Here is a 57,184-nt window from a genome sequence, read left to right as displayed (position 1 = left end):
CTTCGCGAGCGCGTCGACCGGCGGGAGATCGTCCTCCTCGATGGCGCGCTGGAAGGTGTGGACCGCGGGCACCACCGCGTCCACCATCGTCTTGTCGCCGGGGCGGGCGTCCCCGCGCTCCATGAGTTTCTCCCGGTACGCCCGAGCGAAGGCGAGCGCGCTCTCCGCGTCCAGACCGCCCTCTAACTCCCGCGAGGCCGCCATCACCGAGCCGCCGTAGAGCGGGCCGGCCGCGCCGCCGACCTCGGAGATGAGCGTCGTCCCGACGGTCTTGACGGCCTCGTCGAGCGCCATCCCGGCCAGCTCGTCGCGTTTGTCCGTGACCGCGCCGACGCCGCGCGCGAGATTGTTGCCGTGGTCGGCGTCGCCGATCCGCGAATCGAGTTCGGTGAGGTACGCCCGCTCCTCGTGGATCCGCTCGTCGATCCGCGCCAGCGCGTCGAGCAGGGCCTCGGTGTCCCCGTGCCCGCTCATTCTCGCACCGTGAGCGCGGGCGTCTCGGCGGGCGCCGCGAGCAGTTCCTTCAGTTCGTCGTCGACGCGGCAGACCGTCACCGAACACCCCTCCATGTCGAGGCTGGTCATGTAGTCGCCGACCCACGCGTCGTGGACGTCGACGCCCTCCTCGCCGAGGCGTTCGGCGACGCGGCGCTGGACGATGTAGAGTTCGGAGAGCGGCGTCCCGCCCATCCCGTTCACGATCGTGACGACCTCCTCGCCCGATTCGATCCCGAGGTCGTCGAGAACCTCGTCGAGGAGCGTGTCGGCGACCTCGTCCGCGCTCATCGCGTCGGTGCGCTCGACGCCCGGCTCGCCGTGAATGCCGATGCCGAGTTCGATCTCGTCCTCGCCGAGTTCGAACGTCGGCTCGCCCTTCTCGGGGGTGACGCAGGAGGTGAGCGCGACGCCCATCGTCCCGACGTTCTCGACGGCTTTCTCGGCGACGCGCGTCACCTCGTCGAGATCGGCGCCCGTCGCGGCCTTCGCGCCCGCGCACTTGTGGACGAGGACCGTCCCGCAGACGCCGCGCCGCCCGCTCGTGTAGAGGGAGTCCTCGACGGCGACATCGTCGTCCACGACGACCTGCGCGACGTCGACGCCCTCCATCCCGGCCATCTCGGCGCCGGTGTCGAAGTTCATCACATCGCCCTCGTAGTTCTTCACGACGCAGAGGACGCCCGCGCCGGCGTCGGCGCTCTCGATCATCGCGGCGAGCTGATCGGCGGTCGGGGAGGTGAACACGGCGCCCGCCGCCGCGCCCGCGAGCATCCCCTCGCCGACGTAGCCGGCGTGCGACGGTTCGTGACCGCTTCCGCCGCCGCTGACGACGGCGACCTGCCCGTCCGCGGGACCGTCGGCGCGCACGACGACCTCCGTCCCGTCGAGACGCCGGAGTTCGGGGCGGGCCGCGACCATCCCGTCGAGCATCTCGTCGACGTACGCGGTCGGATCGTTGATGAGTTTCTCCATGATCGATCGTGTGTAGGTCGCGGTCGGGCAAAAGCATTCGCGGCGAAACGGGACACGCTTTTCGGCGCGCCGACCTAGGTGCCGAGTATGGAAGTCCGCGGCGAGCGCGAGTGTACGGCCTGCGGGACGCGGTGGTCGTACTACGAGACCGGGAGCGTCCAGTGCCCCGAGTGCGGCAGCGTCCGGAGCGTCGCGACCGAGGACGAACGCCGCGAGCACACTGACGGGGCGCCGACGATCGACCTCGACGACGCCGTCCTCGCGGCGGGACGCGACGACTACCGGGCGGCCGCGCGCGAGGCCCGCGACGCGGTCCGCGACTACACCCACGAACGCGGCTTCGTCCGCGGCGGCGAACTCCTCGATCTCGACGACGCCGTCCTCGCGGCGTGGGAACTGCGCTACGTCGCCGCGGCGTTCGCCCGCTCGTTCGACCACACCGAGGACGAGGCGTACTACTTCGTCTCGCTCCTGCGCGGCGCGCCCGCCGGCGATCGACCGCCGGCGAGCGACGTCCCGGACTCGATGCGTGCCGCGCGCGGGAACGGCTACGCGGACGCCGTCGCCGACTACCGCGCCGACGTTCGTCGCTTCCTCGACGGCGGTCCCGAGCGCACGGACGCGCTCGATCTCCTCGCGTCGCTCGACGATCACGTTCGCCGGACTCACGCCCTCGACGGCGACGTCCCGCCCGCGACCGCGGAGCGCCTCGTCACGGCCGCCCGCGCCATCGGCCGGTACGCGCGCGACGGCGACGAGGACGACGCCGAGGCGGCGCGCGACGCCATCGACACGCTCGCACGCTGACCCCGTTCGACTCGGCGTGCGTCCGACCCCAGACCGTCACCCGCGGTCCGGCTAGCGCAGGCTCGCGTCGAGATCGGCCGCGACGTCATCGATGACCTCGCGGCCGCCCGCGACGTCCAGCGGCGGCGCGACCATGTTGATGACGCCGTGAATAAGATCGTCGTAGTGGCGATGCGTCACGGGCGTACCGGCCGCGTCGAGCGCGTCGGCGTACGCGACCCCCTCGTCGCGAAGCGGGTCGAACCCGCAGGTGACGACGGTCGCCGGCGGGAGGTCGGCGTGGCTCGACGCCGCGAGCGGCGAGCAGTACGGGTCCGACGGGTGGACCCACGAGTCGAGATAGTGGTCCCGGAAGTAGGTCATATCGGCCGCGCTGAGAAAGTAGCCCTCGCCGTTCTCATCGTAGGACGCGTACGCCTCGCCCTCGCGGAAGTCCGTCACCGGATAGACGAGAGTCTGCTGTGCGATGTCGGGTCCGTCGCGTTCCCGCGCGGCGAGCGCGACGACGGCCGCGAGGTTCCCCCCCGCGGAGTCGCCGGCGACCGCGAGCCGATCGGTGTCGAGGTCGGCGCCGAGATCGTCGCCGTGCGCCGCGACCCACTCCGTGGCGGCGTAGGCGTCCTCCACCGCCGCGGGGAACGGGTGTTCGGGCGCGAGTCGGTAGTCCACGCTCACGACGGCGACGTCCGCGGCGTTCGTCAGGAGCCGACAGGACGCGTCGTGGGTGCCGGGATCGCCGACGACGAAGCCGCCGCCGTGGAAGAAGACGACGACCGGGTGCGGGCCGTCGCTCGCGGGCTCGTAGATCCGGATCGGGATGCCGCGCGCCGGCCCGAGGACCACCTGCTCGGTGACGGCGCCGACCGCCGCGACCGGCTCGTCGCCGCGGAGCGCCCTCGTGGCCTCGCGGGCGCGCTCGGGCGTGAGTTCGTGTGTCTCCGGTCGATCCAGTTCGGCCAGATAGTCGAGCACCGCCTGCACGTCGTCGCTCGGTTCGTCCGCCATATCGTCGCTCTCGCGGGCCGCGAGCAAAAAAGTGAGGCGCGTCGCGGACTACGGGAGTTCGACGTTCACGTCCGCGAGGTCGCTCGCGGCCTTCACGGTGTTGTAGAGGAGCATCGCGCGCGTCATCGGGCCGACGCCGCCGGGGGAGGGCGTGATGACGTCCGCGACCTCCTTCGCGCTCTCGAAGTCCACGTCGCCGGTGAGGCGATACCCCTTCTCCGTGTCCGCGTCGACGCGGTTCGTCCCGACGTCGACGACGGTCGCGCCCTCCTTGAGCATCGAGCCGTCGATGAACTCGGGGACGCCCGCGGCGGCGACGACGACGTCCGCGCGCGAGGTGTGTGCTTCGAGGTCCTCGGTGTGGGAGTGACAGACCGTGACCGTCGCGTTCCCGCCCTCGCCGCGCTGGACGAAGAGGTTCGCGAGCGGCTTGCCGACGATGTCCGAGCGCCCGACGACCACGACGTCCTGCCCGTCCGTCTCGACGTCCGCCGACGCGAGGAGCTTCTGGACGCCGTGGGGCGTGCAGGGCTTGAAGCGCGCGTTCCCCGCGACGAGGCGCCCGACGTTCTCCGGATGGAAGCCATCGACGTCCTTCGCGGGATCGATGCGGCGCAGCACCTCCCGGTCGTCCACGTGATCCGGAACCGGCAGCTGGACGAGGATGCCGTGGACGTCGGGATCGGCGTTCAGGTCGTCGATGGTCTCATAGAGTTCCTCGGCGGGCGCGTCGGGGTCGATCTCGACGTGGATGCCCTCGATCCCGACCTCCTCGCAGTCCCGCTGCTTCATCGAGACGTAGGTCGCGGAGGCGTCGTCGTCGCTCATCAACACCGTGGCGAGTCCCGGCTCGACCCCCTCCGATTTCAGCGTCCCGATGGCGTCACTCAGACCGTCACGGACGTCCTCGGCGACCGCGTTCCCGTCTACGACGTGCGTCATACTCCTACGTCCGCCTTCGGCCTCCTTTAACATCTCGGATACGTGCGCAAAAGCGCGCCCGTACTCGACTAAATATGCACGGTCGTGCTATCCCACGACGCGGAGAACCGGGACGCCGCGCGCCCGTGCATCACCGACGCGGGATGGTACCGACGGCGACGCCGGAACGGCCACAACGAATATAGATCGCTGAATCGCTCGGCCAGTAGCTATATCCGATCTGTGAGGACTTATGCGTCGGACGCTCGACTCGTCATCCCGCAGTGACATCCTCGCCCGCCCTAAAGGACGGGGCTTCCTACAAGGGAAGCCTCGCGTCGAGGGAGGTTTCAGGACTGAAACGCCGCAAGCGTCGTCTGTCGGGGTTGCCGACTCGGCGTGCGGTGTCCTGCGGTGCTGTCACAAGCACTCCCGTCCCGTGGCGAGTCACTGGTGTGCGGTTTCAGCGCGCACCTCTCTCCCCACGGGTTGAGGCGGCCAGCGATGTTGGCCGCCGCGTTGATGTCCGCTTGGTACTCCGAAACCCAACACTCAGCGTTCGTGCATCGAAACGCCGCCTGCGACGACCGCGACCCGAGGTGGCCGCAGGCATGGCACGTTTGCGACGTGTACGCCGGGTTCACGAACCGCACCGGGATTCCCGCGTCACGGGCTTTGTCCTCGATACGTCCGGTGAGACGCGCGAACGCCCAGTTGTGGAGTCGCCGGTTCATCCACTTCCCGTAGTCGAGATGTTCGCGGATATACGACAGGTCTTCGAGAACGATAACCGGATTCTCGAAGGAACGGGCGTACTCGACGGCTTCGCGGGACGCCTTCTCCACGATGTCCGTGAGAGCATTTTGGTAGTGGTCGAATCGCTCGTCCACGCGCCATTCGGCATCTCGCGCTTGGAGACGGCGGAGGGTCGTGAACATCTCTTTGCGGAGGTGGCGGACGCGTCCGCCGTCGTAGATGCACGGTTGGGTCGGAGTATCGTCCCGACAGGCACAGCCCGTCAGGAGTTTGGATTCGCCGATGTCGAAGCCGACCGGCGTCGGGTCGTCCGGCTCCTCTGGTTCCGCGACCGTGTACTCGACGGTGACGTGAAGCACCCAGTTGGTGCGGTTCTCGGTCAGCCGGAACTCGCCGACCGTCGCGTCGCCGTCGAGCAGGTCGCCCCACAACTCCCGTTGCGCGGGGTTGATGCGGAGCGGAATCCAGAAGGCGTTGCCACGCCCGGCCTGCGGGACGCGCCAACAGAACTCGTGTGTTCGGTCCTCGGAGTGGTCGAGACGCCACCCCCGGTTTGTGAACCGAACGGGGTGGTCGTCTTCGAATTCCGAAGCGTTGTACGTGTCCCGAAGTTGCGGGACGTAGTTCTTGAGCGCGTCTTTGGCGTAGGACGTGAGCGTGTAGCCGGTGACGACATCGTTGACCGCCGACTGCGTGTCCGCGCCGGAGTCGAAGGACTCCGAGAGGGCACGGCGGTACGTCGCCACGGTACGCTGAAGCCGACGCTCTTTGTGCGCCGTCGGGGGCGCAAGCGTCGCCTGCAACGTTTTCGTGGCGGTGGCGGTCACACCAGTACCAACGAACCCATGCAAGTTAAGACTATCGAAAAACTAAGTTCCGGTGGAGATGCCGAACTTGAACATCGAAGTGAGCGACGAAGAGCACGAACGACTGAGCGAAGTGAAAGAGGCACACGGCCTGACGTGGCGCGGACTCGTCATACAGGGCGCGAAGGCGTTGGACACCGAGGGGCCGCTGTAAGGCGAGAGGTGGCCTTCACGAACGCGATTCCTCCCCGTCGTAAACGGCGGGGTTTCCTCGTTACAGCAAGATGAGACGCCGACACATTGCCGTCCTCGTCGCGTTCCTCGTCGTCGCCGGCACGGTAGTTCCGGCGAGCGCGGGCGCGGCGGCGGTCGGCACGAGCGACTCCGCGGCCCCCGCGGTGAGTGGGTCGGCAGTCGCCCTCGAGACGACCGGGACGAACAGTACACAACTACACCGTACCGCCGCCGGCAGCGCGACATACGCGCTCAACGACACGAAGGAGGAGAACGCGCTCCACTTCTCGACGGACCCCACCTCGAACGGTCCGATCCGTCCGAACGAGAGCGTGACGGTTCAGGTCAAGAACGGGGCCACGAGCGGGACGCTCAACGTCACGCTCCACTACGGGAACAACACCCAGCGGTTCAACGCGAGCGAGAACCACATGACGTTCCCCGCGGTCGGGAACTACACGCTGACCGCGACGAAGAACGACACCGCGCAGACGAACTACACGGCCGCGGGGCCGCTTAACGTCACGGTGTCGAAGCGCGTCGATCAGCTCAAGTTCACCTCGAAGCCGGCAAGCCCGATCCAGCCGGGGACGAACGCGACCGTCACGGTGAAGAACGGTCACACCAGCAATCCGGTCAACGTCACGCTCCACTACGGCAACGAGACGACGGCGCTGAACGGCACCGGTGACGTCGTCTTCGAGGAAGGTGGCAACTACACGCTGACCGCGACGAAGAACGCGACGGAGCAGGTCCGCTACGCGAACGCCACGCACAACCTCACGGTGGCGTCGTCGACGATGGGCTTGAATCTCTATCGCTCGGACTCCTCCGGGCCGGTCGCGCCCGGCGAGAACTTCACCGTCGGCGCGAAGTACGACAACAGTACCGTCGCGTCGAACGTCACGCTCGTCGCCGGGCCGAACCGGACGCTCACGACGGGAGAGAACGGTCAGGCGACGCTGAACTACACGGCCAGACGGAACCACACGATCCGGACGGCGGTGAACGACACGCGGGCGGCCGACTACGTGAACGACACGCTGAACGTCACGCTATCGCCAGTCGTCGTCCAGCCGAAGCTCTCCGTCGTCACCTCCCAGCCGCGACCGAACAACACGACCGTGTTCAAGGTCATCGAGGGCGGTACGGGTGACCCGATCGCGAACGCGAGCCTCTACGCGAACGGCACGCGGATCGCGCGGACGAACGCGAGCGGCCTCGCGAACCACACGTTCACCGAGATCGGCGAGTACCCGGTTACGGTAACGAAGAACGCTTCCGACGCCCAGTACCGGAACGACACGCGGAACGTCACGGTGCACTACCAGGGTATCCAGCTCGTCCTCCAGCGCACGTCGACGAGCGAGCTTCAGGCCGGTGACGTCGCCGCCTTCCGCGTCACGAAGGCCATCGCCGGCGACCCCGTCGAGGGCGCGAGGGTCTTCGGGCCGAACGACACGGACACGACTGATGCGAACGGCATCGCGTACATCCGGTTCAACGAGACCGGTCGGCATACGCTGACGAGCAAGAAGTCCGGCGATGGCACGAACACGTGGCGCGTCTCCAGCACGCGCGTCGACGTGACGCGCTGCGTCGTCGGCCTCAATGCCACAGTCAACGACAGCCACGTCGCGGTCGGCGAGAACGTCACGGTGAACGTCACGCGGCGGGTTGGGGGGACGAACGTCTCCGACGTGACGCTCTTCGTCGGCAACCGGACGCTCCAAACGGGGGCGAACGGGACCGCGACGCTGAACTTCAGCGAGCCGGGCGAGTACACGCTCGTCGCGAACCGCACGGACCCCGTCGGTCGGAACTTCGTCAACGACACCGTCGCCATCGACGTCCACAACGCGACGGCCGAGTCGGCACTCGACCTCACCGTTGACGACGCCGACCACGGCGTCACGACGGTGAACGGGGACGACGGGGAACCTCACGCTCCCTGAGGTCCCTGACGGCCTCAGCGGCTGCAACGTCGCCCTCCACCTCGAGGGCGACGCGGACGCCACGCCGTCGCCGCCGACGGCAGTCGCGCGTGGATGTAGGACGTCAACGTCGAGAAGCGCTACCGGCCCGGCGCGAGCGACATCCACCTCGCGACGGTGACGATCCAGTGCGACACGGACGGACGACGTCAGCGTCGTCACGGAACCGTCCGCCGTCGACGGCGTGCAGGGCGACAGCGGGAGCCAGATGGACCCCGCGAGCGCCGCGCTCGACGGGGGGCGACAAAAAGCGTGAGACGGACGGAGAAGCCGCGCGCGTGGACCGTGCGCGCACCCGCGACTCCTCGCGTCTCGTCTTCTCGCGGCCTCTTACGGAACCGCGCTACTCGCAGGTCTCACGCGTTCCCCGTTCGTTTCTCCGTCGAACTTCGCTCGCGCTCAGAACCGCGCTATTCGTACAGCGGGTGGTCGTCACAGAGTTCCCGCACGTCCGCGGCGACTTCCGCGTAGACCTCCTCGTCGCCGAGGTTGTCGATGACGCGGGCGATGAGGTCGCCGACCTCGCGCATCTCGGCCTCCTCGAAGCCGCGAGTGGTGAGGGCGGGCGTGCCGGCGCGAATACCCGACGGATTGAACGGCGAGCGCGTCTCGCCCGGCACCGTGTTGCCGTTCAGGACGATGCCGACCTCCTCTAAGGCCTCCTCGGCGTCGCTCCCCGTGACGTCCGGGTGGGAGTCGCGGAGGTCGCGAGGACGAGGTGCGTGTCCGTCCCGCCGGAAACGAGCGAGAAGCCGTGCTCCTGCAGCGTCTCGCCGAGCACGTCGGCGTTCGTGACGACCTGCGCGGCGTACTCCTTGAACTCGGGTTCGAGGGCCTCGCCGAAGCCGACGGCCTTACCGGCGATGTTGTGCATGAGCGGCCCACCCTGCGCGCCGGGGAAGACGGCGGTATCGACGGCGTCGGCGTACTCCTCGTCGCACATGATGATGCCGCCGCGGCCCGCGCGGATGGTCTTGTGCGTCGAACCGGTGACGAAGTCCGCGATCCCGACCGGCGAGGGGTGTTCGCCCGCCGCGACCAGCCCCGTGATGTGCGCGATGTCCGCCATGTGGTACGCGCCCACCGCGTCCGCGGCCTCCTGAATCGCCTCCCAGTCCACCTGTCGGGGATAGGCGGAGAAGCCCGAGACGATGATGTCTGGCTGGGTCTTCTCGGCCTTGCGCGCGAGCGCCTCGTAGTCGAGGCGGCCCGTCTCCGGGTCGATCTCGTAGTGGGTGACGTCGTAGAGCTTGCCCGCGAAGTTGACGTCGTGGCCGTGCGAGAGGTGCCCGCCGTGCGTCAGGTCGAGCGAGAGGATCTTGTCGCCGGGTTCGAGGACGGAGAAGTAGACGCCCATGTTCGCCGAGGAACCCGAGTGGGGCTGGACGTTGACGTGCTCGGCACCCCAGAGTTCCGTCGCGCGCTCGATCGCGAGCGTCTCGACCTCGTCGGCGTACTCGCACCCGCCGTAGTAGCGCTCGCCGGGGTACCCCTCCGCGTACTTGTTCGTGAGTTCGCTCCCCTGCGCTTCGAGGACCGCCTCGCTGACGTGGTTCTCGCTCGCGATCATCGCCAGCGTGTCGTTCTGTCGCTCGCGCTCGCCCGTCAGCGCCTCCGCCACCTCGTCGTCGACCGCCCGGACCCGGTCGTAGCTCATGCTAGGAGTGGCCCGCGCGGCGGGCTTAAACTACCCGACTTCGACCAAAATCGACGGTACCAGCGACGGTCGGCGCCCGCCCGCGCACCGGTCCGGGCGACCCGCTCGCGACGTGTCACGCGACGTGACGCTCGCGTCAGATTCATCCGGCCCCTCCCGCTACTCATCGGGACGTGCTAGCGTACGAGCCGACTGGAGACGGACTCCGGGTCGTCGACGGGGCGAGTCGAGAACTCGTCGTCCGCGCGCCCGACTGGCGACCGGGCGGCGAGCCGCGAGCCATCCCGCATCCCGTGGACGCGACGGCGGCCGGCACCGCGAGCGGGCTCGCCCTCCCCGCAACGCCCGTCTCCCTCGTCGAGACCGCGACCGGCGAGCGCGTCGCCCTCGGATCGGGGAGTCCGCGCTCGACGACGGCTCGTACCTCCTCGCCACCGACGCCGCCGTCGCTACGTTCCTCCGATTCGACGGTCCGGCCACCGTCGCGCATCGCGGGCGCGATCCCGGCGTCGCGCTCTCCTTCCCGGACGAGCGCGATCTCACGCTCGGGTTCCGATCGCGCGTTCGGGACGCCGACGAGACGATCACCGTCCCGCCCACGCCAGCGGGCATCGGCGCCGCGCTCAGCACCTTCGGGGGCGCGCACGCGACGACGACCGCGGCGCGCTCCGCGCCGTCGATGCGCCACCACCCGCCCGCGCTCGCGTTCGACCCGGCGAGCGACGCCACGGACAGCACCGCAAGCGCCCCCGAGACCGGCGTCGAACTCGTCCTCCCGCCCGAGTTCGAGACGCTGTTCGTCGCCGCACCGTTGGCCTACTACCTCTCGGCGTCCGTCCGCACCGTCGAGGACGCGACGCCGACCCTCCGCGCGTCCGCCGTCGGCGTCCGCCGCGAGCTCGCGGATCCCGCGCGGGACGCGCCGGCGCTCCTCGAACGGACGTTCTGGCTCGACTGCCTCGTTCGCCTCGCCGCCGCCGGTCGCCCGACGGCGGAGACGGACCTGCTCGATCGACTCGAGATCGACGCGGACGCGACCGTCGAGCGCCCGATCGCCGAGCGCCTCCGGACGTATCTCGACGTCCCGTACGCCGACGTGCGCGGCGACCTGCCGGAGTGGCCGCTCGCGATGTACGTCGAGCCGACCGTCGAGAACGCCCGCGCGCTCCCCGCGGTCCTCCATCGCCTCGGGCACGTCTACCCGCCGGAGAGCACGGCGCTCGATGGTCGCGAGCTGCTGCGGCGCTCGCTCGACGCCTTCTATCGCGAGGAACCGGCGACATCGACAGCGGCCGTCGACGTCGTGAAGCCCCGCCTCCGTCGCGGGCGCGTCCACGGCTGGCTGGCCGACGGGACACCCATCGACGCGTTCAAGACGCGATCGCGGGCGTACGGGAGCGACCGCGCGACGGCCACGGACGGCGATCCGCTCTCCGTCGCCGTGATCCTGAACGACGCCGCGATGGCGAGCGAGCACGCCCGCGTCGCCGAGATCTACCGCGAGCGCGCCGCCGACGTCCCGATGGACGTGACGCTCCGCGAGGACCTGACGCGCGCGCAGCTCGCGGCCGTCTTCGCCCGCGAGCACGACTTCGTCCACTACATCGGCCACTGCGAGTCCGACGGGCTGCGCTGCGCGGACGGCGCGCTCGCCGCCGCGGACGTCGAGACGTCGAACGCCCGGACCTTCTTCCTGAACGCGTGTGGCTCCTACCACGAGGGTCTCGAACTCGTCGAGCGCGGGAGCGTCGCGGGCGCGGTGACGTTCCGGAAGGTGCTCGACGAGCAGGCGGCACGCGTCGGGACGGCGTTCGCTCGCCTGCTCGTCGCGGGATTCGAGATCGAGCGCGCGCTCCGTCTCGCTCGCCGGCGCATCGCCATGGGCAAGGAGTACGCCGTCGTCGGCGACGGCACGCACGTCGTCGCCGGATCGAGCGATGCGTCGCCCGCGACGCTCGCCGTCGAGCCGGTCGGCGACGATCGCGTCCAGGTGACGTACGACGCCCACTCCGTGTGGTGGCACGGCACCGCGTATCGGCTCCCGGCGTCGGCGGACGCGGAACGACACCTCCGAGGGAACGAGACGACGCTGACGCTCTCGCGGGCGGACGCGCGCTCGCTCCTCGACGCGGCCGACGCGCCGACGATCTACGACGGCGAACTCCGGTGGTCCGACGACGTCCGTGACGCCCTGTGAGCCGACGCTGGCCGCGCCCCATCGCCGTCCGTGAATCAGCGGTCCTCGGCCGCGAACGGGCCACGAACCCCATTCATTCAGCTGTATCGGGATAAAATCATATATGCCGTTGCGTCGTAGTCGGACACAGGCATGACACCGAACCCACTCGGGACGACCGTCGAGGGGATCGTGGGGGCCCTCTTCGACGCCGAGCCCGATCAGCTCTTGATGGTCAATCCGTCCGCGGCGACCATCGAGCGCTTCGTCGACGCCGCGATGGCCGCCGACCGGCCGCTCCCGGAGACGCTGCTGTTGGCCGACGACCGCCTGTTGAAGGACGTGATGGACGACTTCCTCGTGGCGAGTCGCACCGCCGACCTCGTCGAGGGCGACGCGCTCGCACTGCGCACGAGCGACGACCTCTCGCGCTCCTCGCTGCTCGTCACCGACGACCGCGTCGTCGCGCTCGTCGAGGCCGACGATCGGACCGCCGGACTCGCCACCGACGACGAGGAGTTCGTCTCGGCCGCCCGCGCCGCCCGCGAGACCGAGTGGGACGACGCCGACGAGTTCGTCCTCCGCACGCCCGCCATCTCCCGCGTCCGCGACACGCTCGCCACCGAGATCGACTCCGACATCGAGGGGGACTTCACGGGCGTGCTGAACGCGATGGAGACCGCGCGCGGCGACGGCCACGGTCTCGACGAGGTGACGGTAAGCCTCCTCGTCGCCGCGAAGAACCGCGTCCTCCTCTACGACATCTCGAAGTGGGGCGAGGACGTCGGGGTCGCCTCCAAGGCGACGTTCAGCCGGACGAAGACGAACCTCGAGGACGCCGGTCTCATCGACACCGAGAAGGTCCCCATCGAGGTCGGCCGCCCGCGCCTGCGCCTCAAGCTCGCCGACGAGCGCCTCCGGGACGCCACGCCGACCGAACTCGCCGACGTCGCGCAGACCCTCCTCGCCTGATGCCCTCCGCGCGCCCGCCGTCCGGGCCACGGTCCCGCCCGCACCGCGTCTCTCTCCGATCGCACACGTCGTCCGAACCGCCCGTTTTTTGACTCGTTCGCGCCGATCGGACGGTATGGCACGCACGTACGCCGTCGCGGGACGCGGCGCGGCCGCCGACGCCGCGATCGCGGCCCTCGACGACGCTGAACTCGATCCCGCTGACGGGGGACTCGACGCCGTCCCCGACGCCGACGTCGCCGTCGTCGTCGGTCTCGCCGGGAGCGACGGGTTCGGGACCGCGAACGCGCGCGCACGCCGCGGTGACACGCCGTGGATCGCCGTCGAGATCGGCGGCGTCGGCGCGCACCCCGTCGAGAGCGTGGACGCCGCCGTCTCCGCGTTCGCGTCCGAAACGGGATCGGGGTGTTTCGCCTGTCTGGAGCGCCGCGTGGCCGCGGGCGACCCCGCGACGACCGCGGAACCGAGCGCCGCCCGATCGAACGTGCGGTACGCGGGCGCGCTCGCCGGGAAGCGCGCGCTCGACCTGCTCGACGATCCGAGCGTCGCCGGAACGGCCGTCGAGGTCCCGCACGCGGAACGCGCGTTCGCGCCCGCGCCGTTCTGCGACTGCGATCCGTTCGAGCGCGACGGCGACCCCGGACGCGAGAGCGCGGACGCCACGCTCGACGACGCCGTCGCGAAAGCCGAGCGCGCGGTCGACGACCGCGTCGGACTCGTCACCGAGGTCGGCGAGCGCGAGACCTACCCCGCGCCGTACTATCTCGCGACGACCTGCGACACGACGGCGCTCGGCGGCGCGGACAGCCGCGGACTCGCCGCCGGCGTCGGACTCGACTGGGACGCGGCGTTCGTGAAGGCCGTCGGCGAGGGACTCGAACGCTACTGCGCGGCCGTCTATCGCGACGCCGACTTCGATCTCGTCAAGCCGACGCACCCGGACGCGCTCGCGCCGGACGCCTTCGTCCGCCCCGCCGACGCGCCCGCCGTCTCGCGCGACGACGGACTGCGCGTCGTCCCCGGCGTCCACCTCGGCACGCGCGAGGAGGCGCTCCTCCCCGCCGAGTTCGTCCACTTCCCGCCGCCCGAGGAGACCCACCGTCCCGCGCTCACGACCGGACTCGGCCTCGGCAACGATCCCGTCGAGGCCCTCCGCTCGGGACTCTACGAGACGATCGAGCGCGACGCGACGATGCTCGCGTGGTACTCGACGTTCGACCCGCTCGAACTCGACGTCGCCGACGAGGCGTACGACACGCTCGCCCGGCGCGCAGGCGCGGAAGGGCTTGCCGTCACCGCGCTCCTCTGCACGCAGGACGTCGACGTCCCCGTCGTCGCCGTCGCCGTCCACCGCGAGGGCGAGTGGCCCCGCTTCGCGCTCGGGAGCGCCGCGTCGCTCGACGCCACCGACGCCGCCCGGGGCGCGCTCTGCGAGGCGATACAGAACTGGATCGAGCTTCGCGACATGGGCCGCGATCGCGCGCGAGACGAACAGGGCGCCATCGGCGCGTACGCCGATCTCCCCCGCGAAGCCCGAGACTTCATCGACGCCGACGCAGCGGTGGCGCTCGCCGATACCGGTCCCGACGCGGTGCCCGACGGTCCCGCCGAACTCGACGCCGTACTCGACCGACTCGCCGACGCCGGTCTCGACGCCTACGCGTCCGACCTCACGACCCGCGACGTCGCGCACCTCGGCTTCCGGGCCGTCCGCGTCCTCGTTCCCGACGCCCAGCCGCTCTTCTTCGGCGACGCCTACTTCGGCGCGCGCGCACGCGACGTGCCCGAGCGGTTGGGGTTCGAGACCCGCCTCGACCGGCGACACCACCCGTTCCCCTGAGGGAACACGGTCAATCGGGGATCTCCCCGCCCGTCTGGTGTCCGCACGCCGTTCGGTCCCGCTTGCTCACGGGTCGTTCCTCACGGCGTCGCCGTTCGGGTCCCGGTCCCAGCGGGACCGCGCTCTCCCCGTTCGCTCGTTCTCGCGTGTCGCTCTCCCCGTTCGCTCGTTCTCGCGTGTCGCTCTCCCCGTTCGCTCGTTTGTTCGGCGGGCCCTCGCTTCGCTCGGTCCCGCCTACACCCCAAAGGTCGCCCGGAGCATATCGCGCGTGCCGGGACCGAGACCGACGGCGAGCACCGCGACGAGCAGGAGGACCGTGTAGCGCGGGTTCTCCTCGTACATCTTCGCGTCGAAGAGCGAGACGACGAACGTCGCGGCGACGATCTTCACGAGGAGGAACGGCCACGCCGCGCCGATGGCGTCCGTCACCGAGTGCGGGAGGACTCCCTCGGTGAACCGGACGATGAACCGGTTCACGGGGTGCTTCGGGGTGAGGTCGTACGGCAGTCCGAGTTCCTTCCCGAAATCGAGACCGAGGACGTTCGACGCGCCGTCGATCGCGTGGCCGAAGATCACGAGCACGCCCGCGATCCCCGACCCGGAGAGGACGCCGGGCGCGTGGCGCGTGAGCAGCCAGTAGTCCGCGGCGGTGACCGCGCCCGCGATCAGGTACGTCAGGATCGTGAACACCGGGTGGAAGGAGACGTTCGGGTCCGTGACGACGAGTGCGCAGAGGTACGCGAGCGTGAGGGCGAGCAGGCCCGTCCCGAAGGCGAACAGCGGGCGCTCGTAGCCCGCGGTGCGCCCGGTGCGCGCGAGCCACACCGCGAGGAGGAGCGCGACCAGCGTCAGCGCGAAGACGGTGACGTAGATGACCGGGCTGATGATGAGCGCGTTCAGCGGGTAGTGGATGAGCGACGTCGGGACCGTGTCATCCGCGTCCTCGACGACGCGGAGCGCGCCGCCGAACAGCATGAACGGGAAGAGCGCGTAGAGGAGGGAGTACTCCTCACCGACGTCGAGTCGCCGGATGAGGAAGACGACGCCCGTGAGCATGAACACCAGCGTCAGCGCGTATCCCGCCTCCGAGACGAGGGTGTACCCCGGCTCGGCGACGATCCCCGACGCCGCCGCGCACTTCGCGTTCTCGTAGAGGAGCGTCCGTGCGCCGCCGTCCCAGACGACGCACGCGGCGCTGTGCGCGTCCGCGTACACCGGACCCCAGAAGTAGTGCCAGACGAACCCGCCGTAGACGCGATCCGGGAAGGCGAGCGACCCGCCGACGAGGGCGACGACGGCGACGCCCAATATCGCCGTCCACGCCCGCTCCGCATCCGATTCGGGGAACCCCATGCGAGGTACACGCACGAGGCGTCCCTTACCGGTTCCGATCCGAGCCGCACCGTACGCACAGCGCCGCACCGCACCGTACGCACAGCACCGTACCGTACGCACAGCGCCGCACCGCACCGTACGCACAGCGCCGCACCGTACCACGCACAGCGCCGCACCGTACGCACCGCGACACATCGGCGCCCGCCAGCTCTCGTGGCCGGCTACTCCAGCGCCGTCCGCGCCGTCTCGACGAGCGCGTCGTGCGCGGTGTCGTTCGAGGCGATGAGTCCGGTGGCGTCCGGCGTCCAGCGCTCGCCGTGGACGTCCGACACCGTCCCGCCGGCCGCGCGGACCATCGCGACGCCCGCGACGGTGTCCCACGGGTGGCTCGGCACCGCGGAGACCGCGGCCTCGATCTGCCCCGAAGCGACCATCGCGAGCGTGGCCTGCGCGCTCCCGAAGCGCCGGATATCGCCGTAGTCCGCGATGAGATCGCGGCAGAGCGCACCGAGCGCGGGCGCGGAGTCGCGCGACCACCGGAGCGTCGGCGCGACCGTGAACGTCTCCGGATCGCTCGCCGCGCTCACCGACACCGGCTCGCCGTTCAGCGTCGTCTCCTCGCCGTCCGTCACGTACACGTCGTCGAGCGCCGGCAGGACGTTCGCCGCCGCGACCGCCTCGCCGTCCACGGCCGCCGCGACACTCGTCGCCCAGATCGGCACCCCGGAAACGAAGTTGCTCGTCCCGTCGATCGGATCGACCACCCAGCACGGTCCCGACTCCGGGATCTCCTTCAGTTCGTCCTCCTCCTCGCCGACGACCGCGACCGCCGCGTCCGACTCCCGAATCACGTCGATGACCGCGCGCTGGGCGTTCCGATCGAACGCGGTCACCACATCCGTCTTCCCGGCCTTCGTCTCGACGTCCATCTCCGTTCGGAACCCACCGATCGCGACCTCCGCGCCAGCCGTCGCCGCCGCCTCCGCGACGGCCGTCTGATCGTCCATACGGGGGCAACCCGCGCGGTCGGCAAAGGGATTCGGGTCGACGCGCAGAGCCGTCGCTACACGGGCGGTCGCGATAGGAAGGTTGTGCGAGGGAAGTCCGTCCTGCGGACTTCCGCACGATAGGTGCGTCGCCACACCGTGACGTGCGAGGGAAGGGATTCGAACCACGGTCGGAGGAAACCTCCTCACTGGCTCGAACCTTCCACGCACCGTCACAGGGCGACGCCCTGAACGTGCGAGGGAAGGGATTCGAACCCTCGAACCTCTACAGGAACGGATCTTGAGTCCGTCGCCGTTGGCCGAGCTTGGCTACCCTCGCGCGCACTTCGTGGGTGGGGGTTGGAGGGCCTTAACCGCGCTGTTTCGCGCTCACTCGACGCGTTCGGCGTACGCGTAGTCGCGCTCGCTCGCGACGGGCCGCTCGCCGTCGAGCGTCACACCCCACTCCTCGATCTCGGTGGGGTCGTCGAGCGCCGCACCAATTGTCTCGCGGACGTCGCGGACGTCCACGCCGTAGTAGTCGACGGGCACGCCCGCGAGGTACTGGCGCGCCGTCCCGAAGAGCGAGCGCATGCCGGCGTCGTCCTCGAAGTCGGCGTGCTTGTACGCGCCCGCGGCGACCTGCACCATCCCGTGCAGAAAGGCGCTCTCCGTGGTGCCGCGCCCGTAGTTGTACCACTCCGCCTCGAAGCAATCGTGGGCGGCGTGGTACGCGCCCGCGTTGTGGAGGCGGACGCCGTGGACGACCGCGCGGCGCAGCGTCCCGTGCTCCCAGCCGTTCGACGCGCGGCGCTCGCGCGCCCACCCGGCGGGCGAGTCGCCGATGGGTGGCGCGACCGTGTCGTCGCGCGTGTGATCGTTCACGGTTCTCACGGAAGGCTATCGCCTCACGCCACCTAACCGCGTCGGAGGGACACGCCGAAGCCGACTTGGGCGCGCGTCCCGTATCACGATGCGAATGCGCGTAGTCCAACTGGGCGAGGGCATGCCGGAGGTGTCCATCGTCGGCGGCATCCACGGCGACGAACCCTGCGGCGTCCGCGCCATCGAGCGTCTCGAATCCGACGCTCCGGACCTCGAACGGCCCGTGAAGCTCGTCGTCGCGAACGAGCGCGCGCTCGAACGCGGCGTCCGCTACGTCGACGCCGACCTCAATCGCTCGTTCGACGACGACGTTCCCGAAGACGCCCACGAGCGACGCCTCGCGGAAGCACTCGCCGACGAGATCGAGGGGACGACCGCGCTCTCGATCCACTCGACGCAGAGCCACGCCGACCCGTTCGCCGTCTCCGACGGTCGCCAAGAACACGTCCGCGAGATCGTCCCGCAACTCTCCGTCGCCGCCCTCGTCGACGTCGAGGAGTTCGGCGGTGGTCGGCTGTTCGCCGCGAACGCGGACATCATCGAGGTCGAGGCGGGCTTGCAGGGATCCGAGACCGCCGCGGAGAACGCCTACACGCTCGCACGCGAACTCCTCACCGCAACGGGCGTCCTCCCGGGAGACACCGTGCCGCACGAACTCCCGACGTTCCGAATGGGCGATCCCATTCCGAAACCCGAAGCCGACGAGTACGAGGTCTTCGTCGAGAACTTCCAAGAAGTCGAGGCGGGCGAGACGTTCGCGGCCGCGGACGGCGAACCGCTCGTCGCCGACGAGACGTTCTGGCCCGTCCTCCTCTCGTCGTACGGGTACGAAGAGCAGTTCGGCTACGAGGGCGAGCCCGCCCCGAACATCGGTCAGTCCCCCTCGGAGGGCGCGAACTCCACGAGCGTCAACTCCCGGTCGAGCGCGCAGTAGTCCTGCGGCGGATCGCCGACGATCTCGTCGATCTTGTACTCCGCGTCCATCTCGGCGCCCTTCGGCACGCAGTACTCGTGGCCGGGGCAGTCGACGTGCGGGCACGGGCCCGCGAGCTTCCCCTTGCTGCCCGCGTACGCGCCCTTCGACGGCACCGCGGCCGTGATCGACGCCGGCTCGACCTCGACGGCGCGGACGCCGTCGTCGTGGACCGCGCAGTCGAGCGTCTGGCCGCCGTCGCGGACGTCCGTCACCGTGTAGCGGACGCCCTCCTCCAGCGTGAGACACTGCTTTCGGTACGGGCAGCCCTCGCAGGCGTCCGATTCGCCCCGATAGACGAACTCGGTGCCCTCGGACGCGAGCGCCGTCCCGAGGAGCGTGATCATGGGCGTCCCGAGGTCCCGGGAGCGGTTAAGCCTCCCGTCGCGCTCGCGTTCCGTCCCGCGCGGCCCCACGGTTTTTCGAGCCGCCGCGCGAAGCGCGACGCGTGCGTCTCCTGCTCTGCGGCCCGCCCGGTGCCGGCAAGAGCACGCTCGCGACGCGCCTCCAGTGGCGCCTCGCACGGCGGTCCGTCGGCTGCGCCGTCTACCGCTCCGACGACTACGCGCGACGCACCTACGAACGCCTCCACGAGCGCGCCCGCGCGCCGCGGGACTGCATCGTCGACGCCACCTTCCACCGGCGCGCGTGGCGCGAGCGCTTCCGCGAGCTCGCCGACACCCGCCTCGTCCACGTCACCGCCGACCGCGACACCTGTCTGCGGCGCGACCGGGCGCGCGACGGTATCGGCCGCGCGGGCGTCGAGGCGGTGTACAGCGCTCTCGAAGAAGCGCCGCCGGACGCCGATTTCACGCTCGACACCGAGATCCTCCCCGTCGAGACCGCACTCGACCTCCTCGACGCGCGCGTCCGCGAGTGGTACGACCTCCGCCCCGGACGCGCCGTCAGCCCGTTAGCTCGTCGAGGCGACTGAGATACGACTCGGGGGGCTGCGTCGCGTACACGCCGTCGAAGCCGACGTCACCCCGCGAAAATCGCCGGGCGGCCTCGACGGCGGCTTCGGCGGCCGCCGCGCGCGTCTCGTGACTCGACTCCAGCGCGCGGACGTGCACTTCCGGTTCGAGCGTGCACGCGACGTGCCAGCCGTCGCTCGGCTCGCCCCCGCGGCGCATCGGCACGTCCGGCGCGCGCGTCGAGACGTAGATCGTGGGGAGGCGCGCCGCGTCGTACGCCTCGCCCTCGAAGACGTCCGGGCGAAAGACCACCACGGCCCGCCCGCCGTCGTCGTTCCACACCGCCCAGTCGTCAGGGAGGTCCTCGAACGCCATGCGCGGGACTGCGCGACGACACCGGGTAGCCCTGTCGAATCACGGCTCGTCCAGCCACGCCGTCCCCCGCGCCGCCAGCACCGCGATCGCGCCCGCGAGCGCGACGATCCAGCAGCACGCCGAGACTCCGGGCGACTCCGCCGGCAGACCGGCCGCCCCCGCGAGCGCCTGCGCGAGCACGAACCCGACGAACGTCAGGAGCGCGAGCGACCACACCGGTCCGCTCCGCAACCGTGGTTCGCTGACGTGCGCGACGAGCGCGACCGCCGCCGCCACCGCGGCGTCACGACCGGCGCGTTCATCACGCCGACGACCGGCGCCGCGACCCGCATCACGATCCCCGCGAGGAGGATCGAGCACGCGAACCAGAGGCTGACGAGCCGGCGGACGGAGCGTCTGGAGGGCATCGATCCGAGAGACGCGCGTAAGCGACGAAAAGGCTCGGGACCGACGCCGTCGCTCGTCACGTAGCGTCACGAAGGAAGGGAGTGCTCGGTCAGGGATTTGGGATTTGAACCACGGTCGTTCCGCTTCGCTTCACTCACTGATTCAAATTTGAACCACGGTCGTTCCGCTTCGCTTCACTCACTGATTCAAACCCTTCCCGTCGCTCATCGGCATCGCGCTGCTCCGCAGAATGATGCTCGGTCAGGGATTTGAACCCTGGTCGTCGGCTGTCTTCGAAAACCAGCCAGTTTATTTCAGCTTGAAACTGTCTGAAGTTTTCCCGAAAGGCCAACATGATTGGCCGGACTACACCAACCGAGCGTACCGTCGGGACGCGCCCGACTCACTTCTACCGAATCGCGGGTGAAACTTAAATCTCACCAATTCCATCCGGGTGTTCATCTGGTGGCGCATACCATGGTATCTCGCCGCGTTCGGTCCTCCGATGGCACGGAGCGCAGAGGAGAACGGCATTCTCCAAGAGATGCGCGTCCGTATTCGTTTGTTTCTGACCCCTTCGCGCCCGTACTGCCTGACGAATCGTCGACCCGCCTCCGGGAGGTTCGTTTCGAGGTCTCACAGCAGGGCGAAACGATACGTCGAACGGGTGACTGCTTGGAGTTGCTGTCCGTCGCGCGGGCGGATTTGCGCCCACGGCCGCGAGTGCGATAGTGCGTCCCGTGGTGTCCGGTACCGTCCCGTTCTCGGCAACGCCGAGCGATTCCAGATGGCCTTTAGCCCTCGCGAACGTCCGTTCGATGTAATGTCTCCTCTCTCGACACTGCGGCGTTTCCGCCCCGGCGTGTTGGCGGCGGCGTTCGCGACCTACGTGGTGTTCCTCGGGATCGGCGTGGTCGATCCCGTCCTCCCGACGATCGCCGAAGCGATGGGTGCCTCGCACACGATGGTCGAACTGCTGTTCACGAGCTACATCCTCGTCATGGCGCTCGCGATGCTCGTCTCCGGGCCGATCGCCACGCGGCTGGGCGATAAGCGGACGATGACGCTCGGCGTCGCGTTCGTCGTCGTCTTCGCCGGTCTCTGCGGGCTCGCGCCGTCGATCGACGCGCTCGCGCTCCTGCGCGGCGGCTGGGGGCTCGGAAACGCCCTCTTCACGACGACGGTGCTCGCGATCATCGTCGGTCTCTCGCGGGGCGACACCGCCTCCTCGATCACGCTCTTCGAGGGCGCGCTCGGGATGGGCATCGCCTCGGGACCGCTCATCGGGGGCTTCCTCGGTTCGCTCTCGTGGCGCTACCCCTTCTTCGCCGCGGCCGCGCTCGCCGCCGTCGGTCTCTGCATCACGGTGTTCACCGTCGAATCCCCCGAGACCGCGGAGAGCGAGCAGAGCGTTCGGGACGTCCTCGGGGCGCTCCGACACCCGGCGGTGATCGGGAACGCGCTCGTCGGTCTCCTCTACACGTTCGCCTTCTTCGTCGTCCTCGCGTACACGCCGCTGACGCTCGACCTCGGCGCGATCGGTCTCGGTCTCGTCTTCTTCGGCTGGGGGGCGTTCCTCGCGCTCGGGTCGGTCGTCGTCTCCAGCCGCCTCGTCTCGCGCTACGGCGCCGTCACGACGATGGCCGGCACGCTCACCGCGTTCGTCGTCATCCTCGCCGCGATGGGCGTCGCCGGTCCGTCCGCGCGGATCGCGCTCGTCGTCGTCTCCGGGCTCTGCTGTGGCATCTCGAACGCCGTGCTCACGACGCTCGCCATCGAGGTGTCGCCGTTCTCGCGCTCGATCTCCTCGGCCTCGTACAACTGCCTGCGCTGGTCTGGCGCGGCGGTCGCGCCCGTGCTCTCCGGCTACCTCGGCGGGCAGTTCGGGTCGGCGACTCCGTTCTTCCTCGGCGCGGCCGTGGTCGCGCTCGCCGTCGTCGGACTCCTCACCAGCGGTGACACGCTTCGAACTGCGGTCGCGGCGCCCGAGGATGCCGTCGGTGCGGACTGACTGACTCCCCCTTCGAACTACTTGCCCTCGAACGTCGGCTCGTGGTCGCCGAGGTACGCCGCGACGCCCTCGACGATGTCCTCGGTGTTCAAGAGCTGGCCGAACGCGTGCGCCTCGACTTCGAGACCGGCCTCGCGGCTCTGGCGGCCCGCGCGGATCGCGCGCTTCGTGTAGCGCTGCGCGATCGGCGGGCCGGCGGAGAGGTCGCGTGCGACATCGAGCGCGCGCTCCGTCACGTCGTCGCCGTCGACGACTTCGTTCACGAATCCGTAGGTCGCCATCGTCTCCGCGTCGTAGCGCGCGGCGGTCAGGATCACCTCCGTCGCGCGGCTCTCGCCGATCAGATCCGGGAGGCGCTGCGTGCCGCCCCACCCCGGGAGGAGACCGAACTCGTGTTCGGTCTGTCCGAGTTCGGCGTCGTGTGCGGCGACGCGGAGATCGGCCGCGGCCGCGAGCTCCATCCCCCCGCCGAAGCAGTCACCGCCGATGCCGGCCACGACCGGCATATCGCATTTCTCCAGCGAGGCGAACGCCCGCTGTCCCTTCCGCGCGAGTTCGACGCCGTCGATGGCGTCCGCGTCGCCCGCGATCCGCTGGACGTCCGCGCCCGCGCTGAACGCGCCCTCGCCCGCGCCCGTGAGGAGGATCGCGCGCACCTCCGGGTCGTCCTCCAGCGTCTCGACGGCCTCGACGAGTTCGTCGAGCAGGTCGCGCGTGATGGTGTTTCGGCGGTGGGGGCGATCGAGCGTGACGTGCCCGACGCGATCGACGATCTCGATCGAGAGGTCGCTAAAGGACTCCGAGTCGGTCTCGGAGAAGTCGTTGTGGAAGTTCTCTCCCGCGCCCGCGCGCTCGACGAGCGCCTCGGCTGGCGCGTAGCGCGGTGCGTCGGCCTGTCGTTCCGCGAGCGTCTCGTAGAGCGACGTGAGTCCCGCCCGATCGGCGAGCGTCCCCGGTCCCTCCGGAAATCCCGCGCCGAGCATCAGCGCCTCGTCGATCTCGGTCGGCGACGCGACGTCCGCGCCGACGAGTTTCGCCGTCTCGTTCGCCATCACCGCGAGCAGGCGTCGCTCGACGTCCTCGCGGATCGCGTCCGATGAGATCTCGGACGACGGACGGCCCTCCTCGTCGTAGCCGTAGAACCCGGCGCCCGTCTTCTCGCCGAGGTCGCCCGCCTCGACGTGCTCGGCGAGGAGCGGGCACGGCTCGTAGGCCGGCCCGAACTCCTCGTGGAGGTAGCCGAGCACGTCCGCCAGCACGTCGAGACCGATGTCGTCCGCGAGGCGGAGCACGCCGCTCGGGAGACCGATGCCGTAGCGCGCGGTCGCGTCCACCTCTTCGGCGCTCGCGACGCCATCGTGGACGAGCCACGCCGCCTCGTTCAACAGCGGGGCGACGACGCGATTGACGACGAAGCCGGGTTCGTCGCGCGAGATCCGCATCGGCGTCTTCCCCATCGCCCGCGCGAGCGCCATCACCGTCTCGACCGTCCCGTCGTGGGTGTACGCACCCGGAGTGACCTCGACGAGCTGCATCCGGACCGGCGGATTGAAGAAGTGCATCCCGCAGAAGTCCTCCGGGCGCTCGATCACCTCAGAGAGTTCCGTCACGGAGAGCGCGGACGTGTTCGTCGTCAGGATCGCCTCCTCGCCGAGGTACTGCCCGACCTCTCGGTAGACGTTCCGCTTCACGTCGCGCTTCTCCGGGACGGACTCGATCACGCGTCCGCGTCGCTCACCGCCGCCTCCATCTCGACGACCGGCTCGATCCGATCGAGCGCCGCGTCCGCCTCGTCCGTCGTCACCTCGTCGCGCTCCGCCAGCTCTGAGAGGCTCGCCTCGATCCGCTCGTGGCCCGCGCGCACGAACTCCTCCTTGATGTCCCGCAGCGCGACGTCGAAGCCGGCGAGCGCCGCGACCTCCGCGATGCCGTGGCCCATCGTCCCGGCGCCCAGCACCGCGACGGTCTCCACCTCCTCTAAGTCCATGTCCGACCCACCGCGGCCGCCACCCTGAACGTTGTGCCCGTCCCCGATCGGCGCTCCTCAGTCCCGGTCCCCGGCCGAACGCTCACGCCGTGCAGGAATCCCCCGCTCTTCAGGGCGAGTGAGGGTGTCACGTGGACGCGCCCCGTTCTCCCGGCGTGGACCGGCCGGCCCTCCCCGTCGTCGTCGCCTGGCGAAGCCTCATCGCTGCGCCGACCGTCGCGCTCGGTGCGCTCGCCGGCGCGGCCCTCCGCGCGCTCCGACAGACGTAGGCCGCCGCGGTCCCTGCATCCGATATGGCCGAGTCCGACACCGACGACCCGTACGCCGTCGTCCGCGGCGACGACGCCCTCCGCACGCTCTACGAGGAACACGGCGATCTCGGTCCCGAGCGCGCCGCCGACCCCTTCGAGCGCCTCGTCGTCGCCGTCACGAACCAGTCCGTCTCGCTCGAATCCGCCGCCGCCGTCCGCGAGCGCCTCCGCGAGCGCGTCGACTTCGCCCCCGCCGGCCTCCGCGACGCCGACGACGCGACGCTCCGCGACGCCGGCCTCAGCGACACGAAAGTCCGGGCCCTGAACGAACTCGCCGAGCGCTACCCCGACGGCATCGTCCACGACGACTTCGCCGACCTGTCGAACGACGACGTGCGCGCCGAACTCGGCGCCGTGTACGGCGTCGGCGACTGGACCGCGAACATGTTCCTCCTCTTCGCGCTCGGCCGCGCGGACGTCTTCCCCGTCGGCGACCTCGGCGTCCGCAAGGGCATGCAGACCCTCTACGGCCACGAGACGCGCGCCGAAATGCGCGACTACGCGGAGACGTGGGCACCCTACCGGAGCTACGCGACGCGCTACGTCTGGAAGGCGCAGGGTGACTGACGCCCGCTATCACCTACTCTTCGCCGAATTCCTCTTCCTCCTCGTCCTGATCGGCCGACGCGTCGTCCTCGAAGCGCCGGGTGACGTCCACCTGATAGTGCTCGAGGATGTCGCGCCCGAGGAGGAGCGGGTAGTCCATGTGCGAGCGGTCCTCCAGCGAGGCCGCGACGGTGTGTCTGTCGCCGCCGACGCCGACGACGATGTCCACGACGGGCCGGGACTTCCCGGCCTTCACGCTGCCCGACTTCACCTTCGTCATCGACTTGATCGGGCCGGCGCCGATCTTCGCCGCGAGCTTCGTGTCGATGGAGGTCCGCGACGCGCCCGTGTCCGACTTCGAGACGACGCGCTCGGTGCCGCTCGTCCCCGAGACGAGCACCTCCTCGGTGTAGCCGACGACCTGTCCGGGTTCGACCGGCTCGACGGCCTTCCGCGGCATCCCGCTCGGCGTCGAGGTGTCGAAACGCGAACGCAGGTCCGCGACGGCGTCGTCGTCCACCGCGCCGCCCGCCTCCTCGATGGCGAGACGCGCGATGTCCGGGGCGGGGCTGACGCCCGTCGCCTCGAAGAGACCCTTGAAGCCCGCGGTGGGATTGACTTCGAGGACGAACCAGCCGTCCTCGCCCTCGACGATGTCGACGCCCGCGTAGTCGAGACCGACGACCTCCGCGGACTCCGCGGCCATCTCGCGGACCTCGTCGGGGAGGTCGTCGACGCCCTCGACGGTCCCGCCGAGCGCGACGTTCGTCCGCCAATCGTTCTCGGGAGCGTAGCGACGCATCGCCGCGACGACCTCACCGTTCACGACGTAGACGCGCAGATCCGCGTGTTCGGCGTCGTCGCGCTCGATGAGCGATTGGAGGAAGGCGTAGCGCTCGCCGACGACGGGGTTGACCTCCTCGTCCCGACCGACCTTCCACGTCCCGCCGCCGTGCGTTCCGATCGCGGTCTTGTAGACGGCTTCGTCCCCGAAGCGCCCGCGAGCGTCGTTCATCGCGTCGGCGTCGAGCGCGAGGTGGGCGTCCGGGACGGAGATCCCGGCGCGCGTGAGCGCCGCGGCCGTCGCGAACTTGTGGAACGCCGTCAGGACGTGCTGGGGTTCGTTCAGCGTCGGGCGCAAGCGTGCGAGCGTGCTCGCGATCCCGAGGAGTTCACAGGGCTGTTCGGTGTTCGAGAGCAACAGGCGGTTCGCCACGACGTCGACGTCGGGATCGAGGGTCGCCTCACCGTCGTCGAGGGAGACAGTGAGGGTCTCCTCGCGGAGCCAGACGCCGCGGTGGCCGAGGGCTTCGACGGCGTTGAGGATCGCCTTCGTCTCCTTGCTCGTGTGGAGGCTGAGCACCCCGACGGTCACGGGATCGTCGGTCATCGGCCGTAGTTCGCCCCGGACACGCCAAAACGATGCCGGTGCGTCGAAGCGAGGGAGCGACCGACGGACGGCGCGCCGATCGTGCCCGCTCCTTTATGCGCCCCCCGACCGGAGAGCGGGACATGGCAGACGGCGCGTTCACCTACACCGACGGCCGGGTCGAACCCGGGGAGACGCGGAACCTCCGATACGCCATCAGCGAGACGTATCTCGGCGATCCCGTCCGAGTGCCGGTGACGATCCGCAACGGCGACCGGCCCGGGCCGACCGTCTTCCTCTCCGCCGCCATCCACGGCGACGAACTCAACGGCATCGAGGTCGTCCGGACCGTCGCGCAGGACTGGCCGGACGCGAACCTCCACGGCACGCTCGTCTGCCTTCCCGTCCTGAACGTCCCGGGCTTCATCGCCCAGCAGCGCTACCTCCCCGTCTACGATCGCGACCTCAACCGCTCGTTCCCGGGGAGTCGCTCGGGGACGAGCGCCGACCGGATGGCCGCCCGCCTCTACGACGAGTTCATCGAACCCTGCGACTACGGTCTCGACTTCCACACCTCGACGCGCGGACGGACGAACATGCTCCACGTCCGCGCGGACATGGACGACCCCGACGTCGCCCGGCTCGCGCGCGCGTTCGGATCGAATGTCATCATCGACGGCGCCGGTCCCTCGGGGTCGCTTCGCGGCGCCGCCTGCGAGGGCGGAACGCCGACCGTCACGGTCGAGATGGGACAGGCGCATCGATTCGAGCGCGGGTTCATCGACCGCGCGCTCGACGGCGTCGCCTCCGTCCTCGCCGAGTACGACTGCCATCCCGCCGAACCGGTCCGCTGGCCCGGGTGGCGGACGGTCGTCGAGCGCGATCAGAAGACGTGGCTCCGCGCCGACGCCGGCGGGATCGTCGAGCTGCTCCACGACCGGGGCGACCTCGTTCGGGCGGGCGACGTCGTCGGCACCGTCACCAATCCGTTCAAGACGGAGACGGTGCGCATCACCGCCCCCTTCGACGGGCTGCTCGTCGGCGTGCTCGAGAACCCCGTCGTCTATCCGGGGAATCCGCTCTGCCACCTCGTCGAACTCGACGAGCCGACCATCCGGGCGTACGAACGCGTGCAGAGCGGGACGATGCCGGAACGGCCCTGAGAGTGCATGTCGGCTCGCGAACGCGCGGCGTTCGGTATCGTCCCCCATCGTACCGGGTTAGAAACTTCTATGTGCGCCCGGTCAGGAGGTTTCCATGGTATGAGTCAGTCGCACAATCGGGGCCTCGTCGAGGACTTCGGCCGCTGGCGGGAGTTCTCGGCCGGCATGTGGGCTTGGGTGTTCCACAAGTTCACCGGATGGGTGCTCATCGGGTATCTGTTCACCCACATCGCCGTTCTCAGCTCGGCGCTGAACGGTGACGCCGCGTACACCCAGACCCTGCAGGGCCTCGAACAGCTAGCCGTCGTCCGCGTGCTGGAGGTCGGTCTCCTCGCCGTCGCCGCCTTCCACATCCTCAACGGGATCCGCCTCCTCTTCATCGACCTCGGTGTGGGGACGGCCCTCGACACGCAGGAGAAGAGCTTCTACGCGTCGCTGATACTCACGGGTATCATCGTCGTCGTCAGCGTCCCCGTCTTCTTGGAGGGTCTCTAAATGGCAGAGCGCTACTCCTCGTTCAGCAGCGGGAGCACGCGCTGGTTCCTCCAGCGCGTCACGGCGGCGTTCCTCGTCGTCACGCTCGCCTTCCACTTCCTCCTCCTCCACTTCTTCCACCACGCCCCGGAGATCACGTTCTCCGGGAGTCACGCACGGTACAGCGTCCCCGCGTACTTCGTCACGATGGTGCTGTTCCTCGCCGCCGCGACCTTCCACGGCACCAACGGGATCTACAACGCCCTCGTCAATCAGGGCGTCACGGGCACGCCGAAGCGCGTCGCGAAGTGGGTGCTCGTCGTCGCCGGCGTCCTCGTCTTCGTACAGGGGATCCGCGTCGCGCTCGCCCTCACGGGTGGTGCATAACAATGAGTACACAGACACCAGACACCGACGACTCCGACCCGCAGGCAGAACGGATGGCCCGCAAGGACGAACGCGCCGCCGAGCGCGAGGAAGCCGCCTCGACGCCCGACGTCGGTGACGACGCGATCACGCTCAAGGTCTTCCGCTACGATCCCGAGGTCGCGGACAAGCAGGAGCCGCGCTTCGACACCTTCCACGTCCCGCGCGAGCCGGGGATCACCGTCCTCGACGCCCTGATCTACGCCCGCGACACCTACGACTCCAGTCTCACCTTCCGGCACTCCTGCCGGCAGGCCGTCTGCGGGAGCGACGCCCTCTTCATCAACGGGAGCCAGCGTCTCGGCTGCCAGACGCAGATCGCGGACCTCAACGATTCCGAGACCGTCCGCGTCGAACCGCTCCCCCACCGCGAGGTCGTCAAGGACCTCGTCGTGGACATGGATCACTTCTACGACCAGATGGACGCCGTCGAACCGTACTTCAGTCCGAAGGAGGACCCCGACGGCGAGCAGCTCCAGTCGCGCGAGAACCGCGAGAAGATCAAGATGAGCACGCGCTGCATCTGGTGTGGCGCCTGCATGTCCTCTTGCAACGTCGCCGCGGGCGACAACGAGTATCTCGGTCCCGCGGCCATCAACAAGGCCTACCGGTTCTACTTCGACGAGCGCGAGGGCGAGGACAGACAGGAAGAACGCCTCCGTATCATCGAGCAGGAGCACGGCGTCTGGCGCTGTCAGACCCAGTTCTCCTGTACGACCGTCTGTCCGAAGGACATCCCGCTCACCGAGCACATTCAGGAACTGAAGCGCGAAGCGGTGAAGCAGAACCTCAAATTCTGGTGATATACTAATGTACGAACACGACGTGATCGTCGTCGGTGGTGGCGGGTCGGGACTCCGCGCGGCCATCGGCGCACACGAAGCCGGTGCGGACGTGGCGATCGTCACGAAGCTCCACCCGGTCCGCTCGCACACGGGCGCGGCCGAGGGCGGCATCAACGCGGCGCTCCGCGAGGGCGACGACTGGGAACTGCACGCCTACGACACCGTGAAGGGCGGCGACTACATCGTCGACGCCCCCGCGGCCGAGACGCTCGCGCAGGACGCCCCGGAGAACGTCGTCCAGCTCGAGAACTGGGGGATGCCCTTCTCGCGCGAGGAGGACGGCCGGATGAGCCAGCGGCCGTTCGGCGGGCTCTCCTTCCCGCGCACCACGTACGCGGGCGCCGAGACCGGCCACCACCTCCTCCACACGCTCTACGAGCAGGTCGTCAAGCGGGGAATCACGGTCTACGACGAGTGGTACGTGACCCGCCTCGCCGTCACCGACGAGGACGACCCGAACGACCGCTCGTGTCACGGCGTCGTCGCGTGGGACATCCAGACCGGCGAGATCGAGGGCTTCCGCGGTCGGGACGGCGTCGTCCTCGCCACCGGCGGCGACGGACAGGTCTTCGATCACACGACGAACGCCGTCGCGAACACCGCCGACGGCGTCGCGATGGCGTATCGCGCCGGCGTCCCGATCGAGGACATGGAGTTCGTCCAGTTCCACCCGACCACGCTCCCCTCCACCGGTGTCCTCATCTCCGAGGGGACCCGCGGCGAGGGCGGCATCCTCTACAACGGCGAGGGCGAACGCCTCATGTACGAGTACGGCTACGCGACGAACGACGGCGAACTCGCCTCTCGCGACGTCGTCGCCCGCGGCGAACTCACCGAGATCAACGCGGGCCGCGGCGTCGACGACGAGTACGTCCACCTCGACATGCGCCATCTCGGCGAGGAACGCATCGTGGACCGCCTCGAGAACATCCTCCATCTCGCCGAGGACTTCGAGGGCGTGGACGGTCTCGAGAACCCGATGCCGGTCAAGCCCGGCCACCACTACGAGATGGGCGGCATCGAGACCAACGAGAACGGCGAGACCTGCGTCGACGGTCTCTACGCCGTCGGCGAGGCCGCCTGCGTCTCCGTCCACGGCTCCAATCGCCTCGGGGGGAACGCCCTCCCCGAACTCCTCGTGTTCGGCGCGCGCGCCGGCAAGCACGCCGCCGGCGAGGACCTCGGCGAACCCGAGATCCCGGTCGGCAAGACCGAGGGCGACGAGGGCATCGAGGAGAGCGACGTCGACTTCCCCGTCGAACCCGGCGCGCTCGCCGCGTCCTCCGCCGTCGTCTCCGGCGACAGTCCCGAGGGCGTCGTCGACGCCGCGCTCGAAGCCGAGACCGAGCGCATCGAGGGCCTCCTCGAGAAGGACGAGGGCGTCAATCACGCCGACGTCCGCTCGAAGATCCAGAAGTCGATGACGGACAACGTCAACGTCTTCCGCGAGGAGGGAGCCATCGAGGAGGCGCTCGAAACCATCCGCGAGGCCCGCGAGGAGTACGAGGACGTCTCCGTCGCCGACAAGTCCCGGACGTTCAACACCGACCTCCAGCACACCATCGAGACCCGGAACGTCATCGACACCGCCGAACTCATCGCGATGGGCGCGCTCGCCCGCGAGGAGTTCCGCGGCGCCCACTGGCGCAAGGAGTATCAAGAGCGCCGCGACGACGAGTGGCTCAAGCACACGATGATCTCGTGGAACGACGGCACGCCCGAACTCTGGTATCGCCCCGCGCTCCTCGAAGGCGAGAACCAGACGTACGAGCCGAAAGAACGCCACTACTAACGGACCGTTCACTGTGCGCGGCTTCGCCCGCGCCGGTAAAAGCTCCACCAAAACCGTCCGCACCTACGGGGGGGTCGGTCGGTCCACGCTCGCCCCGCTCGCGTGCCGGACCGCGACCCGAGTGGTTCGATAGAACCCGGTAGGGTCGCGGACATTCGCGGCTTCGTTCACCCTCCCTTCTCGAAGGATTCTCGAAGGATTCGCCCGCCCAGCCCCGCCTACGCCCGCTCGTCGAGACCGACGCCCGCGGCGATGCGCGCGTGGGAGTCGAGTGCCGTCTCGTGGTCGGGGACGACGTGCTGGATCATCACCTCGTCGACGCCGGCGCGCGCCGCGAGCTGGTCGAGGAGGCCGGCGAGCGTGTCGGGACTCCCGGAGATCGCGCGCGGCCACTCGTCGGCGTCGAGCGTCGCGGGCGTGGGATCGGGGACGCCGCCGAGTTCGTCGATCGCCGCCTCGATATCGGGCGTCGTGCCGGCCTCGCCGCGCGCGAGGCGCTGGAAGGAGGCTTCGGCGACCGCGCGGCGGCGCGCGGCCTTCTCGTCGGTTTCCGCGGCGACGGCGTTCACGGCGACCATTCCCTCGGGGTCGTCGGGTCCGCCGGGGAGGGTTCCGGGATCGAAGTGCTCGCGGTAGGTCTCGAAGGACGCCGTCGCGCGCTCGGGGCGGATGAACGCCGCGAAACAGTAGCGCAGGCCGAGTTCGCCCGCGATGGCGGCGCTCGACGGGTCGGAGCCGAGCACCCACGGGACGGGCGGGGCCGCGTCGGCGCGCGGGATCTCGATGTCCGCGTACGGGTGGCCCTCGGGATAGGCGTCGTGAAGGTGGCTGACGACGGCCTCGATCTTCTCGCGGTGGTCCTCGTCGGGGTTCGGGACGCGTCGCTCCGTGCCGAGCGCGCGATCCACGGCGGGCGAGTTGCTCGCGCGCCCCAGACCGGCGTCGATCCGGCCGGGCGCGAGGGCGTCGAGCGCGCCGAAGGTCTCCGCGGCCTTGAGCGGGCTGTAGTGGTTGAGCAGCATCGCGCCCGTGCCGAGGCGGATCTCGTCGGTCGCGCCCGCGAGGCGGCCGAGCAACACCTCGGGCGTCGTGCCGGCGAGGCGGTCGGCCATGCCGTGGTGCTCGGCGGTCCAGACGCGCTCGTAGCCGAGGCGCTCGGCCTGTCGCGCCGTCTCGACGGTATTCGCGTACGCGTCCGCCGCCGTGCCGTCCTCCGGGACGGGCGAGAGATCGACGATGGAGAGGTCCATGCCGGCGTTCGGGGACCGCGACCGATAACCGTTCGGCTCGGCGGCGACGTCGCCGGTGTCGGCCGCCGGATGGAAAGACAGGTAGTGCTAGAGGGCGGACCCCAGTGGGGATGCTACTCACAGGAACCGTCGTCGCGGACGCCGACACGGTCATCGACGACGGCGGCGTCGTCACCGAGGGGGATCGCATCGTCGCGGTCGGGGAGCGGGCCGACCTCGTCGAGACCTATCCCGAGCACGAACGGCGCTCGTTCGGCATCGTCGCGCCCGGTCTCGTCGGGGGCCACGTCCACTCCGTCCAGTCGCTCGGGCGCGGGATCGCCGACGACACCGAACTGCTCGACTGGCTCTTCGAGTCCGTGCTGCCGATGGAGGCGGGTCTCGACGCCGACGGGATGCGCGTCGCCGCACAGCTGGGCTACCTCGAGTGTCTGGAGAGCGGGACGACGACCGTGATCGATCACCTCTCGGTCAACCACGCCGCGGAGGCCATCGAAGCCGCGGGCGAGACCGGCATTCGCGCGCGTCTCGGGAAGGTGTTGATGGACCAGCGCTCGCCCGAAGCCTTGGAGGAGGACGCCGACGCCGCGCTCGCGGAGTCGGAGCGGCTCATCGAGCGGTACCACGGGTCGTACGACGACCGGATCCGGTACGCCGTGACGCCGCGTTTCGCCGTCTCGTGTACGGAGGCGTGCTTGCGCGGCGCGCGCGACCTCGCCGATCGGCACGACGGCGTGCGCATCCACACGCACGCGAGCGAGAACCGCGGCGAGATCGAGACCGTCGAAGAGGACACGGGGATGCGCAACCTCCACTGGCTCGACGAAGTGGGGTTGACGGGCGAGGACGTCGTGCTCGCACACTGCGTCTGGACGGACGAGTCAGAGCGCGAACTCCTCGCGGAGACGGGGACGCACGTCACGCACTGCCCGTCGTCGAACATGAAACTCGCCTCCGGGATCGCGCCGATCCGCGACTACGTGGAGCGGGGTATCAACGTCGCGCTCGGGAACGACGGGCCGCCCTGCAACAACACGCTCGACGCCTTCACCGAGATGCGACAGGCGAGTTTGCTGGGGAAGGTGGACGACCTCGATCCGACGACGCTCCCCGCGGAGACGGTGTTCGAGATGGCGACGCGCAACGGCGCGAAGGCCGCGGGCTTCGAGCGGGTGGGTAGGCTCCGCGAGGGATGGACGGCGGACGTCGTCGGGATCGACACCGACCTGACGCGCGCGACGCCGATCCACGACGTGCGCTCACATCTCGTCTACGCCGCGCACGGCGACGACGTCGTCTTCACGATGGTCGACGGACAGGTCCGCTACGATCGCGGCGGCTTCCCGGACATCGATGCGGACGCGATCCGCGAGGCGGCGCGCGAACACGCCGCCGCGATCGACGGCGCGCCGAGTCGGGCGTGAGCGACGCCACGAACGCGGGGTAGCGCCGGCGCTGTACGGGAGTCGTGGGAAATACGCGGCCTCGAGAAACGGTGAATCGGTGCTCGTGCGGTGCGTCTCAGCGGGGCGGCGTCGCCTACTGCTCGTACTCCTTGCGGTAGCCGCGGAACTCGGTGCGGTGGGCTTCCTCGTCGGCGAGGATGGTGGTCGCGAGGTCCTCCGTCACGGGGTCGTCGGCGTCCGCGGCGGCGTGGACGAGCGCGCGGTAGGTGTCGATAGCGTCGTTCTCGGCGTCGAGGACGCCCTCGATGACGGAGAGAACGTCCGTGGTGTCCGCGGGCGGCTGGAGGGTGTCCTGCGTGGCCTCGAACGCCCCGGAGCCGGGCGGGGCCTCCTCGAGTTGCTTCAGGCGATTGCCGAGCTCCTCCGCGTGGCCGAGTTCCTCCTGAATGTCGGTCTGGAGGGACTCCTTGATCTCCTCGGCGCGCACACCGTCGAGGACGATGGAGTTCGACATGTAGTTCATCACCGTCTCGATCTCGTCCTGATACGCCTTCTTCAGCAGTCGAATGACCTCGGCATCGGCCTCCGCGACTGTCTCTGTCGCCATGTGCGATCCTACGCGCGCGAAGTACGTATAAGCAGGGGGCGGATCGGGACGTACCATCGCGCCCATCGCGCCCATCGCCTCTCTCGCGCCTCGCGGTCAGCGCAGTTCGTCCATGTGCTCGACGCGACGCCGGACGAGATCGGCTTTGCCGACGTCGTGGCGGACGCGGAAGCCCGCGCCGAGACCGTCGAGCGCGGATTCGGCCTGCGCCTCCGCGGTCTCGATGGAGTCGCCGCGACCGACGACCGCGAAGGAGCGCGACGTCGTCGTGTAGACGCCGTCCTCGCGGGCGTCGACGCTCGCGTAGTAGAGCAGGGCGTCGCCGACGCTCTCCTCGTCGAGCGTGACTTCGGCACCGGCCTCGGGGTCCGTCGGATACCCCTCCGGGACGGCGTACTTGCAGACGGTGGCCTCTCCGGTGAAGTCGAGTTCGGGGAGCGATTCGCCGTCCCGCGCGGCGGTGAGGACGTCGAGGAACGGCGTGTCGAGGACCGGGAGCGTGTTCATCGCCTCGGGGTCGCCGAAGCGGGCGTTGAACTCGACGACCCGCGGGCCGTCGCTCGTGAGCATGAACTGGCCGTAGAGGACGCCGCGATAGTCGCCGAGCGCGTCGACGGTCGCCTCGATGATGTCGACGGCGGCGTCGTAGTCGGCCTCCGTCATGAACGGGAGCGTCGCGTCCGTGTCGCCGTAACTGCCCATTCCACCGGTGTTCGGTCCCTCGTCGCCCTCGTAGGCGCGCTTGTGGTCCTGCACGGCGGGCGTCGGGCGAACCTCGCCGTTCGCGACGAACGCCTGCACGGTGAACTCCTCGCCGACGAGGCGCTCCTCGATCACCCATTCGCCGTGACCGCTCTCGCGGACGTACTCCGCCGCTTCGGCGTGCGTCACCTGATCGCCGGTGACGCGAACGCCCTTCCCGCCGGTGAGGCCGGCGGGCTTGACCGCGGCGTCCTCGTCGTCCGCCGCGAGCGATTCGACGTAGTCCGCCGCCGCCGCGGCGTCGTCGAACGTCTCGAACCACGGCGTTCCCGGGATGTCGTGTTCGGCCATGAACTCCCGCTGGAACCCCTTGTCGGTCTCGATGCGCGCGTCGGCCCGTGTCGGGCCGAACGCGTAGACGCCGGTCTCCTCCAAGGCGTCCACGACGCCCGCCGCGAGCGGGCCCTCGGGACCGACGACCGCGAGATCCGCGTCGACGTCTTCCGCGTAGTCGACGACCGCGTCGGGGTCGGTCTCCTCACACGTCTCGACCGCTTCGGCGAGCGAGACGATACCCGGATTCCGGTTCGACGCGCAGGCGTAGAGGTCGCAGTCGTCGGCGAGCGCGCGCGCGATGGCGTGCTCGCGGCCGCCGCCACCGACCAGCAGGACGGTCTCTGTCATTGCCGGAGGGAGAAAGCACAGAGGTGTAAAGGTTGCTCTTAGTCTCCGACGTTATGTGCACGTCCGTGGCTACCAGTCGCGGCCGAGAACGCGCATGGTGACACGTCGCGGGCCTTTACCCGCGCCCGGCCCAATCACTACGTATGACCGACCCGACGGACCGCAACCGCCTCGATTCGGAGGCGAGTCCGTACCTCCAGCAGCACGCGGACAACCCCGTCAACTGGCAGCCGTGGGACGACGCGGCGTTCGAGGCCGCCGCGGAACGCGACGTGCCGGTCTTCCTCTCGATCGGCTACTCGGCGTGCCACTGGTGTCACGTGATGGCCGAGGAGTCCTTCGAGGACGAGGACGTCGCCGCCTCCCTCAACGAGCACTTCGTCCCCGTGAAAGTCGACCGGGAGGAGCGCCCGGACGTGGACGACCTCTACATGACCGTCGCGCAGTTGGCGACGGGCGGGGGCGGGTGGCCGCTCTCCGTCTGGCTCACCCCCGATAAGCGTCCGTTCTACGTCGGGACGTACTTCCCGCGCGAGGCGAGCGGGAACCAACCCGGATTCCTCGACGTCCTGCGCTCGCTCCACGAGCGCTGGGAGGCGGAGCGCGAGGCTGTCGAGGAGCGCGCCGACCAGTGGACGAGCGCCCTGCGGGGCGAAGTCGAATCCGTCCCGGATGCTCGCGAGGAACCACCGGGGAGCGACGTCCTCGACGCCGCCGCGTCCGCGGCCGTCGAGCGCGCCGACCGCGAACGCGGCGGGTGGGGAACGGACCAGAAGTTCCCCCAGCCCGGCCGGCTCCACGTCCTCCTGCGCGCGGCCGCTCGCGGCGACGACGAGGCGCGCGCCGTCGCGACGGAGACGCTGGACGCGATGGCGAACGGCGGCCTCTACGACCAGCTCGGCGGCGGCTTTCACCGCTACTGCGTCGACCGCGAGTGGACGGTGCCGCACTTCGAGAAGATGCTCTACGACAACGCCGAACTCCCGCGCGCGTACCTCGCCGCGTTCCAGCTCACCGGCGACGCGCGCTATCGCGACGTCGCGTGCGGCGCGCTCGACTTCGTCGCCGACGAACTCGCCCACCCCGACGGGGGCTTTTACAGCACGCTCGACGCCCGCAGCGAGGGCGAGGAGGGGACATTCTACGTCTGGACGCTCGACGAAGTGAGCGACGCCGTCGGGGACCCCGCGGACGCGACCGTCTTCGGCGCGTACTACGGCGTGACGCAGGACGGGAACTTCGAGGGGAGCACGGTGCTCACGCGCCGCCGCGACCTCGCCGACGTCGCCGACGACCTCGGAATGGACGAGTCGGAGGCCCGCGAGCGCCTCGAACGCGCCCGCGAACGGGTCCGAGACGCGCGGACCGAACGCGAGCGCCCGGCACGCGACGAGAAAGTCATCGGCGCGTGGAACGGTCTCGCGATACGGGCGTTCGCCGAGGCCGGTCTCGTCTGCGACGAACGGTACGCGGAGCGCGCCGTCGACGCCCTCGACTTCGTCCGCGAACACCTCTGGGACGCGGACGCAGCGCGCCTCTCGCGCCGGTACGCCGAGGGCGAGGCGACGGGCGAGGGCTACCTCGAAGACTACGCCTTCCTCGCGGCGGGCGCGCTCGCGACGTACGAGGCGACGGGCGAGTCCCGGCACCTCGCGTTCGCGTGCGATCTCGCGGACGCGCTCGTCGCCGAGCACTGGGACGAGAATTCGGAGACGCTCTACTTCACACCGGCGAGCGGCGAGGATCTCCTCGCTCGTCCGCAGGAACTCGCCGACCGCTCGACGCCCTCGTCGACCGGCGTCGCCGTGAGCGTCCTCGACGCCCTCGCGGCGTTCCGGCCGGAGCGCGCGTATCGGGAGGTCGCGGACGCCGTGCTCGCGACACATGCCGAGACGGTGGAGAACCGCCCGCTCACGCACCCGTCGCTCGCGCTCGCCGCCGCGACGCGCGAACGCGGTCGCCTCGAAATCACCGTCGCGGCGGACGAGATCCCGGGAGAGTGGCGCGACGCCATCGCGTCGCGATACCTCCCCGACCGCCTCCTCTCGCGCCGCCCGCCGACGGCAGACGGACTCGACACGCGGCTCGACGCGCTCGGGCTGGACGAGGCGCCGCCGATCTGGGCCGGACGGGAGGCGCGTGGCGACGACGCGACCACCGGCGACGGCACGCCGACCGCCTACGTCTGCCGGCGCGCGTGCTCGCCGCCGGTGACGAGCACGGACGAACTGATCGAGTGGGTGACGTCCGACTCGCCGTGAACGGCGCGGTTCGCCCCCTCGCAGAGAGACGGGTCTCGACTCCGCGAAGATTCGTCAGTCGCTGGCTTCGACTTCGCCGAGTTCCTCGACGAGGTGCGAGCAGGCGTCGGCTTCGGCGTCGAAACAGTTCGGACAGTCGGGTTCGCGCTCGATGATCATGTCGAGGCGGTCGGCGACCGTCTCGTCGATGACGGCCTCGAGTTGGCCGGCCTCCCCCCTGTAATCCTCGACTTCGAGGACGTTCGCGAGGAAGCGTTCGAGGACGCAGTAGGTCGCGAGCGCGTCCCGCGCGCGAGTCTCGCCGGCGTCGGTGAGCGTCGCGCCCTTGTACTTCTCATGGACGAGCAGGTCGCGATCCGCGAGCTTGCCCACCATCTCGTTGACGGACGCGGGGCTGACGCCGAGCCGATCGGCGAGCGCGCCGGTCGACGCCGGACCCTCCTCGATCTGCTGGACGAGGAAGACGGCCTTCAGGTACTGGTCTGCGGTGTTCACGATGCGTCCTCCGTCGTCGTGTCGTGTTTCATGCGCGTGACTCCATGAGTGCAGCGACCGCCTCGACGCCCTCGGCCTCCGCTTCGCGGATCTCCCGGAGCGTCGAGAGCAGCGTTTCCCGCTCGATACCGAACGTCACGTCGCTCGCCTCGACGGCTTCGATGAGATCGTCGTAGAACTTGTACGCCGTCTCCTCGCCGTTCAGCTGGTCGTAGAGGATGCCGTCGAAGTCGTTGGGTCCCGTCCGGGCGTACTGCTCTCTGACGAGCGCCCCGACGTCGATCGCGGCCTCCTCATCGCCGTCAAGCCGACTGACGAGTTCTTCGAGGCGCTCGCGATGCTCCGCTGACTCCTCGCGTGCCTCCTGAAGGAGGTCCTCGACGCGCTCGTCGCGCTCCTCGTCGGGCAGGCGCTGGTAGTGCTCGTACGCGCGCGCCTCGACGACCTCCTCCAGCACGATGCCGATCTGGAGGAGGCGGGCGAGCTGCCCGTCGGACTCCACCCGCGAGGCGACGCTCACGGTGTTCCCTCTCGGTGTGCTCCCGATCGCATATCACTCCGTATGGGGAGCGAGCACCTAAGCGCTTTCACCGACGGGCGACGACCCGAGAGAAGAGGAGAACGGCCGAGAAAGTAGACGGCCCGAGACGTCAGTCTCGGAGACGCTCGTGGATGCGCTCCTCGAGGTCCTCGCGGAGTTCCGCGACCTCGACCTCCTCGAGGACGGGGACGAAGAAGCCCTCGACGAGCATGTTCTCCGCCGTCTCCGGGGGCACCGCGCGCCCCTCCATGTAGAAGAGGTCCTCCTGATCGATCTGGCCGACCGTCGCGGAGTGGGAGGCCTCCGTGTCGTGGTTGTTGATGATGAGCTTCGGCGACGCGTCCGCCTCGGACTCATCGGAGAGCATCAGCGTGTTCTCACGCTGGTAGGAGTTCGTGTCCCACGCGTCCGCGCCGACGTCCTGCACGCCCTCGTAGACCGAGCGCGACACGTCGTCGATGACGCCGCGCGTCACGAGGTCCGCGGTGGTGTGCTCGGCGCGATGCCAGACCTTCGAGTCGAGATCGAAGTGCTGGTCGTCGTGCCCGAAGAACGCGCCGACGATCTTCGACTCCGAGGAGTCGCCCTCGAGCAGGGTGGAGACCTCGGTCTTCGTCAGACGAGAGCCGAGGTTGCCCTCGATCCAGTTGACCGTGGCGTAGGTGTCGGTGACGCCGCGCTTCAGCGTGTAATTGTACGTGGTCTGATCGAAGTCCTGCAGCGAGCCGTACTGGACGTACGAGTTCTCGCCGGCGGCGACCTCGACGATACCGGAGTAGTAGCGCTCCTCGCTCTCGGGAGCGTCCTCGCTGCTCGCGGTTTCACCGCTCGCACGGTTCGAGGCGCTTCGCGCCTCGTGGCCAGTATCCTGCCGTTCGAGGATGGTGACGGAGGCGTTCTGCTCGGTGACGACGAGCGTGTAGTTGAACAGCGAGCGCCCGTTCATCGTCGTCCGGATCTTCACGTCCTCCGCGTCGACCTGTGAGGGGACGTAGACGACGGTCCCGGTCGTGAACAGCGCCGTGGAGAGCGCGGTCAGGCGGTTCTCCTGCGGATCGACGACGCTCCCGAAGTGCTCCTTCACGAGCGCTTCGAGGTCGTCGTCGTTCAGCGCCTCGTGGAACGGGACGACGGTCGCCTCCTCAGCCACGACCCAGTCCTTCTCTTCGGTCTGGTCGAACGGCGCGACGAGGTCCTCGAAGTCGAGGTCCGCGAGGTTCGTCCACGTTCGGCCCGGCGTCTGGATGACGTCCGGATAGTCGAGGTCGGAGAGCGCCTCGAGCGCGTCGAGGCGCGTCGCGCGGAGCCACTTCGGCTCGTCGCGCTCCTCGGCGATGCGCTCGACCGTCTCCACGTCGATGCCCGCGCTGAAGTGTGTTGCCTCGCTCATGTTACCCGAGACTCCCCTCCATCTCGAGCTCGATGAGGCGGTTGAGTTCGACCGCGTACTCGATCGGCAGTTCCTCCGTGATCGGCTCGATGAACCCGGCGACGATCATCTGCTTCGCGTCGTCGTCGTCCAGCCCGCGCGACTGGAGGTAGAAGACGTCCTCGTCGCCGATCTTCCCCACCGTTGCCTCGTGAGCGACGTCCACCTTCGACTCGTTGATCTCCATGTACGGCATGGTGTCGCTGGTGGATTCGTTGTCGAACATCAGCGCGTCGCACTCGACGGACGTGCTGGAGTCCTCGGCGCCGTCCGCGATGTGGACGAGACCGCGGTAGTTCGTCCGGCCGCCGTCCTTGCTGATGGACTTCGACTCGATGGTGGACTTCGTGTCGGGCGCGTTGTGGTAGACCTTCGCGCCGGTGTCGATGTCCTGCCCGTCGCCCGCGAACGCGATCGTGATGTGGTTGTCCGTCGCGCCGCGCCCCTTCAGGATCGAGCAGGGGTAGAGCATCGTGGCCTTCGATCCCATGCTCCCGGAGATCCACTCCATCGTGCCGTTCTCCTCGACGATGGCCCGCTTCGTGTTGAGGTTGAACGTGTTCTTCGACCAGTTCTGGACGGTCGAATACTGCACGTGGGCGTCCTCCTTCACGAAGACCTCGACGCCACCCGAGTGGAGGTTGTGCGTGCCGTACTTCGGCGCGCTACAGCCCTCGATGTAGTGGACTTCGCTACCGGGTTCGGCGATGATGAGCGTGTGCTCGAACTGGCCCATCCCCTCCGAGTTCATGCGGAAGTAGGCCTGCACCGGCATCTCGACCGTCACGTCCTCGGGGATGTAGACGAACGAGCCGCCGCTCCAGACGGCGCCGTGGAGCGCCGCGAACTTGTTGTCGGAGGCGGGGACGCAGTTCGTCATGAAGTGCTCTTTGACGATCTCCTCGTGCTCCTGAACCGCCTCGTCCATGTTGCAGAAGACCACGCCCTTCTCCTCCCAGCGCTCCTGCATGTTCTGGTAGACGACCTCGGACTCGTACTGCGCGCCGACGCCCGAAAGCGCCTGCCGCTCGGCCTCCGGAATGCCGAGCTTCTCGAAGGTGTCCTGAATGTCGTCCGGGAGGTCCTCCCAGTTCTCCGCGCCGCCGCGGGTCTCGACGTCGGGTCGGATGTACGGGACGATCTCCTCGACGTCGAGTTCGGAGAGATCGGGCTGGCCCGGCCAGTCCGTCGGCATCGGCATCTTCTGGTACTGCTTGAGCGCGCGCAGACGGCGCTCGAGCATCCATTCCGGTTCGTCCTTGTCCTCGGAGATGAGCCGGATGGTCTCCTCGGTGAGACCCTTCCCGGACTCGAAGGCCGAGTGCTCCTCTTTCTTGAACTCGAAGCGCGCCTCGGTGTCCGTCTCCTGTAGGTTCTCTTCTGAACTCATTGCGTTGGTGGTTTAAGCCGCGTTGTAGACTTGCTCGCGCACCCAGTCGTACCCCTTGTCCTCGAGCTCGGCCGCGAGCTCGGGACCGCCCTCCTTGACGATTTCGCCGTCGAGCATGATGTGGACGGTGTCGGGTTCGACGTAGTCGAGGATGCGCTGGTAGTGCGTGATCTGCAGGACGCCCGTGCCCTGCTCGTCGCGGAGGGCGTTGATGCCGTCCGCGACGTCCTGAAGGCGGTCGATGTCGAGCCCGGAGTCGATCTCGTCGAGCACCGCGATGGTCGGCTCGAGGATGGCCGCCTGCAGGACCTCGTTCTGTTTCTTCTCACCGCCGGAGAAGCCGGCGTTGAGGTAGCGCTGTGCGAACTTCGCGTCCATGTCGAGGAGGTCCATCTTCTCCTCGAGGAGCGACTGGAACTCCGCGACGCCGACCTCGCCCTCGTCGGCGGGACCCTCCATCGGGGAGGACTCGTAGCCGGCTTCCTCCTCCTCTTCGTTCTCCTCGCCCTCGCCGAAGAGGAGTTCGTCGCGCTCCTCGATCTTCGCGTTCAGCGCCGTGCGGAGGAAGTTCGTCATCGTGATACCCTCGATCTCCGCCGGGTACTGGAACGCGAGGAAGACGCCGAGCGCGGCGCGCTCGTTCGGCTCCAGTTCGAGGAGGTTCCACGTGCGGGCGTCCTCGGGGATCTCCTCGACGTCGTCGAAGTCGTCCGCTTCGAGGTGGAGGAGGATCTCGCCCTCGGTGACGTCGTAGGCCGGGTGGCCGGCGATGACCTTCGACGTCGTGGACTTCCCGCTCCCGTTGGGTCCCATCAGGCGTGGATCTCACCGGAGGAGACCTCCAGATCGACGCCGTGGAGGATTTGCTCGTCCCCCTCGGCGACTTCTGCGTGAACGTTCTTGAGCTCGATCGTAGCCATTGGTTAGGTCGTTCGTAACAACGCCCGCGCGCGGGATTAAGGTTCGGAACCGACCCCCTCTAATTCGTAGATGAGAAAAACGTTTTTCGATTACGGAAACCGTCGGTGGGTCAGTCGTCCGCCGACGCCGCCGCGCCCTCGTGCTCGATCCGGTCGCCGAGCACGTCGAGGAACTGCGCGATCCACTCGGCGTTGTCCGACCAGTCCCGCGCCGTCACGAGGTTTCCGTCCGTCGTCACCTCGTCCACCCACGTACACCCCGCGGCCTCGCACTCGGGGCGCACCGCCGGATAGCTCGTCAGCTCGTAGCCGTCGAGGACGCCCGCGGCCGCGAGCACCTGCGGGCCGTGACAGAGCGTCGCGACTGGCTTCTCCGCCTCGAAGAAGTGCCGGACGGTCTCCAAGACGATTTCGTGCGTCCGGAGGTACTCGGGCGCTCGCCCACCCGGTACGACGAGCGCGTCGTAGTCCGCCGGGTCGACGTCCGCCATCGTCGCGGTGAGCGCGAAGTCGTGCCCCCGTTCTTCGAGGTACGTCTGGTCCCCCCGGAAGTCGTGGACGGCCGTCTTCACCGTCTCCCCGGCCTCCCTGTCGGGACAGACCGCGTCGACCTCGTGGCCGACCGCCCGCAGGGCCTGAAACGGCACCATCGTCTCGTAGTCCTCCGTGAAGTCGCCGGCGATCAGCAGAATGCGCTTTCCCATGGATCTCACCCGCGAGGACGTAGGCGCGCCGACGGCTTAGCTCTTCGTCCGATTCACATATAGGATCCGAGACCTGTCTGCGTCTGCCCGCTCTCGACCTCGTCCCACGAGACGCCGAGCGCCTCCGTGATCCGCTCGATCGGGCCTTTCAGGGTCTTCTCCAGCATCGTCTCCCAGTCCACCTCGAAGGCGTCGGGAATCTGGTCGGCGTACTCGTAGCAGATCACGTCCGGGTCGCGCTTGAACTCGATGTAGAGCGGGTCCTCGACGAGGTCCGGGTGCTCCTCCTCCATCTCGCGGAAGAATTCGGGATGCACCTTCTTCAAGTAGAGGCGTTTCGGCTTCGACCCGCGCTGGAAGTTCGTCCCCAAGAGGAGGTTCGCGTACTTCGCGCCGCGCACTTGGGCGGTGTCCGTGTCGTAGTTGTCGAGGCGCTTCCCGATGCCGCCCGGGATGCCGACGTCGTCGAGGTCGACGTTGCCGTCACGGAAGTCCTCCACGACGTCGTGGACGTACTCCTTCACGTCGTCGGTGTCCTCCCCGTGGACGATCATGTCGATCACCTGCTTCTGGACGTCTTTGGTGATCGGCGCGATGTCCGACCGCTTGTACTCGAAGCCCGTGATGTCGATGTCGTCGACGTCCTTCCCCTCCTTCCAGACGATGTGGCCGGCGTAGCGTTTCTTCTTGCCCGCCTGGAAGAAGCGCCGGTAGAGCTTCTCGAACTCGATCTCGAAGTGGTGGACGGCCGCGTCGAGTTCTTCGAGCGCGAAGACGTCGTAGCGGTCGTTGATGTACTCGGCGATGTCGAAGGACTGCTCGATGGCCTCCTCCTTCTCGACGTCGCCGCCGAGTTCCAGCATCACGGAGTCGGTGTTGTGGAGGACGATACCACCGAGTGCGTCCACGAAGTTCTCGTTGTCTGCGACGCTCAGATCGTAGACGTAGCCGTCGTGTTCGACGGTGGTGAGTACCGGGTCGCGGCCGCCACGGTACGAGTCGCAGGTCCGGACCGTATAGGAGCCCTTGCCGTCGCGGTATTTCAGTGAATGTTTCTTCCCGCGCTGGGTGAGGAGCATCGAGAGCCCCGCGGCAAGTTCGCGACTCGTCGTCTCGAAGTCGAAGTTCCGCGCCGCGTACCCCTCGGAGTACGGGAACTCGCGCGAGCCGTCGCCCTCGACGAGTACGTCGAGGAAGAGGGCCTGCAGGTCGTCGTCGAGGTGGTAGACGAACGACGGGATGCGCGTCCTATGCGAGGTCTGGCCGGCGAACTCCCGGAAGAACACGGCAGAGAGCTCGTTCATCATCTGGAGTTTGAGCGTTCGGTCGTCGTAGGTCGCGGACTCCGCGCCGGACTCAGTCTCGTACTCGAGCGCCCGCTCGTCACGCGAGTCGCTCGCGATGATGCTCGCCTCCGCGTTCTCGAAGAGCCGGTGGTAGTCGTCCTCTAGCTGCTCGATCCACTCGCGGCGGGATTCCGCGATGCTCGCGCCGAACTTCCCGTCCGCGGTCTCGACCGTCGAGGCACTTCCCTCGGGGACGTACGCGCCGAGGAGACGGACGAGCGCCGCGCCGTCCTCGCTCGCGAGGTCGATGTGACGTTGGACCGTGACGGTCGAGTCGAGGTCACCGTAGTGTTCGTGTCCGAACCAGACGGACTCGTCGTCGGCGTAGACGCGCTTCGTCTTCACCGTCGATCCACCGGTCCCGCGGCCGTCCTCGTACTCGCGTTCGTACCCCCGAAGGACCTCGTAGACGTCGATCTCTGTGACGGTTCCGGCGTCGGGCATGTCGGGAACGCGGAGGGGCTCGTCGACGTCGGCAGGGACGGCTTCTTCGAGACCGTCCGCTCCGTCGACCACGTAGGAGTGGTCGCGGGTCGTCGTAGACTCACCGAACTCGTGCTGCAGTTTCACGACCGGCTCGTCCGTCTCGTGGCGAATTGCCTGCTCGATTGGCTTCCATTCGGTCTCGCCGTCGTCGTTCAGCGAGAGGCGTCCCAGCCGTCGAGCGTTCGACGGTCCTTCCCGACGGACGCGCTCGTGACCGGCCCGCCGTCGGCGGTGACGAGAACGTTCTCCGACCGCGCCGCTCGCTCGAACAGCTCCGCTATCGGTGTGATACGGACGCGACCCTCGGGGTCGCGGACGACGACCGGTCGGTCGCCCGTGACGCTGTCCCCGTAGGCGATTTCGTAGTCGAGTTCGCCCGCGGCGTCGGCGGTGAACTCGATAACGTCCCGTCCCGTTGCCGTGACCGCCGCGCCCATCTCCTTGTCGTAGAGCCGGAAACGCTCCCATCCGAGGACGCCATATAAGGACTGACCGACGAACTGGAATTTCCCGTTCCGACCGGCGAGAAGCGTGTGGTTGTCCTCGACGGTGACGCAGTAGACGCCGTCCTCGGCCGTACTCGTTCCGCCGCTCCGGTGCATCCGGAAGGAGTTCTTCGCTCCCTCGGTGCAGTAGATCCGACACGACCCGCCGTCGCGGTCGTAGCTCGCCGTCTCCCCGAGGTGCGCACAGAGCCGGAGGACGTCGTCGCGGAGCCGGTCGCTCGACGTCGTGTAGCGCCACGAGTTCGCCTGTCGGTCGCCGTCGCCGGCGACGAGCGTGTCGAGGAAGCGCCGCTTCTGCCGCTCGCTCGCGTCGAAGACGAACTCGGGAATCCGCTTCTCGGAGCTGTTCTCGCCGCACAGCGCTTCGAGAAGGTCGCCGAGGAGCCGCGAGGTGACCTGATACGCGCGGTCGTCGACGTAGTAGTCGAAGCCCATCCGGTCGAGGAGCGCCCCGACCCGGGCGTGGTCGTCCGTTTCGCCGCCGTCTGCGACGGCGTCCTGCGCGATCGTGACCGTCGTCGCGGAGCCGCGGGAGTTCTCGCCGAACCGCTCATCTTCGGACGTGTGGACGGTCCCCTCCGTGACGTACCACGCCAGCAGGTCGAGGAAGTCGTCGCCGTCGTACGTGCGCGGAATCCACTTCCGGCCGGACTCGCGGTGGACGAAGCCGGTCTCGCAGACGGACTCGACGTACTCGCGGTGCGCCTCGAACTCCTCGGCCGTGAAGACGTAGCCGGTCTGTCCGACGTCCGCTTTCGGCACGCGCCGCGGCGTCCAGCCGAGCTCAGACGTGAACGTCTGGCCGTGGACGGAGGGGCGGACCCACACCTCGTAGTCGCCCTCGACGTGCTCCGTGAGGTCGACCTCCTCGATGGGGTCGCCGTGCGCCATCGACCAGTCGTGGGGAATCTCGTAGTGCGACGAGGGGTTCAGGTCGCCGGCCTCGACGAACCGGTAGTCGTCCCACGACGCGCCGTTCGCGTCGTCCTGCCGGACGAGCATTCGGTGGTTCGGCGTGACGCTGAAGTCGATCTCGCTCGTCTCGACGTCGACGAGGTCGCCGCGATAGTCGGGGTACGCCTGCGTCTCCACGACCGGCTTCTCCTCCAGTCGCATCGTCTCCGGGTCGAGCGAGTAGACGGTGTCGCCGACGTCGAGGTCGCGGATGTTCCGCACGCCGTCGGGCGTGAGGACGTCCGTGTCCGGCGTGAAGCAGTTCATGATGACCTTCACGGCGGCCTGCTGGCGGTCGTAGCGCTCGTACTCGTTCGTCCCGGGGTCGTGCTCGCTACGCAGACCCTTCTTTTCCTCGCGCTCGTTTAACGTCTCCTCGATGATCTCGCGGATGATGCCGTCCGGCTCCTCCCGGAAGTGCGTCCCGTTGGGCGCGTGGAAGGTGTCACCGTCGTAGCTCTGTGGGTCCACTTTCGTCTCCGGCGACGCGTTGATCGTCCGCATCGCCATGGGATAGAGGGATTGCCCGACCCACTGGAAGTGACCGTTCCGGCCGGCGAGGACGACGTGGTTGTCAGCGGCGGTGACGCAGTGGACGTCCCCGTCGTGGTCCTCGACGGACGCGTTGGCGCTCTTGTTGAACGACCCGCGCTTCCCGATAGAGACGTACCACGTTCCATCGGACTGCTTCGTCACCGTCGGCTTGTGCCCACAACGGACTGCCAGCTGAACGAATCCCTCCTTCAGCGGGTCGCTCTTCGTCCAAAGCTCACTCACCGTACTCTCGTCACCGGCGGTGCCATCGCCCGCGATCATCGTCCGAAGGAGACGGTCGAGAAGCGTCGAATCCAACTCGAACACCCCCTCCGGGAGCCGTTTGTTCGCGTACCCCTCCCCGCAGTTCTCGGAGAGCCATTCGAGGAGGTAGCGATTCGAGACGTTGACACCGCGGTCGTCGAGATTGTAGTTGATCCCCATCCGGTCGAGGAGGTCGCGGATCGCCGTCCGTCCGGACTCGTCGTCCTGATGGAGCGTGAATCGACCGTTCTCACGGTCGGTGCTGCCCTCCGTCACGTACCACCCGACGAGTTCGAGCCAGTCCGCCATCTCGAAGGAGAGCGGCGTCTCCCGGTGTTGCCGGTCGTACTTGAGGAAGACGTGATCGGAGAACTCCCGGATACGCGTTTCGTGTTCGCGGAAGACGTCGATGGGAACGAGATACTTCCCCGTCTTCTCCATCTCGAGAGCCTGTGCGGAGCCGTGTACGAGCGTGAGGGACTCGGTGACGGTGTCCGGCATCGCGGCGCGGAACACGCGAAGGTCGTCGTCGGAGTAGACGACGGCGTATCCGTCGTCGACGTCGTTGTAGAGGTCGAACGTCTCGACCGCGTCCCCGTCCATGGGTTCGTGCGACGGGAACGCGTACCGCTGTGCGTCAGCGAGGTTTCGGTACTCCGTGAACTCGAAATCGTCCGGCGTCTGTTCGTCCCACCGCCGTTTACTCGACGCGAGGAAGCGATGGTTCTCCGTGACTTTGAGGTCGTGTGTGGTCCCGCTCAGGTGGTGGAGTTCGCCGTACTTGTTCGGGTAGTGGTGGGTTTGCTCGACCGGCTTCACCTCGCACTCGAACGTCTCGGGATTCAGGGTGTAGACCGGATCGCCGACGTCGACGTCAGTGATGTTCCGGACGCCGTCGGGCGTGAGCAGGTCGGTATCGCCGCTGAAGCACTTCAGGTCGAGCACCGTCACGTTCTCCTTGACGCCCGTGATCGGGTCGAAGACCGCGCCGCCCTCGTAGTCCTCCGACTCCTGTCGGCCCTTCGATGGGAGCGCGAAGCGCCCGTGGGCCTTGTGGAGGACGTAGACGTCCACCGCGTCGCCGGGCGTCGTCGCGTCCTCGAGCTTGCAGCCGACGAAGGAAGCGACCTCCTCCCAGAAGTCGATGACGTCCTGCTTGCGGTCGATCTCGACGCAGAGCTCGACGTCGCGCACGTTGTACTCCAAGAGGCGCTCGGGGTCGTCCTCCCAGAGGTCGCCGATGTCGCCCGCGTAGCGCTCCTTCCCGACGCCGAGTTCGGTCTCACCGACCGCGTCGAGTCGGTACGAATCGAGTTCGGAGAACTGCGTGCGCTGATAGGCGTAGAGGAGGTCGAAGACGACGCGGCCCTTGACGTTCGGGCCCTGCCAATCGGAGCGCCACACCTCGTTCACGCGCGAAAGACGGTTGTAGTCGAGGTCGCGGTCGGTGTGCGGGTTCAGCTCCTCGAGGCGGTCGATGAAGTACGGCGCGTCGAAATCCTCGAAATTCCAACCAGTCATGCAATCTGGATCGGTCTCGATGACATAGTCGAGGAACGCCTCCAGCATCGCCGCCTCCTCCTCGAAGACACGGACGTCGATGTCGGCGCCCGACTCCTCGTCGAGCAGGTCGTAGCCCGAGAGGTCGTCGGGGGCGGGCGCGTCGCCCTCGTTGTCGGTCTGGAGCCACGCGACGTACTCGTCGCGATAGCTGTCGTGACTGGAGAGACAGACGATCGGCTCCTCGCCCTCCTCGGGGAAGCCGTTGCGGTCGTCGACCTCGATGTCGAAGGTGGTCACGCGGAGGTCGGCCTCGGCCTCGACGGGTTCGACCTCGTCGTGGCGGACGACGAGCGCACCGTCGCTCTCGGCGCGGCGGGCGGGCACTCGGATTCCGCTGTTGACGTCCTTGTCGATGAGGAAGCGGTTGGGGAAGAGGATGTCCGCCTCGTAGTGGTCGTACTCGTCGCGGATGTTCCCGACGTCCCGCGGCGTGCGCCCGTAGATCTTCGTGAGGTCGTCGCCGCGGATGGACTCGTAGCCCGCCTCGTGGCCGGTGATGACGTCCTTCGCGAGGTCCTCCTCGTCGAGCGAGTCGGTGGGGGCGTAGAAGTACGGCCGGAAGCCGTGGACGCGGACGTGCTCGACGTCGTTCCTGCTCGTGCGGCCGAAGACGTGGATGACGGGACGTTCGCGCTCGCCGGACCCCTCGACGGTGTAGTCGACCTGCGTCACCATTAGATCGAGAGTGGCGTCGACGTCGGGGAGCGCACCGGATTCGGCGTCGAACACCTCGCTGACGACGGGGTCGTCGTCGCCGGCGACGTACCGCGCCTCCTCGTCGGGCCGCGGGGACGCGTCCGCGCCGTCCCCGCCGTCGGCGGCGTCCGATCCGGACGAGAAGTCGGTGAGACTCGCGTTACTCATTGCACACCACTTGCGTCCGCGTTCCTAAGAAGGCCGCGCCTTCGCCGCTATGCGTCCTCCGGCGACGCGAAAATCGATCGACGGAGCCGCGACGACTCGGCCGAACGGGGGAAAGGTATATACCGTGGTACGCCATACCATAGGTCAGAGGTGAACGACGTGTCCGACAACGCCACGCAGGACGACGAGCGCGGGAACCACGTACCCCAGCTCCCCGAAGGCGACGACCCCCGAGACGGTATCGAGACGTACGACACCACGGACGGGGTCGTGCTCTACGACTCGGAGAACCCCCTCGCGTGGCTGAAGGCGACGCACGCGGTCCCCCTCGGGGACCAGCGCTAACTAGCAACGCTCTTTACTCTCGGTACCGCTCTCCCGTTCGTGTTCGACTCGCTGAAGCCCGCGAGCCCCGCCTCGGAGGACGAGGCGGACGAGGACGAGTCCGCCGACGTCGATCTGAGCGATCCGCTTCAGCGCCAGTTCGTCTATCTCGTCGTCGTGTTCAACCTCGCCGTCCTCGCGGCCGCGCTCGGACTGCTGTTCCTCTACTTCCGCGGCCGCCTCGTCCTCGGCGGCGGTCTCGCGATCGTGGGCTTCGCCGGTCTCGCCTACGGACTCTACACCTATCGCGGCGTCCAGCGCGCCATCGACGCCGGCGTCCACGACGACGCGGACGACGCGGACGACGACGCGGCGGAGTGAGCCGCCGCGGGCGACACGGCTAACCGCGCGGCGCGCCACGTCACGGCCATGCGCACCGTCCGCGACGGCGACGACCACACCTACTTGCTCGTGAAGCGATCGGCGGAGAGTAGCCGCGTCCGCGATCCGGAGACGGGCGCGGAGGAGTACCTACCGAACGAGGAACTGGAGCCAGCGGACGGAACGGACCCGCTCGAAGCCGCCGCGCGCGCCGTCCCCGAGCACACGAGACGGGTCCTCACCGTCGCGCGGAGCGAGCGCTCGCTCGGTCTCCTCTGCGAACTCCACGAACGCGGACCCCTACCCGTACGAACCGTCCTCTCGGAGTACGACCTCTGCGAGAGCGACGTCCACGGTCTCTTCACGGAGTTCCGCGCGGCCGGTCTCGTCGCGGAGGCGGACGTACACGGCGAGCGCGGGTACGAACTCACCGACGCGGGCGAACGGGGCGTCGCGGCACTACGGGAGTAGGTCGCGTTCCAGAAGCGCTACGCGCCCCGCCCCGTGTAGTGCTCGCGGGCGCCGACGAGCACGAATCCGACGCCGACGAGCAGGAGAGCACCGCGGAGGAGCCCGCCGGGGAGACTGACCCCGAAGTCGTCCGCGTACGAAGCGAGCGCGCAGAGCGCGGTGCCGACGAGCGTGGCGGCCGCCGCATTCGCACCCTCCCGTCGCTTCCGCCACGCGAGCGCGAGCACACCGGCGACGATGAGGACGCCACCAACGGTATCGAGCGGCCACGGCGTGTCGAAGACGACGTCCGCGACGGTCGCGACGAGACCGACGGCGGCAGAGCCGACGGTGGCGACCGTCAGCGGACGAGGCGGGCCGTCGTCGCTCACACCTGCCACAGAGACGGCTCGTGGAAAAGCGTTGTCCTGCTCTGCGCCGCTCTCAGTCCAGCGTCGCGGCGGCCTCCGCCTCGACGCCCGTGGAGACGTGCGAGCGATTCGAGGTGGCGTCCTTCTCGACGTGCAGGAGGTCGTCCGCCGCGCCGACGAGTTCGTCGTCGTGGCTGACGACGAGGATCTGCTCGACGCCGAGGTCGCGCATCGACTCCACGAGATCGACGAGCCGCGAGACGTGCCCCGAGTCGAGGAACACCGTGGGTTCGTCGAGGATGAGCGGCGGGAGCGGGGCGGCCCCCTCGATGCCCTCCGCGAGCAGGCGATAGATCGCGCAGCGCAGCGAGAGGTTGAACAGCGCGCGCTCGCCGCCCGAGAGCTGGTCGGGCTTGAGTTCCTCGCCGTCCTTCTGATAGACGGTGAGTTCGTAGCTCCCGTCGAGTTCGAGACGCGCGTAGGAGTCGTTGCCGTAGACGAGATCGAACGTCTCGTTCAGGAGGCGTTCGAGCTTCTCGACGTTCCGCTGGCGTAGCTCCCCCCGGAGATCGCCGTACATCGCCTCGAGCGCTTCGGTCTCGCCGACGAGACCGTCGAGGGCGTCGACGCGTTCGCGCACGGCGTCCCGCTTCTCGCGGAGGTCTTCGAGCGTCTCGATGTCGTTCTCGACGGCGCCGATCCGCCCGCGGAGATCGCTGCGCTCCTCGTCGAGGTCGTCGAGTTTCGCCTCGACCTGTTCGAGGTAGTCCTCGGCGCGGTCCCCCTCGTTGCGGGCCTCGGCGAGGCGCTCCTCGTCGAACTCGCCTTCGAGGGCGCGCTTGCGCTCGCGGGCCTCGGCGAGGCGCTCGCGGCGCTCGTCGTTCAGCTCTGCGAGGCTCTCGCGGCGCTCGCGCGCGTTCGACAGCTCGCGCGCGGCGCTCTCGCGATCGGAGAGCGCGTCCGCGAGGTCGTCGAGCGTCCCGATACGCTCCTTCAGCTCGGCGATACGGCCGTTCAGCTCCCCGAGCCGGCTGCGGGCCTCGTCGGCCGCGTTCTCGGCGTCCGCGGCGGCCTCGCGGGCGGCGTCCGCGCGCTCCTCGTTCTCTGCGGCCTCCTCGCGCTTCGCCTCGGCCTCCCCGCGCTTCGACTCGACGGTATCGGCGTGGCCGTCGCGAAGCTCGGCGAGATCCCGCCGACGCGATTCGAGGCGGTCGAGGTCGCTCTCCGCGTCGACGAGGGCGTCGGCGCGGTCCACGCGCTCCGCCAGATCGGCCGTCTCCTCGCGGACGGATTCGAGGGCGGCTTCGAGGTCCGCGACGGCGTCGCGGCGCTCGTCGAGCGCGTCCACGTGCGGCGACCCATCGACCGGCTGGCCACACTCCGGGCATTTGCCGGCCTCCCGGAGGGTCTCGGCCTCCGCGAGGGCCGCGCGCGCGGCCTGCAAGTCGCCCTTGACGTCGGACTCGCGCTCGCGGACGTCGTCGAGGTCCGCGCGCAGCGACTCGCGGTACGACTCGGCCTCGCCGACGTCCACGGGCGCGTCGGCGAACGCCTCGCGCGTCGCCTCGCGCTCCGCCTCGACGTCCTCGATGCGGGCCTCGGCGTCCGCGACCCGCTCGGCGGCTTCGCGAGCCTCCCCGTCGAGTTCGGCCGCCCGCTCGCGCGCGTCCTCCGCGCGCTCCGCGTACTCCGCGGCGCGCTCGCGTTCCGCCTCCGCCTCGCTCGCGTGCGTCTGGATCGTCGTCCGGCAGTCGCCGTGCTCGTCCTGCACGTCGTCGCGCTCCTCGGCGACGTCGGCGCGGCGCTCGCGCACCGCCTCCACGGCCACCGTCCCCGGGTCGGCGTCGAGGTCGGTGTCCGCGAGCAGGTCGGCGACGCGCTCGTCTAGGTCTTCGACGCGCTCGCGGGCGTCCGCGACGGTCTCCGACAGCGCCTCGCGCTCGCGTTCGGTCTCCGTGACGGTCTCCTTCAGATCGGCGATCGTCGCCTCGACGTCGTCGAGTTCCGCGCGTTTCTCCGCGTACTGCTCGATGACGCGCTCCGCGTCTTCCTTCGTCTGCTCGGCCGTCTCGCGGTTCGATTCGAACTCGTCGATGTCCGCCTCGACCGACGAAAGCTCCGTCCGGAGGGCGTTCAGCTCGGCGTGGAGGTCGCGATCCTCGTACTCGGTGATCTGCTCGGCGAGTGAGTCGAGGCGTTCCGCCTGCGCGTCGCGGACGGCCTGCACGCCGCGGCGGGCGTCCCGAGCGCGCCCGCGATACGCCTCCAGCTTGCCGAGTTGGAGCAGGTCGTCGATCACGTCCTGTCGCTCGCTCGGGGAGGCGTTGATGAGTTCGTTCACCTCGCCCTGCCGGACGTACGCGCAGTTGACGAAGGCGTCCGCGTCCATCCGCAGGAGATCGACGACGTAGCCGCGGACGTCGCGGGCGCCCTCGACGGTGTCGTCGGGCGTCTCCAGCGTGCAGTCGGCCGTGCTCGCCCGATCGCCCGTGTGGCGGACGCGCCGGTGGAGGTGGAAGGACGCGCCGGCGTGCGTGAACCAGAGGTCGACCTCGGCTTCCTCCGCGCCGATCGTGACGACCTCGTCGAGCGTCCGATCGAGCGGCGTCGCCCCGTAGAGCGCGAAGAAACACGCCTCCAAGAGCGAGGACTTCCCGCTCCCGTTGAGACCGTGGATGACCGTCACACCGGAGCCGAGCGAGACGTCCGCGTCCTCGTAGCACTTGAAGTTCCGGAGGCGGAGGCGATCGACCCTCACCGGTAGTTCTCCATGGTGGTCGCCGACGAATCGCGCTCGACGTCATCGGCGTCTGGTTCGGCGACGCCACCGGATTCGGCGCCGATCGCGGGATCGTGGTCCGTGTCGCTGCCGTTCTCGTCGCCGTCGCGGGCGGCCTCGAAGACCCCGAGATCGCCGTCGTCGACGATCGACTCGACGCGCGCTTTCACCTCGTCGCGCACGTTCGAATCGGCGATCTCGCTCCCGCGGACGGCCTCGTCGATGCCGCGGGCGGCCTCGCTCAGGCCGAGGTCGCGGACGCGCTCGCGGACGGCCTCGTCGGGGTCCGCGAACGAGACCTCGTAGTCGGCGTCGACGTTCACCTCGCGGCGGTCGGTCACCCGCGTCACGAGCGCCCCGCGTTCGTCGCCGTAGCGCTCGATATCGGCGGGCGTGACCTCGCCGCCCTCGCCCTCGATCGTGACGACGACGACGGCGTCCGCGACGGACTCCTCGCGGACGCGCTCGCGGACGCGCTCCTCGCCCTCGGATCCGCCGAGTTCGAGGTCGATGAAGACGAAGTCGCGAGTGTCGAGCCCGCGCCGACTGATCGTCACGCCGTCGCCGGTGTCGCCGCCCGCTTCGCCCCGCTCGGCGTCACCGGCGTCGAGCGTCACGACGTTGTACCCGCGGGGGTCGCGTTCGCTCGCGCTCGCGCGCTCCGTCGAACCGCAGTAGGTCGCCCACGTGCCGTCGAGACGGACGGTGTCGGGCGTGTGGTCGTCGCCGAGGAGGACGGCGTCGAACGCGACGTTCGACTCGTCGAGCACGGCTTCGAGGTCCCACGTCCCGTGCGGGAAGGGCTGGAAGAGACCGTGAGAGACGAGCGCGGTGTGGGCGGCGTCGCGTTCCGTGAAGTCGTAGTCGAGGGCGTCGCGCTTCGACTCGGGGACGTAGTCGAGTCCGTAGAGGACCGTGTCGCCGACGCGTCGCCCCTCGAAGTCGAGGCGTTCTGCGAGACCGAGCGTCTCGAAGAGGTCGAGCCACTGGGCGTGGCGAGTGCCCTCGTGGTTGCCGACGACGGCGAGGAAGGGGATGCCCGCGTCGGAGAGCGGCCGGAGGACCTCGATGGTGCCCATGAGGTCTTCGAGACCGGGCGTCCGGTCGTGGTAGAGGTCGCCGGCGTGGACGACGGCGTCGACGTCGTCCGCGATGGCGTCCTCGACGACCCGCCGGAAGGCGTCGAGGAAGTCCTGCCGGCGCTCGGGGGAGTGGTACTGGCGGTACCCGAGGTGGGTGTCCCCCGTGTGGATGACCTTCGTCATGTACTCGGATTGGCCGTTCGGGCGTAAGTATGCAGCGTCGATCTACTCCGCGAGGGCGAGCGCGTAGATGCGCTTGCGCGCGTCGGTGAAGGAGAAACGGGAGTCGACGACTCCCTCCTCGTCGAGTCGATTCAACGCGTATCGGACGGTTCTGGCCGGGAGAAGGGTCTCCTCGGCGAGCTCGCTCTGCGTGAGCGTCCCCTCGTACTCCAGCACCTTCGCGACGAGCTTCGCGCTCGGCGGGAGATCGCGCAGGCGCTCGACGGTGTCCTCATCGGCGGTCCGGATCGCGCTCATGCACGACGCTTCGGAATACTTTGTGATAATATTTACTCTCTTGGGACATTACTGTGGGGAATCATCCGGGACCGAACGAGACGTGTGGGTGAACCACCCGAAGCCTCTTATGAACTAGCGCCCTAGCGGTGAGCGATGAGTGACACCGTCGACGACGTCGAACTCCCGTACGAGGAGGGGGCGCCTCAGCAGGAGAAGATCGAGGCCCTCCGGGAGCGCCTCGACGTCCTCGAGGAGCAAAACGAGGAGATGCGCGACGAGCTCCTCGACGCGAACGCCGAGAACAACAAGTACCAGCAGAAGCTCGAACGCCTCACCCACGAGAACAAGAAGCTCAAGCAGTCCCCGCTGTTCGTCGCCACGGTCCAAGAGATGAACGACCGCGGAGCGATCATCAAGCAGCACGGGAACAATCAGGAGGCGCTCACGGAGATCACGGGTGAACTCCGCGACGACCTCGAACCCGGCGCGCGCGTCGCCGTCAACAACAGCCTCTCGATCGTGAAGCGGCTGAACGACGAGGCCGACGTCCGCGCGCAGGTCATGCAGGTCGAGGAGTCGCCGTCGGTCGGCTACGAGGACATCGGCGGTCTCACCGAGCAGCTCCGCGAAGTCCGCGAGACCGTCGAACTCCCGATGGAGAACCCCGATCTCTTCGGGGACGTCGGCATCCAGCCGCCGAGCGGCGTTCTTCTGTATGGTCCGCCCGGCACGGGGAAGACGATGATGGCGAAGGCCGTCGCCGCCCAGACGGACGCGACGTTCATCAAGATGGCCGGCAGCGAACTCGTCCACAAGTTCATCGGCGAGGGCGCGAAGCTCGTTCGCGATCTCTTTCAGGTCGCCCGCGATCACGAGCCGGCCGTCGTCTTCATCGACGAGATCGACGCCATCGCCTCGAAGCGCACGGACTCGAAGACGTCGGGCGACGCCGAAGTCCAGCGCACGATGATGCAGCTCCTCTCGGAGATGGACGGCTTCGACGAGCGCGGCGA

47 protein-coding genes, 2 tRNA genes and 4 pseudogenes (1 of these 53 cut by a window edge) are annotated in these 57,184 nt (G+C 68.9%); 21 read left to right on the top strand and 32 right to left on the bottom strand.

Features of this window, described 5'->3' with window-relative positions; genetic code table 11:
• A protein-coding gene (gene dhaL, locus AOZ13_RS00765; protein WP_020220591.1) for a dihydroxyacetone kinase subunit DhaL crosses the window boundary here: on the bottom strand, window positions 1-474 show its 5' portion. The gene continues 255 nt to the left of window position 1, outside the view; the window shows 474 of its 729 coding nt (coding positions 1-474); it begins with the start codon at window positions 472-474; its stop codon lies beyond the left edge, outside the window.
• Window positions 471-1,469, bottom strand: coding sequence for a dihydroxyacetone kinase subunit DhaK (gene dhaK / locus AOZ13_RS00760; RefSeq protein WP_020220592.1), 999 nt, complete (start codon window positions 1,467-1,469; stop codon window positions 471-473). Before dhaK ends, dhaL begins: the two co-directional genes overlap by 4 nt.
• A gap of 87 nt (window positions 1,470-1,556) precedes the next feature.
• Between dhaK and AOZ13_RS00755 the strand changes: the two genes are divergently transcribed.
• Entirely contained in the window at window positions 1,557-2,276 is a 720-nt protein-coding gene (locus tag AOZ13_RS00755; RefSeq protein WP_021779545.1) for a DUF7117 family protein, read from the top strand.
• 51 nt (window positions 2,277-2,327) lie between these two features.
• On the opposite strand, the gene AOZ13_RS00750 is transcribed toward AOZ13_RS00755, so the two are convergent.
• The 3 genes from AOZ13_RS00750 to AOZ13_RS00740 all read right to left on the bottom strand — a co-directional run bounded on the left by AOZ13_RS00750 (window position 2,328) and on the right by AOZ13_RS00740 (window position 5,785).
• Window positions 2,328-3,281 carry an alpha/beta hydrolase gene (locus tag AOZ13_RS00750; RefSeq protein WP_049933640.1) on the bottom strand — a complete coding sequence of 318 codons (954 nt, stop codon included), beginning with the start codon at window positions 3,279-3,281 and terminating at the stop codon, window positions 2,328-2,330.
• Between the two features lie 48 nt (window positions 3,282-3,329).
• Window positions 3,330-4,223 carry a bifunctional 5,10-methylene-tetrahydrofolate dehydrogenase/5,10-methylene-tetrahydrofolate cyclohydrolase gene (locus tag AOZ13_RS00745; protein WP_020222688.1) on the bottom strand — a complete coding sequence of 298 codons (894 nt, stop codon included), beginning with the start codon at window positions 4,221-4,223 and terminating at the stop codon, window positions 3,330-3,332.
• A gap of 329 nt (window positions 4,224-4,552) precedes the next feature.
• Window positions 4,553-5,785 carry an RNA-guided endonuclease TnpB family protein gene (locus tag AOZ13_RS00740; RefSeq protein ID WP_021779542.1) on the bottom strand — a complete coding sequence of 411 codons (1,233 nt, stop codon included), beginning with the start codon at window positions 5,783-5,785 and terminating at the stop codon, window positions 4,553-4,555.
• A gap of 58 nt (window positions 5,786-5,843) precedes the next feature.
• On the opposite strand from AOZ13_RS00740, the gene AOZ13_RS15165 reads away from it, so the two are divergent.
• On the top strand, window positions 5,844-5,978 hold the full coding sequence (locus AOZ13_RS15165; RefSeq protein WP_267879169.1) for a hypothetical protein: 135 nt from the start codon (window positions 5,844-5,846) through the stop codon (window positions 5,976-5,978).
• A 70-nt stretch (window positions 5,979-6,048) separates the two neighbouring features.
• Window positions 6,049-7,953: a hypothetical protein gene (locus AOZ13_RS00735; protein ID WP_020222045.1), complete on the top strand. Its 1,905-nt coding sequence runs from the start codon at window positions 6,049-6,051 to the stop codon at window positions 7,951-7,953.
• Window positions 7,954-8,402: 449 nt separating this feature from the next.
• Here AOZ13_RS00735 and glyA read toward each other — a convergent pair.
• Both glyA and AOZ13_RS14310 read right to left on the bottom strand, forming a co-directional pair.
• Window positions 8,403-9,649 (bottom strand): annotated as a pseudogene (gene glyA / locus AOZ13_RS00730) (serine hydroxymethyltransferase).
• A gap of 163 nt (window positions 9,650-9,812) precedes the next feature.
• On the bottom strand, window positions 9,813-10,295 hold the full coding sequence (locus AOZ13_RS14310) for a hypothetical protein (RefSeq protein WP_049933638.1): 483 nt from the start codon (window positions 10,293-10,295) through the stop codon (window positions 9,813-9,815).
• 33 nt (window positions 10,296-10,328) lie between these two features.
• Here AOZ13_RS14310 and AOZ13_RS00725 point away from each other — a divergent pair, with 33 nt between their 5' ends.
• From AOZ13_RS00725 to AOZ13_RS00715, 3 genes are all read left to right on the top strand, one after another.
• The gene (locus AOZ13_RS00725; protein WP_049933636.1) at window positions 10,329-11,846 is read left to right on the top strand and encodes a CHAT domain-containing protein; all 1,518 of its coding nucleotides are present in this window, start codon (window positions 10,329-10,331) and stop codon (window positions 11,844-11,846) included.
• 132 nt (window positions 11,847-11,978) lie between these two features.
• Window positions 11,979-12,797, top strand: coding sequence for a transcriptional regulator TbsP (gene tbsP, locus AOZ13_RS00720; RefSeq protein WP_020222747.1), 819 nt, complete (start codon window positions 11,979-11,981; stop codon window positions 12,795-12,797).
• A 115-nt stretch (window positions 12,798-12,912) separates the two neighbouring features.
• The gene (locus tag AOZ13_RS00715) at window positions 12,913-14,637 is read left to right on the top strand and encodes a YcaO-like family protein (protein ID WP_021779539.1); all 1,725 of its coding nucleotides are present in this window, start codon (window positions 12,913-12,915) and stop codon (window positions 14,635-14,637) included.
• 234 nt (window positions 14,638-14,871) lie between these two features.
• Here the strand turns inward: AOZ13_RS00715 and AOZ13_RS00710 are convergent, their stop codons facing one another.
• From AOZ13_RS00710 to AOZ13_RS00695, 4 genes are all read right to left on the bottom strand, one after another.
• A complete protein-coding gene (locus tag AOZ13_RS00710; protein ID WP_020222883.1) occupies window positions 14,872-15,990 on the bottom strand; it encodes a DUF63 family protein in 1,119 nt (372 codons plus the stop codon).
• Window positions 15,991-16,193: 203 nt separating this feature from the next.
• Window positions 16,194-16,979, bottom strand: a complete 786-nt coding sequence (locus tag AOZ13_RS00705) for an inositol monophosphatase family protein (RefSeq protein ID WP_021779538.1) — start codon at window positions 16,977-16,979, stop codon at window positions 16,194-16,196.
• A gap of 234 nt (window positions 16,980-17,213) precedes the next feature.
• Window positions 17,214-17,298 (bottom strand) — tRNA-Leu (locus tag AOZ13_RS00700).
• A gap of 50 nt (window positions 17,299-17,348) precedes the next feature.
• A complete protein-coding gene (locus AOZ13_RS00695) occupies window positions 17,349-17,843 on the bottom strand; it encodes a DUF309 domain-containing protein (protein WP_020222676.1) in 495 nt (164 codons plus the stop codon).
• A gap of 94 nt (window positions 17,844-17,937) precedes the next feature.
• Here AOZ13_RS00695 and AOZ13_RS00690 point away from each other — a divergent pair, with 94 nt between their 5' ends.
• Window positions 17,938-18,777 (top strand): M14 family metallopeptidase, encoded by an 840-nt coding sequence (locus tag AOZ13_RS00690; RefSeq protein WP_020222677.1) that lies wholly within the window; start codon window positions 17,938-17,940, stop codon window positions 18,775-18,777.
• Here AOZ13_RS00690 and AOZ13_RS00685 read toward each other — a convergent pair.
• Window positions 18,717-19,163 carry a UPF0179 family protein gene (locus tag AOZ13_RS00685; RefSeq protein WP_020222678.1) on the bottom strand — a complete coding sequence of 149 codons (447 nt, stop codon included), beginning with the start codon at window positions 19,161-19,163 and terminating at the stop codon, window positions 18,717-18,719. The genes AOZ13_RS00690 and AOZ13_RS00685 overlap by 61 nt on opposite strands.
• A 101-nt stretch (window positions 19,164-19,264) precedes the next feature.
• On the opposite strand from AOZ13_RS00685, the gene AOZ13_RS00680 reads away from it, so the two are divergent.
• Window positions 19,265-19,750: an AAA family ATPase gene (locus AOZ13_RS00680; protein ID WP_021779536.1), complete on the top strand. Its 486-nt coding sequence runs from the start codon at window positions 19,265-19,267 to the stop codon at window positions 19,748-19,750.
• Here the strand turns inward: AOZ13_RS00680 and AOZ13_RS00675 are convergent.
• The 3 genes from AOZ13_RS00675 to AOZ13_RS00665 form a co-directional block, all read right to left on the bottom strand.
• A complete protein-coding gene (locus AOZ13_RS00675) occupies window positions 19,722-20,105 on the bottom strand; it encodes a DUF5820 family protein (RefSeq protein WP_021779535.1) in 384 nt (127 codons plus the stop codon). The two genes, AOZ13_RS00680 and AOZ13_RS00675, sit on opposite strands and share 29 nt — an antisense overlap.
• A 39-nt stretch (window positions 20,106-20,144) precedes the next feature.
• Entirely contained in the window at window positions 20,145-20,381 is a 237-nt protein-coding gene (locus tag AOZ13_RS13705) for a hypothetical protein (protein ID WP_021779534.1), read from the bottom strand.
• A gap of 365 nt (window positions 20,382-20,746) precedes the next feature.
• Window positions 20,747-20,873 (bottom strand) — tRNA-Glu (locus AOZ13_RS00665).
• A 442-nt stretch (window positions 20,874-21,315) separates the two neighbouring features.
• Between AOZ13_RS00665 and AOZ13_RS00660 the strand changes: the two genes are divergently transcribed.
• Window positions 21,316-22,503: an MFS transporter gene (locus AOZ13_RS00660; protein WP_044958040.1), complete on the top strand. Its 1,188-nt coding sequence runs from the start codon at window positions 21,316-21,318 to the stop codon at window positions 22,501-22,503.
• Window positions 22,504-22,520: 17 nt separating this feature from the next.
• Here the strand turns inward: AOZ13_RS00660 and AOZ13_RS00655 are convergent.
• A pseudogene (locus tag AOZ13_RS00655) lies at window positions 22,521-24,490 on the bottom strand (3-hydroxyacyl-CoA dehydrogenase NAD-binding domain-containing protein).
• Window positions 24,491-24,783: 293 nt separating this feature from the next.
• Between AOZ13_RS00655 and AOZ13_RS00650 the strand changes: the two are divergent.
• Window positions 24,784-25,368: a DNA-3-methyladenine glycosylase family protein gene (locus AOZ13_RS00650; protein ID WP_021779528.1), complete on the top strand. Its 585-nt coding sequence runs from the start codon at window positions 24,784-24,786 to the stop codon at window positions 25,366-25,368.
• 13 nt (window positions 25,369-25,381) lie between these two features.
• Here AOZ13_RS00650 and AOZ13_RS00645 read toward each other — a convergent pair whose 3' ends face one another.
• The gene (locus AOZ13_RS00645) at window positions 25,382-26,737 is read right to left on the bottom strand and encodes a RimK family alpha-L-glutamate ligase (protein WP_020221029.1); all 1,356 of its coding nucleotides are present in this window, start codon (window positions 26,735-26,737) and stop codon (window positions 25,382-25,384) included.
• A 122-nt stretch (window positions 26,738-26,859) separates the two neighbouring features.
• Between AOZ13_RS00645 and AOZ13_RS00640 the strand changes: the two genes are divergently transcribed.
• The 5 genes from AOZ13_RS00640 to AOZ13_RS00620 all read left to right on the top strand — a co-directional run bounded on the left by AOZ13_RS00640 (window position 26,860) and on the right by AOZ13_RS00620 (window position 31,416).
• The gene (locus tag AOZ13_RS00640) at window positions 26,860-27,879 is read left to right on the top strand and encodes a succinylglutamate desuccinylase/aspartoacylase family protein (protein ID WP_020221030.1); all 1,020 of its coding nucleotides are present in this window, start codon (window positions 26,860-26,862) and stop codon (window positions 27,877-27,879) included.
• Between the two features lie 99 nt (window positions 27,880-27,978).
• The gene (sdhC, locus tag AOZ13_RS00635; RefSeq protein ID WP_020221031.1) at window positions 27,979-28,374 is read left to right on the top strand and encodes a succinate dehydrogenase, cytochrome b556 subunit; all 396 of its coding nucleotides are present in this window, start codon (window positions 27,979-27,981) and stop codon (window positions 28,372-28,374) included.
• Window positions 28,375-28,740: a hypothetical protein gene (locus tag AOZ13_RS00630; RefSeq protein ID WP_020221032.1), complete on the top strand. Its 366-nt coding sequence runs from the start codon at window positions 28,375-28,377 to the stop codon at window positions 28,738-28,740.
• Between the two features lie 2 nt (window positions 28,741-28,742).
• Entirely contained in the window at window positions 28,743-29,582 is an 840-nt protein-coding gene (locus AOZ13_RS00625) for a succinate dehydrogenase/fumarate reductase iron-sulfur subunit (RefSeq protein ID WP_021779527.1), read from the top strand.
• Window positions 29,583-29,589: 7 nt separating this feature from the next.
• Window positions 29,590-31,416: an FAD-binding protein gene (locus AOZ13_RS00620; RefSeq protein ID WP_021779526.1), complete on the top strand. Its 1,827-nt coding sequence runs from the start codon at window positions 29,590-29,592 to the stop codon at window positions 31,414-31,416.
• A 218-nt stretch (window positions 31,417-31,634) separates the two neighbouring features.
• Here the strand turns inward: AOZ13_RS00620 and AOZ13_RS00615 are convergent, their stop codons facing one another.
• Entirely contained in the window at window positions 31,635-32,666 is a 1,032-nt protein-coding gene (locus AOZ13_RS00615; protein ID WP_021779525.1) for an MsnO8 family LLM class oxidoreductase, read from the bottom strand.
• Between the two features lie 110 nt (window positions 32,667-32,776).
• Between AOZ13_RS00615 and AOZ13_RS00610 the strand changes: the two genes are divergently transcribed.
• Entirely contained in the window at window positions 32,777-34,090 is a 1,314-nt protein-coding gene (locus tag AOZ13_RS00610; RefSeq protein WP_020222143.1) for a 5'-deoxyadenosine deaminase, read from the top strand.
• A 115-nt stretch (window positions 34,091-34,205) separates the two neighbouring features.
• Here AOZ13_RS00610 and AOZ13_RS00605 read toward each other — a convergent pair whose 3' ends face one another.
• Together AOZ13_RS00605 and purD are read right to left on the bottom strand one after the other, a co-directional pair.
• Window positions 34,206-34,679 (bottom strand): ferritin-like domain-containing protein, encoded by a 474-nt coding sequence (locus tag AOZ13_RS00605; protein WP_020222142.1) that lies wholly within the window; start codon window positions 34,677-34,679, stop codon window positions 34,206-34,208.
• A gap of 96 nt (window positions 34,680-34,775) precedes the next feature.
• Window positions 34,776-36,065: a phosphoribosylamine--glycine ligase gene (gene purD / locus AOZ13_RS00600; protein ID WP_020222141.1), complete on the bottom strand. Its 1,290-nt coding sequence runs from the start codon at window positions 36,063-36,065 to the stop codon at window positions 34,776-34,778.
• A 143-nt stretch (window positions 36,066-36,208) separates the two neighbouring features.
• On the opposite strand from purD, the gene AOZ13_RS00595 reads away from it, so the two are divergent.
• Entirely contained in the window at window positions 36,209-38,326 is a 2,118-nt protein-coding gene (locus AOZ13_RS00595; RefSeq protein WP_021779524.1) for a thioredoxin domain-containing protein, read from the top strand.
• Window positions 38,327-38,380: 54 nt separating this feature from the next.
• Here the strand turns inward: AOZ13_RS00595 and AOZ13_RS00590 are convergent, their stop codons facing one another.
• The 8 genes and pseudogenes from AOZ13_RS00590 to AOZ13_RS15830 form a co-directional block, all read right to left on the bottom strand.
• Window positions 38,381-38,821, bottom strand: a complete 441-nt coding sequence (locus AOZ13_RS00590) for a metal-dependent transcriptional regulator (protein ID WP_020221035.1) — start codon at window positions 38,819-38,821, stop codon at window positions 38,381-38,383.
• A gap of 28 nt (window positions 38,822-38,849) precedes the next feature.
• Window positions 38,850-39,341 (bottom strand): hypothetical protein, encoded by a 492-nt coding sequence (locus AOZ13_RS00585; protein WP_020221036.1) that lies wholly within the window; start codon window positions 39,339-39,341, stop codon window positions 38,850-38,852.
• Between the two features lie 130 nt (window positions 39,342-39,471).
• Window positions 39,472-40,752 carry a Fe-S cluster assembly protein SufD gene (sufD, locus tag AOZ13_RS00580; protein WP_020221037.1) on the bottom strand — a complete coding sequence of 427 codons (1,281 nt, stop codon included), beginning with the start codon at window positions 40,750-40,752 and terminating at the stop codon, window positions 39,472-39,474.
• 1 nt (window position 40,753) lies between these two features.
• A complete protein-coding gene (sufB, locus tag AOZ13_RS00575) occupies window positions 40,754-42,181 on the bottom strand; it encodes a Fe-S cluster assembly protein SufB (RefSeq protein ID WP_020221038.1) in 1,428 nt (475 codons plus the stop codon).
• 12 nt (window positions 42,182-42,193) lie between these two features.
• Window positions 42,194-43,101, bottom strand: a pseudogene (locus AOZ13_RS00570) (ATP-binding cassette domain-containing protein).
• A 110-nt stretch (window positions 43,102-43,211) separates the two neighbouring features.
• Window positions 43,212-43,805, bottom strand: a complete 594-nt coding sequence (locus AOZ13_RS00565; protein ID WP_020221040.1) for a DJ-1/PfpI family protein — start codon at window positions 43,803-43,805, stop codon at window positions 43,212-43,214.
• 53 nt (window positions 43,806-43,858) lie between these two features.
• The gene (locus AOZ13_RS15835) at window positions 43,859-45,721 is read right to left on the bottom strand and encodes a DNA polymerase domain-containing protein (protein WP_021779520.1); all 1,863 of its coding nucleotides are present in this window, start codon (window positions 45,719-45,721) and stop codon (window positions 43,859-43,861) included.
• Window positions 45,722-45,978: 257 nt separating this feature from the next.
• Window positions 45,979-50,322 (bottom strand): annotated as a pseudogene (locus AOZ13_RS15830) (3'-5' exonuclease); the annotation flags it as partial.
• A 150-nt stretch (window positions 50,323-50,472) separates the two neighbouring features.
• Between AOZ13_RS15830 and AOZ13_RS00550 the strand changes: the two are divergent.
• The 3 genes from AOZ13_RS00550 to AOZ13_RS00540 are packed head-to-tail and all read left to right on the top strand — an operon-like array spanning window position 50,473 to window position 51,498.
• Window positions 50,473-50,667: a DUF7331 family protein gene (locus AOZ13_RS00550; protein ID WP_020221042.1), complete on the top strand. Its 195-nt coding sequence runs from the start codon at window positions 50,473-50,475 to the stop codon at window positions 50,665-50,667.
• A 39-nt stretch (window positions 50,668-50,706) separates the two neighbouring features.
• Window positions 50,707-51,027: a DUF7322 domain-containing protein gene (locus AOZ13_RS00545; protein WP_020221043.1), complete on the top strand. Its 321-nt coding sequence runs from the start codon at window positions 50,707-50,709 to the stop codon at window positions 51,025-51,027.
• Window positions 51,028-51,075: 48 nt separating this feature from the next.
• Window positions 51,076-51,498 carry a DUF7346 family protein gene (locus AOZ13_RS00540; RefSeq protein ID WP_020222746.1) on the top strand — a complete coding sequence of 141 codons (423 nt, stop codon included), beginning with the start codon at window positions 51,076-51,078 and terminating at the stop codon, window positions 51,496-51,498.
• Window positions 51,499-51,515: 17 nt separating this feature from the next.
• Here AOZ13_RS00540 and AOZ13_RS00535 read toward each other — a convergent pair whose 3' ends face one another.
• The 4 genes from AOZ13_RS00535 to AOZ13_RS00520 are packed head-to-tail and all read right to left on the bottom strand — an operon-like array spanning window position 51,516 to window position 56,189.
• Window positions 51,516-51,869, bottom strand: a complete 354-nt coding sequence (locus AOZ13_RS00535) for a hypothetical protein (protein WP_020222745.1) — start codon at window positions 51,867-51,869, stop codon at window positions 51,516-51,518.
• 52 nt (window positions 51,870-51,921) lie between these two features.
• Window positions 51,922-54,606, bottom strand: coding sequence for a DNA double-strand break repair ATPase Rad50 (gene rad50 / locus AOZ13_RS00530; protein ID WP_021779518.1), 2,685 nt, complete (start codon window positions 54,604-54,606; stop codon window positions 51,922-51,924).
• On the bottom strand, window positions 54,603-55,892 hold the full coding sequence (gene mre11, locus AOZ13_RS00525) for a DNA double-strand break repair protein Mre11 (RefSeq protein WP_020220874.1): 1,290 nt from the start codon (window positions 55,890-55,892) through the stop codon (window positions 54,603-54,605). Before mre11 ends, rad50 begins: the two co-directional genes overlap by 4 nt.
• A 42-nt stretch (window positions 55,893-55,934) precedes the next feature.
• The gene (locus AOZ13_RS00520) at window positions 55,935-56,189 is read right to left on the bottom strand and encodes a MarR family transcriptional regulator (RefSeq protein WP_020220873.1); all 255 of its coding nucleotides are present in this window, start codon (window positions 56,187-56,189) and stop codon (window positions 55,935-55,937) included.
• 135 nt (window positions 56,190-56,324) lie between these two features.
• Between AOZ13_RS00520 and AOZ13_RS00515 the strand changes: the two genes are divergently transcribed.
• Window positions 56,325-57,184 (top strand): AAA family ATPase (locus tag AOZ13_RS00515; RefSeq protein WP_049933630.1); only part of this gene is annotated, 860 nt, incomplete at its 3' end.

It is taken from the genome of Halarchaeum acidiphilum MH1-52-1, assembly GCF_000474235.1.
Lineage (GTDB): Archaea > Halobacteriota > Halobacteria > Halobacteriales > Halobacteriaceae > Halarchaeum > Halarchaeum acidiphilum.
This window is presented reverse-complemented; position numbering and strand designations above follow the sequence as displayed.

Excerpts from the sequence above, each read along its gene's own strand:
- dhaK (WP_020220592.1), bottom strand. The coding sequence starts at position 1,469 with ATGGAGAAACTCATCAACGATCCGACCGCGTACGTCGACGAGATGCTC.
- AOZ13_RS00755 (WP_021779545.1), top strand. The coding sequence starts at position 1,557 with ATGGAAGTCCGCGGCGAGCGCGAGTGTACGGCCTGCGGGACGCGGTGG.
- AOZ13_RS00750 (WP_049933640.1), bottom strand. The coding sequence starts at position 3,281 with ATGGCGGACGAACCGAGCGACGACGTGCAGGCGGTGCTCGACTATCTG.
- AOZ13_RS00745 (WP_020222688.1), bottom strand. The coding sequence starts at position 4,223 with ATGACGCACGTCGTAGACGGGAACGCGGTCGCCGAGGACGTCCGTGAC.
- AOZ13_RS15165 (WP_267879169.1), top strand. The coding sequence starts at position 5,844 with ATGCCGAACTTGAACATCGAAGTGAGCGACGAAGAGCACGAACGACTG.
- AOZ13_RS00735 (WP_020222045.1), top strand. The coding sequence starts at position 6,049 with ATGAGACGCCGACACATTGCCGTCCTCGTCGCGTTCCTCGTCGTCGCC.
- AOZ13_RS00725 (WP_049933636.1), top strand. The coding sequence starts at position 10,329 with ATGCGCCACCACCCGCCCGCGCTCGCGTTCGACCCGGCGAGCGACGCC.
- tbsP (WP_020222747.1), top strand. The coding sequence starts at position 11,979 with ATGACACCGAACCCACTCGGGACGACCGTCGAGGGGATCGTGGGGGCC.
- AOZ13_RS00715 (WP_021779539.1), top strand. The coding sequence starts at position 12,913 with ATGGCACGCACGTACGCCGTCGCGGGACGCGGCGCGGCCGCCGACGCC.
- AOZ13_RS00710 (WP_020222883.1), bottom strand. The coding sequence starts at position 15,990 with ATGGGGTTCCCCGAATCGGATGCGGAGCGGGCGTGGACGGCGATATTG.
- AOZ13_RS00705 (WP_021779538.1), bottom strand. The coding sequence starts at position 16,979 with ATGGACGATCAGACGGCCGTCGCGGAGGCGGCGGCGACGGCTGGCGCG.
- AOZ13_RS00690 (WP_020222677.1), top strand. The coding sequence starts at position 17,938 with ATGCGCGTAGTCCAACTGGGCGAGGGCATGCCGGAGGTGTCCATCGTC.
- AOZ13_RS00685 (WP_020222678.1), bottom strand. The coding sequence starts at position 19,163 with ATGATCACGCTCCTCGGGACGGCGCTCGCGTCCGAGGGCACCGAGTTC.
- AOZ13_RS00675 (WP_021779535.1), bottom strand. The coding sequence starts at position 20,105 with ATGGCGTTCGAGGACCTCCCTGACGACTGGGCGGTGTGGAACGACGAC.
- AOZ13_RS00660 (WP_044958040.1), top strand. The coding sequence starts at position 21,316 with ATGTCTCCTCTCTCGACACTGCGGCGTTTCCGCCCCGGCGTGTTGGCG.
- AOZ13_RS00650 (WP_021779528.1), top strand. The coding sequence starts at position 24,784 with ATGGCCGAGTCCGACACCGACGACCCGTACGCCGTCGTCCGCGGCGAC.
- AOZ13_RS00645 (WP_020221029.1), bottom strand. The coding sequence starts at position 26,737 with ATGACCGACGATCCCGTGACCGTCGGGGTGCTCAGCCTCCACACGAGC.
- AOZ13_RS00640 (WP_020221030.1), top strand. The coding sequence starts at position 26,860 with ATGGCAGACGGCGCGTTCACCTACACCGACGGCCGGGTCGAACCCGGG.
- sdhC (WP_020221031.1), top strand. The coding sequence starts at position 27,979 with ATGAGTCAGTCGCACAATCGGGGCCTCGTCGAGGACTTCGGCCGCTGG.
- AOZ13_RS00630 (WP_020221032.1), top strand. The coding sequence starts at position 28,375 with ATGGCAGAGCGCTACTCCTCGTTCAGCAGCGGGAGCACGCGCTGGTTC.
- AOZ13_RS00625 (WP_021779527.1), top strand. The coding sequence starts at position 28,743 with ATGAGTACACAGACACCAGACACCGACGACTCCGACCCGCAGGCAGAA.
- AOZ13_RS00620 (WP_021779526.1), top strand. The coding sequence starts at position 29,590 with ATGTACGAACACGACGTGATCGTCGTCGGTGGTGGCGGGTCGGGACTC.
- AOZ13_RS00615 (WP_021779525.1), bottom strand. The coding sequence starts at position 32,666 with ATGGACCTCTCCATCGTCGATCTCTCGCCCGTCCCGGAGGACGGCACG.
- AOZ13_RS00610 (WP_020222143.1), top strand. The coding sequence starts at position 32,777 with ATGCTACTCACAGGAACCGTCGTCGCGGACGCCGACACGGTCATCGAC.
- AOZ13_RS00605 (WP_020222142.1), bottom strand. The coding sequence starts at position 34,679 with ATGGCGACAGAGACAGTCGCGGAGGCCGATGCCGAGGTCATTCGACTG.
- purD (WP_020222141.1), bottom strand. The coding sequence starts at position 36,065 with ATGACAGAGACCGTCCTGCTGGTCGGTGGCGGCGGCCGCGAGCACGCC.
- AOZ13_RS00595 (WP_021779524.1), top strand. The coding sequence starts at position 36,209 with ATGACCGACCCGACGGACCGCAACCGCCTCGATTCGGAGGCGAGTCCG.
- sufD (WP_020221037.1), bottom strand. The coding sequence starts at position 40,752 with ATGAGCGAGGCAACACACTTCAGCGCGGGCATCGACGTGGAGACGGTC.
- sufB (WP_020221038.1), bottom strand. The coding sequence starts at position 42,181 with ATGAGTTCAGAAGAGAACCTACAGGAGACGGACACCGAGGCGCGCTTC.
- AOZ13_RS00565 (WP_020221040.1), bottom strand. The coding sequence starts at position 43,805 with ATGGGAAAGCGCATTCTGCTGATCGCCGGCGACTTCACGGAGGACTAC.
- AOZ13_RS00540 (WP_020222746.1), top strand. The coding sequence starts at position 51,076 with ATGCGCACCGTCCGCGACGGCGACGACCACACCTACTTGCTCGTGAAG.
- mre11 (WP_020220874.1), bottom strand. The coding sequence starts at position 55,892 with ATGACGAAGGTCATCCACACGGGGGACACCCACCTCGGGTACCGCCAG.
- AOZ13_RS00520 (WP_020220873.1), bottom strand. The coding sequence starts at position 56,189 with ATGAGCGCGATCCGGACCGCCGATGAGGACACCGTCGAGCGCCTGCGC.